This is a genomic window from Desulfoferrobacter suflitae (genome assembly GCF_022603395.1).
Taxonomy (GTDB): Bacteria; Desulfobacterota; Syntrophobacteria; order Syntrophobacterales; family Syntrophobacteraceae; genus Desulfoferrobacter; species Desulfoferrobacter suflitae.
Map to the genome: position 1 here is coordinate 57672 of NZ_JAIBKA010000003.1, position 57671 is coordinate 115342.

50 protein-coding genes and 1 pseudogene (2 of these 51 cut by a window edge) are annotated in these 57671 nt (G+C 56.4%); 33 read left to right on the plus strand and 18 right to left on the minus strand.

The genetic code is table 11. From position 1 onward, the window contains the following. The 13 genes and pseudogenes from K1V27_RS05750 to K1V27_RS05805 all read left to right on the plus strand — a co-directional run. A protein-coding gene (locus tag K1V27_RS05750; protein ID WP_258928628.1) for an acetate--CoA ligase family protein crosses the window boundary here: on the plus strand, window positions 1–440 show its 3' portion. The gene continues 1615 nt to the left of window position 1, outside the view; the window shows 440 of its 2055 coding nt (coding positions 1616–2055); its start codon lies beyond the left edge, outside the window; the stop codon is at window positions 438–440. Window positions 441–457: 17 nt separating this feature from the next. Continuing rightward, window positions 458–1315 carry a sugar phosphate isomerase/epimerase family protein gene (locus K1V27_RS05755; protein ID WP_258928629.1) on the plus strand — a complete coding sequence of 286 codons (858 nt, stop codon included), beginning with the start codon at window positions 458–460 and terminating at the stop codon, window positions 1313–1315. A gap of 152 nt (window positions 1316–1467) precedes the next feature. After that, the gene (locus K1V27_RS05760) at window positions 1468–2445 is read left to right on the plus strand and encodes a TRAP transporter substrate-binding protein (RefSeq protein WP_258928630.1); all 978 of its coding nucleotides are present in this window, start codon (window positions 1468–1470) and stop codon (window positions 2443–2445) included. Then, on the plus strand, window positions 2442–2951 hold the full coding sequence (locus K1V27_RS05765; RefSeq protein WP_258928631.1) for a TRAP transporter small permease: 510 nt from the start codon (window positions 2442–2444) through the stop codon (window positions 2949–2951). The genes K1V27_RS05760 and K1V27_RS05765 overlap by 4 nt, the downstream gene beginning before the upstream one ends. Further along, window positions 2948–4228, plus strand: coding sequence for a TRAP transporter large permease (locus tag K1V27_RS05770; RefSeq protein ID WP_258928632.1), 1281 nt, complete (start codon window positions 2948–2950; stop codon window positions 4226–4228). The genes K1V27_RS05765 and K1V27_RS05770 overlap by 4 nt, the downstream gene beginning before the upstream one ends. 176 nt (window positions 4229–4404) lie before the next feature. Then, entirely contained in the window at window positions 4405–5826 is a 1422-nt protein-coding gene (locus tag K1V27_RS05775) for a sigma-54 dependent transcriptional regulator (RefSeq protein WP_258928633.1), read from the plus strand. 447 nt (window positions 5827–6273) lie between these two features. Further along, window positions 6274–6522, plus strand: a complete 249-nt coding sequence (locus K1V27_RS05780) for a hypothetical protein (protein WP_258928634.1) — start codon at window positions 6274–6276, stop codon at window positions 6520–6522. A 62-nt stretch (window positions 6523–6584) separates the two neighbouring features. Further along, complete coding sequence (locus K1V27_RS05785) at window positions 6585–6872, plus strand: hypothetical protein (protein WP_258928635.1); 288 nt, start codon at window positions 6585–6587, stop codon at window positions 6870–6872. Window positions 6873–7091: 219 nt separating this feature from the next. After that, window positions 7092–8408, plus strand: a pseudogene (locus K1V27_RS22750) (KamA family radical SAM protein); the annotation flags it as partial. A gap of 417 nt (window positions 8409–8825) precedes the next feature. Further along, complete coding sequence (locus K1V27_RS22755; protein ID WP_353740538.1) at window positions 8826–9551, plus strand: D-alanine--D-alanine ligase family protein; 726 nt, start codon at window positions 8826–8828, stop codon at window positions 9549–9551. 25 nt (window positions 9552–9576) lie between these two features. Then, window positions 9577–10566 (plus strand): D-alanine--D-alanine ligase family protein, encoded by a 990-nt coding sequence (locus tag K1V27_RS05795; protein WP_258928637.1) that lies wholly within the window; start codon window positions 9577–9579, stop codon window positions 10564–10566. Continuing rightward, window positions 10563–11054 (plus strand): GNAT family N-acetyltransferase, encoded by a 492-nt coding sequence (locus K1V27_RS05800; RefSeq protein WP_258928638.1) that lies wholly within the window; start codon window positions 10563–10565, stop codon window positions 11052–11054. Before K1V27_RS05795 ends, K1V27_RS05800 begins: the two co-directional genes overlap by 4 nt. 75 nt (window positions 11055–11129) lie before the next feature. Further along, on the plus strand, window positions 11130–11996 hold the full coding sequence (locus tag K1V27_RS05805; RefSeq protein ID WP_258928639.1) for a DUF3786 domain-containing protein: 867 nt from the start codon (window positions 11130–11132) through the stop codon (window positions 11994–11996). 20 nt (window positions 11997–12016) lie between these two features. On the opposite strand, the gene cbiQ is transcribed toward K1V27_RS05805, so the two are convergent. Genes cbiQ through K1V27_RS05830 form a run of 5 tightly spaced genes read right to left on the minus strand, consistent with a single transcriptional unit; the run spans window position 12017 to window position 15161 of the window. Further along, window positions 12017–12961: a cobalt ECF transporter T component CbiQ gene (cbiQ, locus tag K1V27_RS05810; RefSeq protein ID WP_258928640.1), complete on the minus strand. Its 945-nt coding sequence runs from the start codon at window positions 12959–12961 to the stop codon at window positions 12017–12019. Window positions 12962–12985: 24 nt separating this feature from the next. After that, on the minus strand, window positions 12986–13600 hold the full coding sequence (gene cbiM, locus K1V27_RS05815) for a cobalt transporter CbiM (RefSeq protein ID WP_258928641.1): 615 nt from the start codon (window positions 13598–13600) through the stop codon (window positions 12986–12988). Window positions 13601–13617: 17 nt separating this feature from the next. Then, entirely contained in the window at window positions 13618–14004 is a 387-nt protein-coding gene (locus tag K1V27_RS05820; protein WP_258928642.1) for an HI_1622 family ECF transport-associated protein, read from the minus strand. Between the two features lies 1 nt (window position 14005). Further along, entirely contained in the window at window positions 14006–14332 is a 327-nt protein-coding gene (locus K1V27_RS05825; RefSeq protein ID WP_258928644.1) for a NikL family nickel/cobalt ECF transporter subunit, read from the minus strand. Between the two features lie 22 nt (window positions 14333–14354). Further along, a complete protein-coding gene (locus K1V27_RS05830) occupies window positions 14355–15161 on the minus strand; it encodes a DUF4198 domain-containing protein (RefSeq protein ID WP_258928646.1) in 807 nt (268 codons plus the stop codon). A 302-nt stretch (window positions 15162–15463) separates the two neighbouring features. On the opposite strand from K1V27_RS05830, the gene K1V27_RS05835 reads away from it, so the two are divergent. From K1V27_RS05835 to K1V27_RS05845, 3 genes are all read left to right on the plus strand, one after another. Continuing rightward, complete coding sequence (locus K1V27_RS05835; protein ID WP_258928647.1) at window positions 15464–15808, plus strand: hypothetical protein; 345 nt, start codon at window positions 15464–15466, stop codon at window positions 15806–15808. A 227-nt stretch (window positions 15809–16035) separates the two neighbouring features. Continuing rightward, window positions 16036–16413, plus strand: a complete 378-nt coding sequence (locus K1V27_RS05840) for a YMGG-like glycine zipper-containing protein (protein WP_258928648.1) — start codon at window positions 16036–16038, stop codon at window positions 16411–16413. A 16-nt stretch (window positions 16414–16429) separates the two neighbouring features. Then, window positions 16430–17446, plus strand: coding sequence for a CAP domain-containing protein (locus K1V27_RS05845; RefSeq protein WP_258928650.1), 1017 nt, complete (start codon window positions 16430–16432; stop codon window positions 17444–17446). Window positions 17447–17673: 227 nt separating this feature from the next. Here the strand turns inward: K1V27_RS05845 and K1V27_RS05850 are convergent, their stop codons facing one another. Next, window positions 17674–18444: a sugar phosphate isomerase/epimerase family protein gene (locus tag K1V27_RS05850; protein ID WP_258928651.1), complete on the minus strand. Its 771-nt coding sequence runs from the start codon at window positions 18442–18444 to the stop codon at window positions 17674–17676. A gap of 302 nt (window positions 18445–18746) precedes the next feature. On the opposite strand from K1V27_RS05850, the gene K1V27_RS05855 reads away from it, so the two are divergent. The 4 genes from K1V27_RS05855 (at window position 18747) to K1V27_RS05870 (ending at window position 22415) form a co-directional block, all read left to right on the plus strand. Next, window positions 18747–19295, plus strand: coding sequence for a YcbK family protein (locus tag K1V27_RS05855; protein WP_258928652.1), 549 nt, complete (start codon window positions 18747–18749; stop codon window positions 19293–19295). 68 nt (window positions 19296–19363) lie between these two features. Beyond that, a complete protein-coding gene (locus K1V27_RS05860; RefSeq protein ID WP_258928653.1) occupies window positions 19364–20128 on the plus strand; it encodes a hypothetical protein in 765 nt (254 codons plus the stop codon). Beyond that, a complete protein-coding gene (locus K1V27_RS05865; protein WP_258928654.1) occupies window positions 20121–21455 on the plus strand; it encodes a cyclic 2,3-diphosphoglycerate synthase in 1335 nt (444 codons plus the stop codon). The genes K1V27_RS05860 and K1V27_RS05865 overlap by 8 nt, the downstream gene beginning before the upstream one ends. 9 nt (window positions 21456–21464) lie before the next feature. Further along, a complete protein-coding gene (locus tag K1V27_RS05870; protein ID WP_258928655.1) occupies window positions 21465–22415 on the plus strand; it encodes a carbamate kinase in 951 nt (316 codons plus the stop codon). Window positions 22416–22535: 120 nt separating this feature from the next. On the opposite strand, the gene K1V27_RS05875 is transcribed toward K1V27_RS05870, so the two are convergent. Both K1V27_RS05875 and K1V27_RS05880 read right to left on the minus strand, forming a co-directional pair. Further along, a complete protein-coding gene (locus tag K1V27_RS05875) occupies window positions 22536–23459 on the minus strand; it encodes a methionyl-tRNA formyltransferase (RefSeq protein ID WP_258928656.1) in 924 nt (307 codons plus the stop codon). A 193-nt stretch (window positions 23460–23652) separates the two neighbouring features. Next, window positions 23653–24696 carry a cation diffusion facilitator family transporter gene (locus K1V27_RS05880; RefSeq protein ID WP_258928657.1) on the minus strand — a complete coding sequence of 348 codons (1044 nt, stop codon included), beginning with the start codon at window positions 24694–24696 and terminating at the stop codon, window positions 23653–23655. Between the two features lie 186 nt (window positions 24697–24882). Between K1V27_RS05880 and hypA the strand changes: the two genes are divergently transcribed. The 6 genes from hypA to K1V27_RS05910 all read left to right on the plus strand — a co-directional run bounded on the left by hypA (window position 24883) and on the right by K1V27_RS05910 (window position 31862). Continuing rightward, window positions 24883–25275, plus strand: coding sequence for a hydrogenase maturation nickel metallochaperone HypA (gene hypA, locus K1V27_RS05885; protein ID WP_258929056.1), 393 nt, complete (start codon window positions 24883–24885; stop codon window positions 25273–25275). Beyond that, window positions 25235–25894: a hydrogenase nickel incorporation protein HypB gene (hypB, locus tag K1V27_RS05890; RefSeq protein ID WP_353740539.1), complete on the plus strand. Its 660-nt coding sequence runs from the start codon at window positions 25235–25237 to the stop codon at window positions 25892–25894. Before hypA ends, hypB begins: the two co-directional genes overlap by 41 nt. Before the next feature lie 26 nt (window positions 25895–25920). Next, entirely contained in the window at window positions 25921–28251 is a 2331-nt protein-coding gene (gene hypF, locus K1V27_RS05895) for a carbamoyltransferase HypF (protein WP_258928659.1), read from the plus strand. Window positions 28252–28332: 81 nt separating this feature from the next. Continuing rightward, window positions 28333–29421 (plus strand): hydrogenase formation protein HypD, encoded by a 1089-nt coding sequence (hypD, locus tag K1V27_RS05900; protein ID WP_258928660.1) that lies wholly within the window; start codon window positions 28333–28335, stop codon window positions 29419–29421. A 128-nt stretch (window positions 29422–29549) separates the two neighbouring features. Further along, window positions 29550–30650 (plus strand): hydrogenase expression/formation protein HypE, encoded by a 1101-nt coding sequence (hypE, locus tag K1V27_RS05905; protein WP_258928661.1) that lies wholly within the window; start codon window positions 29550–29552, stop codon window positions 30648–30650. A gap of 78 nt (window positions 30651–30728) precedes the next feature. Continuing rightward, entirely contained in the window at window positions 30729–31862 is a 1134-nt protein-coding gene (locus tag K1V27_RS05910) for a radical SAM protein (protein ID WP_258928662.1), read from the plus strand. Between the two features lie 200 nt (window positions 31863–32062). On the opposite strand, the gene K1V27_RS05915 is transcribed toward K1V27_RS05910, so the two are convergent. The 3 genes from K1V27_RS05915 to K1V27_RS05925 form a co-directional block, all read right to left on the minus strand. After that, a complete protein-coding gene (locus tag K1V27_RS05915; RefSeq protein ID WP_258928663.1) occupies window positions 32063–34210 on the minus strand; it encodes a cytochrome c3 family protein in 2148 nt (715 codons plus the stop codon). Window positions 34211–34498: 288 nt separating this feature from the next. Then, window positions 34499–35755: an AmpG family muropeptide MFS transporter gene (locus K1V27_RS05920; protein WP_258928664.1), complete on the minus strand. Its 1257-nt coding sequence runs from the start codon at window positions 35753–35755 to the stop codon at window positions 34499–34501. Between the two features lie 12 nt (window positions 35756–35767). Continuing rightward, window positions 35768–37324: a hypothetical protein gene (locus K1V27_RS05925; protein WP_258928665.1), complete on the minus strand. Its 1557-nt coding sequence runs from the start codon at window positions 37322–37324 to the stop codon at window positions 35768–35770. A 281-nt stretch (window positions 37325–37605) separates the two neighbouring features. Between K1V27_RS05925 and K1V27_RS05930 the strand changes: the two genes are divergently transcribed. After that, entirely contained in the window at window positions 37606–38646 is a 1041-nt protein-coding gene (locus K1V27_RS05930; protein ID WP_258928667.1) for a YchF family ATPase, read from the plus strand. Between the two features lie 121 nt (window positions 38647–38767). Here K1V27_RS05930 and K1V27_RS05935 read toward each other — a convergent pair whose 3' ends face one another. From K1V27_RS05935 to K1V27_RS05950, 4 genes are all read right to left on the minus strand, one after another. Beyond that, window positions 38768–40120, minus strand: coding sequence for a BPL-N domain-containing protein (locus K1V27_RS05935; RefSeq protein WP_258928668.1), 1353 nt, complete (start codon window positions 40118–40120; stop codon window positions 38768–38770). Then, window positions 40104–41855, minus strand: a complete 1752-nt coding sequence (locus K1V27_RS05940; RefSeq protein ID WP_258928670.1) for an FAD-dependent oxidoreductase — start codon at window positions 41853–41855, stop codon at window positions 40104–40106. Before K1V27_RS05940 ends, K1V27_RS05935 begins: the two co-directional genes overlap by 17 nt. A gap of 24 nt (window positions 41856–41879) precedes the next feature. Further along, window positions 41880–42062 (minus strand): hypothetical protein, encoded by a 183-nt coding sequence (locus K1V27_RS05945; protein ID WP_258928671.1) that lies wholly within the window; start codon window positions 42060–42062, stop codon window positions 41880–41882. A gap of 93 nt (window positions 42063–42155) precedes the next feature. Next, window positions 42156–42872, minus strand: a complete 717-nt coding sequence (locus K1V27_RS05950) for an N-acyl homoserine lactonase family protein (protein WP_258928672.1) — start codon at window positions 42870–42872, stop codon at window positions 42156–42158. A gap of 314 nt (window positions 42873–43186) precedes the next feature. On the opposite strand from K1V27_RS05950, the gene K1V27_RS05955 reads away from it, so the two are divergent. From K1V27_RS05955 to K1V27_RS05975, 5 genes are all read left to right on the plus strand, one after another. After that, window positions 43187–46477, plus strand: coding sequence for a FecR domain-containing protein (locus tag K1V27_RS05955; RefSeq protein ID WP_258928673.1), 3291 nt, complete (start codon window positions 43187–43189; stop codon window positions 46475–46477). 332 nt (window positions 46478–46809) lie between these two features. Beyond that, a complete protein-coding gene (locus tag K1V27_RS05960) occupies window positions 46810–48381 on the plus strand; it encodes a glycosyltransferase family 39 protein (RefSeq protein WP_258928674.1) in 1572 nt (523 codons plus the stop codon). Between the two features lie 158 nt (window positions 48382–48539). After that, window positions 48540–49553, plus strand: coding sequence for an SGNH/GDSL hydrolase family protein (locus K1V27_RS05965; RefSeq protein ID WP_258928675.1), 1014 nt, complete (start codon window positions 48540–48542; stop codon window positions 49551–49553). A 61-nt stretch (window positions 49554–49614) separates the two neighbouring features. Next, on the plus strand, window positions 49615–50043 hold the full coding sequence (locus K1V27_RS05970) for an FKBP-type peptidyl-prolyl cis-trans isomerase (RefSeq protein ID WP_258928676.1): 429 nt from the start codon (window positions 49615–49617) through the stop codon (window positions 50041–50043). Window positions 50044–50160: 117 nt separating this feature from the next. Beyond that, complete coding sequence (locus K1V27_RS05975) at window positions 50161–50445, plus strand: hypothetical protein (RefSeq protein WP_258928677.1); 285 nt, start codon at window positions 50161–50163, stop codon at window positions 50443–50445. 44 nt (window positions 50446–50489) lie between these two features. On the opposite strand, the gene K1V27_RS05980 is transcribed toward K1V27_RS05975, so the two are convergent. Beyond that, window positions 50490–52658, minus strand: a complete 2169-nt coding sequence (locus tag K1V27_RS05980; protein ID WP_258928678.1) for a CHASE2 domain-containing protein — start codon at window positions 52656–52658, stop codon at window positions 50490–50492. 104 nt (window positions 52659–52762) lie between these two features. On the opposite strand from K1V27_RS05980, the gene K1V27_RS05985 reads away from it, so the two are divergent. Next, window positions 52763–53920 carry a hybrid sensor histidine kinase/response regulator gene (locus K1V27_RS05985; RefSeq protein ID WP_258928679.1) on the plus strand — a complete coding sequence of 386 codons (1158 nt, stop codon included), beginning with the start codon at window positions 52763–52765 and terminating at the stop codon, window positions 53918–53920. A gap of 113 nt (window positions 53921–54033) precedes the next feature. Here the strand turns inward: K1V27_RS05985 and K1V27_RS05990 are convergent, their stop codons facing one another. Then, the gene (locus K1V27_RS05990; RefSeq protein WP_258928680.1) at window positions 54034–56286 is read right to left on the minus strand and encodes a transglycosylase domain-containing protein; all 2253 of its coding nucleotides are present in this window, start codon (window positions 56284–56286) and stop codon (window positions 54034–54036) included. Beyond that, window positions 56283–57671 carry the final stretch of an Ig-like domain-containing alpha-2-macroglobulin family protein gene (locus K1V27_RS05995; protein ID WP_258928681.1) on the minus strand. It continues 4605 nt past the right edge of the window, so 1389 of the gene's 5994 nt are visible here — the last part of the coding sequence; the start codon falls outside the window, past its right edge; its stop codon occupies window positions 56283–56285. The genes K1V27_RS05990 and K1V27_RS05995 overlap by 4 nt, the downstream gene beginning before the upstream one ends.

Consider the following 57671-nt stretch of genomic DNA (forward strand, 5'->3'; position numbering starts at 1 on the left):
ATCTCGCTGACGAAAAAGCGATAACGTCTGCTTACCGGGCACTTTCCTCCTTCGGCCCTTCGGTTTTGCTGCAGAAAATGGCTGAACCGGGCCTGGAATGGTTCATCGGTGGACGTCAGGATCGGCAGTTTGGGCCGGTCGTGATTGTCGGTCTGGGGGGGATCTATGTAGAGGTTTTTAAGGAATCCGGCATGCGCATTGCCCCGATCGCCGAAGCGGAAGCCAATCGCCTGCTGGATGACGTCAGGGGAGCGAAACTCTTGCAGGGAATTCGCGGTGAGCCGCCGTTGGACCGAGAGGCTTTGGTGAACACCATCGTCAGAGTCTCGTGGTTGTTGACGGATTTTCCTCAGATCCAGGAACTGGATTTGAACCCCGTGCGAATCTATAAGCAAGGGTGCCTTGCGGTTGACTGGCGAATCATTGCGGGAACCCCGTAGTTCTTTCAGGAGAATTTATGAACTTTGCCTACAGCACCAATCTATTTCGTTCGCGGCCGTTGTCGGAGGCCATCGAGAGCATATCCAAAGCCGGTTTCTGTACCATTGAACTGATGGCTGATCGGCCCCATGCCTTTCCAGACGATCTTTCCGCTGCGCGTACGGCGCATCTGAACCAATGCCTTACCGAGCAGAAAATGAGAGTGTGCAACCTGAACAGTGCCATCGTGACCGCCATATCCGACATCCATAATCCTTCCTGGCTCGAAGAGGACTGGCAGCACCGCGAGGCGCGCATCCGCTATACCCTGGACTGCCTGCGCTTGGCTGCTGCGCTTGGCATCCCCTGCGTTTCAACCAACGCTGGAGGCGAAATACCGGAGACCATGAATCAGGAGGAGGCATTCAGGCTGTTTGTGGCCAATATGCACCGGGTTCTGCCGCTCGCCGGAAAGCTGGGGGTAAAACTGCTGATCGAGCCCGAACCGGGACTTTTGATTGAAACCAGCGAGCAGATGTTGAGATTTCTTAAGGAGTTGGAATTCAACGAGTTTTTGAGTATCAACTTCGATGCGGGACATTTCTTTTGCCTGGGTGAGGACCCGTGCCAATCCTGGGAGAAACTGCGCTGTTACGTCACTCACGTCCATCTGGATGATATTCCGGCCAACCGCTCGCATCGGCATGTCCAACTGGGTGAAGGGGATTTGGACATACCGGCTTTGCTGCGCAGCATTGAGGCTTCAGATTACCGAGGGCACGTCACGGTTCGAGTCGACAGTTACGATCAGAAGCCTGAAGAAATTGTGGCGGCCTCTGCAGAGTACCTGCGGGAAAAGGGATTCATGTCGAAGCGGGACGAAGCATGCGCTTGAATCGGCGGAATGCCGCCACGGACTCCCTTGGGGTCGCTCCAGTCTGTACCCGGAACATGGACCGGGTGTGCGCCTGCTGGTCGTGCCGGGGAGGCAGAATCGCATGTGTGTGGAATGGTCAAATCACACCTGGCATAACAAAGGAGGTTCCAATGCGACGATTTTTGGCTCTGCTGATCATTTTGTGGGCTGTTGCATGGGGCAATGGTGCAGCAGCCAAGACGACCATCAGGCTTGGACTTGTAACCATTCCGGGATCGGCTCAGAACATTTGTGCCGAAAAATTTAAAGAATTACTGGAAGCTCGATCCGATGACTACGAGGTGAAGATTCATCACAGTGCGTCCCTTGGCAGTGAGACAGAAATTCTACAACAGATTCAAATGAATACGGTACAGATGGGAATCATTACTGATGGACCGTTCGATGTGTTTCTGCCCGAAGTGCGCGTCATCAACTATCCCTTTCTGTTTGGAAGCTACCGGCAGGTCGATGAGGTGCTGGACGGGCCCGTGGGTCAGGAGCTGTTGCAGCGCCTCGAGAAAGTGGGCTTCAAAGGCTTGGCCTTTTCCGAAAACGGCTTTCGTCACCTGACCAACAACAAGCGCCCCGTCCACACCGTGGACGATGTTTCGGGGTTGAAGATTCGCGTCATGGAATCGGTTCTCCACAAGGAGCTGTGGCGCATGCTCGGCGCCAACCCAACCCCCATGGGCTGGCCGATTTATACCGAGCTGCAGCAGGGAACCATTGACGGTCAGGAAAATCCGCTCTCCGTCATCTGGACCTATAAGCTCTCTGAAGTGCAAAAATATTTAGCCCTGACCGGCCATGTCTATTCGGCACACATCGATGTGGCCAACCTCCAGTGGTTTGAAGGTCTACCCGGCAAAGATCAGGATCTTATTCGACAGTGTATGATTGAAGCCGCCAGGTATCAACGCGCCTGGAATCGCGACAATGAAGCCGCTTTTCTCGACGGCCTCAAGCAAGCGGGCATGCAGGTGGATGAGCAACCGGATCTGGCGGCCTTTCGCAGCAAAGTGGCAAACATTCGTCAGTTGGAAATCTACCAGGGCCCCGCAACCCGGCAGCTGCTGCAGAAATTTCTCGAGGCGGCGGGTCAATGAATTCAGGCCTGTCCCGGCACATTCAGGGGATTCATCTTGCCAGTGACTGGGCCAACCGCGTAACGGAAATCTTGTTATTTATCATTGGCTTGAACATGGCGCTGATCATCGGAGCTCAGGTGTTCAGCCGCTACGTGCTCAATCACTCGCTGTTCTGGTCGGATGAAGTTGGGCGCATCTGCCTGGTTTGGATTTCATTTCTCGGAGCGAGCGCCGCTTATAAAAGACATGCCCATATCGGCGTCGATTTTCTGGTGGCTCGGTTATCTTATCACCTGCGCATCCGCTTTGCCGTCTTTGGCGTCCTTCTGTCTCTGCTGTTTTTTGCAGTGCTGGTCCTTTATGGAATCATTTTCGCCCTTTTCATCTCCGGCCAAAAAACGGCGGCCCTTGGCCTGCCGTTGTCTCTGACCTACAGCGCCATTCCCCTGAGCGGGATGCTGTTCTCCCTGCACGCTGTGAGTCACTTGTGCCGGCTCTTGGGTCTGCGTGAGGGGAGTCCGTGACGACCTTCATCCTTTTTTCCACACTGTTTGTTCTGTTTGTCATCAATATGCCCATTGCGCTCGCCATTGGTCTGGCTTCCCTCGTGACCCTGCTGTTTTTGGGCGATTTCTCTCTGATGATGGTAATCCAGAGGCTTTATGCCGGCACCGATTCGTTCCCTCTGATGGCCGTGCCGCTTTTTATGTTTGCCGGCGCCCTCATGGAACATGGGGGAATCTCCTCACGCATAGTGCGTTTGGCGGAATGCCTGGTGGGTTGGATGCCGGGGGGGCTGGCGGCGGTTTCCATCGTGTCGGCCATGTTCTTTGCCGGTATTTCGGGATCTGCGGCGGCGGATACGGCGGCGGTTGGAGCCATCTTAATACCCTCTATGATCAAGCGAGGCTATGAGCCGGGTTTTGCCGGGGCGGTGCAGGCGGCCGGAGGGTCGACAGGTGTGATCATTCCTCCGAGTATTCCCATGATCATTTTCGGCTTTCTGACCGGCGCCTCGGTTGGGAAGCTTTTCGCCGCGGGGATTTTGCCCGGGCTCCTGATAGGGATAAGCTTGATTGCCGTGTCAACCATCCTGTCGGCAAAGAATAAATATGGGAAAATCGAGTCCTTTTCTCTGCGGCGGTTAAAGGGCAGCCTATGGGAGGCCAAATGGGCGCTGGGGGCGCCGGTTGTCATTCTTGGAGGAATATTGGGAGGGATCTTCACTGCCACCGAGTCTGCCGCTGCGGCCACCCTTTACGCTCTCGCAGTGGGGCTGATGGTGCATCGACAGCTGTCTCTCAGGGAGCTCCCGAACATTTTTGTCCGGGCATCCATCACATCCAGCGTAATTCTTTTTATTATAGCTACGGCTTCGGTGTTCAGCTGGATTATGGCGATAGAAGATATTCCCGGTCGAATTGCGGCCAATTTCCTGACTCTCAGCGACAACCCTGGGATACTGCTCATGCTGATCAACATCATGCTGCTCATTGCCGGGGTTTTTCTTGAAACCACGGCGGCCTTGATTCTGCTGACGCCGATACTCGTCAACGTGCTGCCGAGCCTTGGAGTCGATATCATTCAGCTGGGTGTGATTGTGGTGACCAATTTGGCCATCGGGATGTTGACCCCCCCCTTGGGAATTTGCCTGATTGTCTCGTCGGGCATTGCGGGCTGCCGAATGGAAGACATGGTGCACAGGATCCTTCCCATGCTGCTGATCCTTCTTGTGGACTTGATGATCATCACTTATTGGCCTCCCCTGACCCTGTTTTTCCCTGATTTATTGAATTATTGACGCCTTTCCGCAAGATCTATTGACGGAAGGTTCTCACGGGTCTATCTTCGCCCGTGTTTGATAATTGGTAAAGTTCCTCCCAAAACCAGGAAAACCATAAAGGCTTGCAGCCGGGCCTCTCGCAATAGTCGGTGAGGACTTTTTGTAAGAGGCTCGTTGAGGTGATGGAAGTCGCCATGAAATATATTTTGGTTGCCTCTGCCGATGCCGATGCCTGCAAAGTCATCCGTTCGTGCTTCAGCGAATCCAGAGTGGACGTGGTGTCCGATCGGGATGGGTGTTTCGACAGATTTCACAGAAGAACGTATGAATTCGTGTTTGTGGATCTTCACCTGCTGCGCGGCAGCCCGGTAAAAAATGGCTACAATGACTACCGGGAGGCGCTGCAGCCATTCTGGCAGGCATTTCCCAACGCAGAAATCATTGTGCTTTCGTCGCCGGAAAGGATCCGCGAGTCTGTCAATGCCGTCAAGGCAGGGGCCAGCAATTACTTAACCTACCCGATCAATCGGGACGAGGTTAACTACGTTGTGGAGAGTATTTCAGAATCTGTCCGGATGCAGTCGGAGCTGGATTATCTGCGCAACCGATTCTGGCAGGACGATTCCTTGGAGGTCATCCGCACCCATAATCCGGCCATGAAGAAGGTGCTGGAGAAGGTGAGGTCGGTGGCGCCGACCAAGGCCACGGTTCTTCTGATCGGTGAGACGGGAACAGGCAAGGGGGTCATCGCACGATTGATTCACCGGCACAGTGCCCGCAGCGAGCGGCAGTTTATAGCGGTTCACTGCGGGGCGATTCCGGAAACCTTGCTGGAAAGTGAATTGTTCGGACATGAAAAAGGAGCGTTCACCGGCGCGGTGAAACGGAAACTGGGCAAGTTTGAAATCGCCCAGGGTGGAACCCTTTTCCTGGATGAAATCGGGACGGTCACGGCATCCGCCCAGATCCGACTGCTGCAGGTCTTGCAGGACCGCACTTTTCAACGGGTCGGCGGAGAAAGCGTCATCGATGCCGATGTCAGGATCATTGCGGCATCCAACGTTGACCTGAAAGCGATGAGTGAAAGCGGCGTTTTTCGTCAGGATCTGTATTATCGTCTAAACGTTTTTCCCATCGAAATTCCTACCCTGCGAGAACGCACCGAAGACATACCGATCCTGACCGAGATCTTCATCAAACGATTGAATAAACTCTATGCCAAGCAAATTCGCGGTGTGCACCCGCAGGTCCAGGACGCTTTCAAAAGGTATTCCTGGCCCGGCAACATTCGCGAACTGGAAAATCTCATTGAACGGGCCTACATCCTCGAAACGGCGACGCTGTTGCGCCCCGAAAGTCTTCCGCGCGATCTCTTTGCCAGCGGCAGCGCGGGGGCGGGAGTCCCCGTCGATATCTCTCTCACTCTTGCCGAAGTCAGGCGCCAGGGTATCGAAGCCATAGAACGCTATTATCTCAAGGAACTACTGGCTCTCAATGCGGGCAGGATCAACGCTACCGCTGCAAATGCCGGAATCAGCAGTCGCCAGTTGCGCAAGCTCCTTGCCAAGTATGAAATCCACAAACAAGACTTCAAGCAAGGCCCCGTGGCTCAATAGGTTGGATGTGAGCGGAGATGGCGGTTCCGCAATGGTTTAAAGGGGAACATACGATTCCGCTTTACTCGGTGTTTCAGCCAATGCGGAATTGCCGGTTCCGATTTTGCCTGAGTGGAGGCGTTGCTTTTTGTCTTTTGCCCCTGATAGCGGCCCGTCGTTAACCCAAGAGGACACCGATCGATGGCGCAAACCGCCATCCAAACAGTCCCGTTCACATGTGTCCCAAACGGTATGGAAACCGACCTGCGCTGACCGATTACCTGTGGAGCCGCATGGCTGCTATACGCCTGCCCTTGCAGTGCCGATGCTCAAGTCACGAGCAAATTTAATGAGGCAGATCGGATCCGGATGGATTGTCTGGCATGCATATTGCTAAGCAACTGGAACACCCCCGTGCAGGTCAAGGCTGCGGCGGGATGAGGAGGCGCCGGTGCAGGACAGGATTTCATGAAAAATCAATCGAGCGGACAGACCGTCATTGAGGGTATCGTGACTGCATGCAGCTGGGATGACAGCGGAATGGTGACCGCTGTGAGCATATCGGCGAACGACGAAAAGGAATACTACATCGGCGCTAATGCGGGAAGTGATCGGCTCGTCGATTTGGTGCACAAACACATCAGGGCAACAGGCAATTTCCATGCAGGGCCGGGATTAGGAGTTTTTCACATAAAAGAATATGAAATTATATCGTGAGTTTATATAAAATCTTATGGTCTGATTGAATTGTACGAAACCGATTGGAGGAGCAATCGAACATGAGTCGCAGGATTTCATCATCATTTGGCTTAGTGATCGCCTTCACACTTGTAATGCTGATATGGTGCAGTGTCCTCTCAGCCTCAGGGCGGGATGAAGTCATAACCGGTACGGTAATCCAAACGGAGGAAGGGATCATCATCGAGGCCGATGATGGCGATTATCTTGTCGAGGGCAGGGATCTGTCCGACATGATCGGCAAATTTGTCGAAGCCACAGGCCGCGTCACCGAGACCGAGGAGGGCTACGTCATCTCTGTGGAGCAGTTCGAGGAGTTGCAGGAGTAAGCTTTTCCAAGAGTCGCCGGAAGGCTTTGCGAGAATGCCTCGATTCCGTCATTGCGAGGCACTGCCGCCAACTCGGCTGGATTCCAGAGAAGCGCAGAATTAAGCTTTGCAGCGTTCGCCGGCATGGCCGGGAAGCAGCTTGAAAGCATTTTCGGACAGGCGTCTGAGGGCCGGCAGCCATCAAAAAAAAATAGTATCGAGTCAGGAGTGGAAAACAACATGAAACGCAAATGCAACGCCGACAAGAACACAGGTGCAGCCAATGAAGAAACGGAGCCTCCAGTTAAAGCGGGCTGCAGTGTTGCACCCGAAAATCTTATAAAAGGTTGCGTATCGCTGACGTCATCTTCTTTTTTGAAGAACCATAGATCAGTTGATGCAAGACTGAAATCCGATTGTCAACCCACCCGCAAGTTTCCGATAAACCCAGCGACCAACTCCTTTCGAAAGACGTTCTTTCCCGGGGTCACCATCGGCGAATGGAATGACTGGCATTGGCAGCTGCGTCATCGCATCACCGATGTGGAAAATTTGGCCAGGATCATCCAACTGACTGAAGAAGAGTTGCAAGCTGTTGCCGAGCGAAAGGTGCCGCTTCCTCTTGCCATCACTCCCTACTACGCCAGTCTGATCTATCGAAGTGATGGTTTGCAGGCCTTGCGGCGCACGGTAGTGCCGGTCTGCGCCGAGCTCAACTCGACTGCCGACGAGGCCGAAGATCCCCTGGGGGAAGACAGTGACAGTCCGGTACCCGGGTTAGTCCATCGCTATCCCGATCGAGTCCTTTTCCTCACGACCGATGTTTGTTCGACCTATTGCCGTTATTGTACCCGCTCCCGCATGGTAGGAGGCAAGAATGGGAGTAGTTCAAGCTTCCAGCGGTGGAGCAGGGCCATCGAATACATCCAGGAGACTCCCTCGGTGCGCGATGTGCTGTTGTCCGGCGGCGATCCCCTGACCCTTTCCAACGACCGCCTGGAATGGCTCCTGGTCAGGTTGCGCGCCATCCCTCATGTAGAAATGATACGCATCGGTACCAAGGCTCCGGTGGTCTTGCCGCAGCGTGTAACTCTGGCCCTCACGCGCATGCTCCGGCGTTACCATCCGCTGTGGATGAGCGTTCACTTTACCCATCCCAATGAACTGACTTCGGAGGTCATTCATGCCTGCAATCGCCTGGCGGATGCCGGCATTCCGCTGGGAAGCCAGACGGTTCTGCTGGCGGGCATCAACGACCAGGTAGACATCATGAAACGTTTGTACCACGGACTCCTGAAGATGCGCGTACGTCCCTACTATCTATACCAGTGTGATCCGATACCGGGTTCTGCACATTTTCGCACTCCGGTCTCCAAAGGGCTGGAGATTATGCGCGGCCTGCGCGGCTTCACGTCGGGGTATGCAATCCCCGCATACGTCATTGACGCTCCCGGAGGCGGGGGCAAGGTTCCGCTGCTTCCCGAATACATAGCCGGACGTGACGGCGATGCGCTGGTTCTGGCAAATTACCGGGGGAAGCTTTACCGCTATCCCGATTGCGGTGAAAAGGCGAGTCGGCGCGGGCCGCGGAAGGGAAAAATCGCAGCACGTCCCCAAAATCGGGAACAGGTTGAAGGAGGACCTTTCAAGATCGGAATAACTTACGACCTGCGGGAAGAATATTTGGCCGAAGGATACAGCCGCGAGGAAACCGCCGAGTTTGATCGTCCCGATACCATTGAAGGGATTGACAGTACCCTGCAGACGCTCGGATTTCAGACGGATCGCATCGGCCATGTGAGGAATCTGGTCCTGCGGTTGGCGGCGGGTGATCGTTGGGATATGGTTTTCAATATTGCGGAGGGGCTGAAGGGATATGGTCGGGAGGCTCAGGTGCCCACCTTGCTGGATGCCTACAATATTCCCTATACCTTCTCGGATGCACTGGTCCTCTCGTTGTCCCTGCATAAGGGCATGACCAAGCGAGTCATCCGGGACCTGGGTATACCGACAGCGGATTTTGCCGTGGTGGAATCAGTGGCGGAAGCCGCCAGGCTCACGCTTCCCTTTCCGCTCTTTGCCAAACCGGTGGCGGAAGGGACCGGCAAAGGGATCAGCGCCGCATCGAAGATTCGAACGCCGGCAGAACTGGCTGCTGTGTGCGGCTTGCTTTTGTCCGCTTACCAACAGCCTGTTCTGGTCGAAACGTTTTTGCCTGGCCGTGAATTCACGGTCGGCATCGTTGGCACGGGAGAAGAGACCGAAGCCATTGCAGTGATTGAAATTTTTCTGAAGGAACAGGCCGAGAACGACGCGTATTCGTACAAGAACAAAGAACATTACGAGGAACTGGTAGAATATCGCCTGGTGAATGACGCGACGGCGCGACAGGCCAAAGAGGTCGCCATTGCTTCGTGGAAGGGGCTCGGGTGCAGGGATGCGGGACGCATAGACCTGCGGGTGGACGCCCATGGCGTGCCCAATTTCATTGAAGTCAATCCGCTTGCGGGACTGAATCCTACCCATTCGGACCTGCCAATCCTCTGCAGAATGGCTGGAGTCAGTTATGAGCAGTTGTTGGACCGGATCATGCGCTCGGCTTTGAAGCGGGTTGATGGCTCCAAAGTGCACCGCGCTGTTGCGAGGGCGCCTCGGTTATCCGGCCAGTCAATCCCCGAGACCCGTCCCGGGCTCGGCTGAATCGCAAGGATGTCGGGTTTTGCGGATGAAAGCGGTTATTCTGCACAGTGCTGTGAACGATGATGCCGGCAACGATGAACGAGACGTACTGGTCCAGGTGGAATCCGTTGCAAAGGCTTTATCCACGCTTGGATACGAGGTCTTTGCGATACCTTTTTACCTGGATTTGGCGTGTATGAGAACAGCCCTCGATGCCATCCGCCCCCGGTTTGCCTTCAATCTGGTAGAAACGGTCGAGCAGGCAGGGCGGCTCATCCATGCGGCACCGGCTCTGCTCGACCATCTGCAGCTGCCTTACACAGGGGCGAGCACCGAGGCGGTGTTCGTCACCTCCAACAAACTCCTGGCCAAAAAGCTTTTGAGTGGAGCCGGAATTCCCACCCCACCCTGGTTGTCGCTCGAAGATGCCAAAGTAAACGGTCATGCTGCCAAGGGAGCCCATATCATCAAGTCGATCTGGGAACACGCTTCCATTGGTTTGGACGAGGATTCGGTGGTGGTCGTGAACGGCTGCGGGCAACTGCTGCAGGCACTGGAGCATCGCAGGGAATCGCTGGGAGGAGCTTGCTTTGCCGAAGCCTACATCGACGGGAGGGAATTCAACTTGTCCATTCTGGCGAGCAACAATGGGCCTGAGGTGCTGCCCCCCGCCGAGATAGAATTTGTACGATTTCCCGCCGACAAGAAAAAAGTCGTAGGTTACCGGGCCAAATGGGAAGTGGGTTCATTTGAATATGACCACACCGTGCGGCGATTTGATTTTGGGCGTGAGGACGAGCCCCTGATCGCACAGCTTCGGCAAATGGCCCGAGACTGCTGGCGCCTGTTCGAACTGCGCGGCTATGCCCGAGTGGATTTCCGGGTTGATCAAGCGGGCAGACCGTGGGTGCTCGAGGTCAACACCAATCCCTGCCTCTCCCCCGACGGAGGATTTTTCGCGGCGGCGGAGCAGTGCGGTTTGTCCTATGTTAAAGTAATCCAAAGGATTGTGAGGGACCTAGACGCTGCATCATGAGTCGGCTGCCATCACTCAGTTTGCGCCGCAGTGTGAAGCCTTCCGATCGCAAAGCCGTGCGATCCGTAGTGCAATCGTCGGGCTTTTTTTCCCCGGCGGAAACGGCGATTGCGCTGGAACTGCTCGATGAGCATGTTAACAAAGGGGAGCGGAGCGGTTATATGTTTCTGTTTGCGGATCTGCTCGAAGAGCTTGTAGGGTACAGTTGTTTTGGCCCAATTTCGGGTACCCAATCGAGTTATGATCTTTACTGGATAGCGGTATTAAATGACTTCCGTTCGCGGGGAATCGGCAGGACCATTTTGCAGGAAACGGAACAGATCATCTTCAGGAGCGGAGGCCGGCGAATCTATGTGGAGACGTCGGGAAGGGATCAATACCGCCTGACGCGTTTGTTTTATAGCCGTCACGCCTATGCCGAGGCGGCGCGGCTGAAAGATTTTTATGGCGCAGGCGATGACAAGGTCATATACGTAAAAATCCTTTAGGAAGACCTGTTTCGGGCCTGCCCGGGAGAAAATTCTCTGCATTGGGCGGAAACAAGAGATCACAAGGCGGAAAGAATGCAAGATCAATGGCGCCAAAAACTGGACAAAAAGCTGACTCCAATGGATCTCTACCGGCTGACACCCAGGAACAACTGTGGAGCATGCGGCTTTCTAACCTGTCTGGCATTTGCAACCCAGGCCATCGTCGGCCAGGCACAGCTGGATGCCTGTCCGTACCTGAACCCCGAAGCGCTCCAACCGTTGCGTGAACAATTGAATGAACAGCATCGCTCCGGCATTGGTGTAAAACGCGAAGGCTTCGAGAAAGCCTTGGAGTATCTGCGCGGCAGACTGCGGGAATGTGATTTTCAGGCGGTGGCTCCCACTATTGGTGCTGTGTGCTTGACGACAGATCAAGGGCCGACGCTGCAGTTTGAATATTTTGGAACAAAGGTGACGGCCGGCAGGGACGATATCACGAGGGCTTCGGGTGAAGAGCTGAATCCATGGGAAAAGATTTTCCTCTTCAACTACATTATAGACGGGGCTCAGTATCCTTCCGGAGTGTGGGTGGGAATGGAAAGTCTGCCCAACTCGGTGTCCAAAATCAAGAGCCTCAAAGCCCATTGCCAGGATCGGCTGGCCCAGGAGTTGGGAGCCGATTTGCAGAAATTGCCCGAGGCCATCGCCGGGTTGGGAAGGGACATCACCGCGCAGTTGGATCAAGTCGATTTTGCGGTTGAATTTCATATCCTGCCCAGGCTTGCCGTTCGTGTTCTGTGGTGGGCGGAGGACCCTGAGGAGGGGTTCGAGAGCCAGGTGAAGTTTTTATTCGATTCCAACGTGCTGGGGACCTTGGATCTGGAATCCCTGTTGTTCGCCTGCGAACAGCTCACCGATCGATGGATTGCTCAGTACAGCGCCGCACAATCAATTGGCTGAATTCCGCAGGGCGGGCCGGCTTACCCCGCAAAGGGCAGGGGCAGCTGAACCATAAGGTCTGATATGACCAGGGCAAGCCCCGCCATCACCCAAAAGCCGCCCTTGAGCCAATCTTTCTTCCCCGCCTGAAACTCCATGAAAGCCGGGATTTGACCGTTATAGCCGCGCGCCAGCATGGCGTCATAGACCCTTTCGGTCCGCTCAAAGCTGCGCACAAAAAGCATGCCGATGAAGTTTCCCATCGCCTTCAAGGTTGCCAGGCTGGTCTCCTTGTGAAAGCCGCGCGCCAGCATGCCGGTCGCCATTCTTTTCGCTTCGTGATGAAACACAAAGAGATAGCGATGTGCGAGGGAAAGCATCTGGCAAATCCTGTCGGGGACTCTGAGGTGCGCCAGCGCTTTGAGGGTGACAGGCAAGGGTGAAGTGCCCAGCACAGGGTCCATCATCAGAGCTATGGCGGTAGCTTTCAGTCCGATGCGAACGGCTAGGTGAAGGCCGCGCAGGTTGAATTGAATGAATTGGAAGGAGTCCGGCACCAACAGATGGTCACCCGGTTTAACCGGTACCGTGAGCGGCATCACCAGGAGAAACATGCCGACAAAGCCGGAAACGGCCGCTATGCGTTTCATCGAGGTACTCAGAGGAATTTTGGCCAGCCGCGCTGCCGCCCAGGAAATAAAGAAGGCCAGCAGGCACAGTGGCAACTGCTGTAGGGATGCCACACAAAACCAGTAGAGAAACAGGGATGCGATCTTGAAACGCGGGTCCCAGTTATGAAATGGGGAATGGTTGTGAGCGTGTGCGTCGATTGCCGGGATTGTCCGGTCGCGGTCCCTGGACACCGAGCGGGTGCTGCTCCGCCGGGCGCGCAAAAAAGAAACCAATCGGGTGCATCCGAAGCCCAAAAAGACAAGGAGAATCAAGAAAACGGCCAACCAGTAAACTGAAACAGTAGTGATGTGCATCGATCCATCCATCTTACCCGTTCGTCAAGTGGCTGCCGGGAAAGCGGTTCTCAAAAGCTCCGGTTTGACCTTGTACAGGAAGGAGACGGTGAATGCGGAAATGGCCGCCTCGATCGCGATGACCGGTAAGTGTGCCACGAGTGCGATTTTGGCGACGCCCAAAAAGTCTTCTCCACTGCTGATCAGGAGTACAGCCAGGACGGTGCCGGCAAGCATCACGCCAAGGCCCCCGCAGATGGCTCCGGCCAACACGGTACGAAACAAAGTCTTGCCTTTGATGAGTGCAAACAGCCAACCCGCCGTGAGTGCCGGCAATCCCATCATGAGAGAGTTTGCTCCCCAGGCGGTGATTCCTCCAAATTGAAACAGCAGGGACTGCAGCAGCAGGCCCAGTGCCACGGAAACAAATGCACTGCTTCCCAGGAGAATGCCGACCAGTCCCGGGATGAGCAGATGAACACTGGTCGGTCCCAAAGGAACGTGGATGAGTGAAGCCACAAAAAAGGATGAGGTCACCACCGCCACCTTGGGAAGATCGTCGCCCCGGGTTTTTCTAACGCTCCATGCCGTCAGCGCGAGGCTCACGGCATAGCTTCCAACTGCCATGGAGGTAGGCAGCACGCCGTCGGATATATGCATGCGGGTTTCCCTTCAGCTCAAGGACCTTTGCGCAGTTTCCGGCAATGCAGGTAAAAGGCGATCCCAACAAGGCCGAGGATGTAGCCGATTCCCGCGAATATCTCTTGCATGCCCGGGCGGGAAAGATGCTCCCGCAACGCGACGAGCTCCCTTTTGATCTGGGCCAGCTCGCGGGTCATGAGATGCTTTTGCTGCTGCAACTGGGCCATAATCTGATCGCACTGCTCGAACCGGTTCGGCTTGTCGTTCTGCCCCGCAAGTTGCCCCGCTTCCCGGCCAGGCGGGCTGCTGCGCGACAATTGAAAATCCTGAGCGGAGGCCTTGAGAGCAAACAGGGCAGCCCCAAGGATCAACCCGGCAGCAAACCACAGTGAAAATCGGTTCAGCAGGCTGAATGCGCCCATACTACATCTCATCCTGCCTGATAGTGTATTCATTCCTGTGGCCCATGCCGGCGTTGATCACGATGGTGAGGTCTTCTCTTTTGGGAATGGGGAAGGAAAATTTTCCTTCCCTGTCGGTTTTTCCCTCGAGCAGCCTGGTTTTTGCCTGGTCGTAAACTTCTATGGTGCCGCCTGCGGCGGGTTTACCATCGGGAAAATAGCTCTCCGTGTGGATCGTGCCATCTTCGGCATAAGCGAACACATTCACTTTGTGGGCTTGTGCAGTGCCGGCCATGGCACAGACCACAAGGCCTATAAGCAACGCCGAAAAGGTTGATTTGTTGACCATAAGTATAGCCCCTTTCTAAAGCCTACTGCATATCCGTTGTGTGTACCCAGTAGACGGCTCCTATCTCAACGCCTTTTTCCTCGCCATCATGCTGCAACGTATAGGAGGCTTCATTGAGAGCGGAAAATCCCCACCAACCGGCTCTTGGCATGGCGTAGGTAAAAACTCCGTTGGAATCAGCCTTGACCACCTGGGTTACAAACGGATCGGACGGCGCATGCACGAGCTTGGGATTGTCGGGGGATGCATTGAGATATTCGACTTCCACCTCGGCGTTTGCAACCGGCCTGCCGTTCACCAGAACCTGTCCCTGAAACACGTTGCCCGTCCATAAACCGTACGGTCGGGTCAGGGGAACAATCTCCGTTTCCAGCCCGATGGGCTCATCCCAGCCCTCTTCCAGACCCAGTGCATTGACGCAGACCTTGGGATAGTGGACGATAAAAATATCTTCAGCAGGTTCCCAGTAAGGGGCGGGTTCGACAAAGAAAGTGTAATCTCCCGGGCTCTTGATGGCGTAGTCGGCCTGCCAGAAGGTGCATTGCTCCTGCTGATCCGGCGCCTTCCCTTTCACAGGTTTCAATTCAGTCAATAAATCGGTCCTCTTGCCTTTATGGAATACACTGAAATTTCTAGGTTTTTCCATATTCATATAGTGCTGTTCCATAGGGTGGATGAATTTGATGTCCAGGGTAATGCCCTTGGGATCATCTTTGCCGACAATGTCATTCGACGGTATGATCGCTCCAAAATGGGCTCCGCAATTGCTGCCTAAACACCAGGAACCAAACACCACCAGCAAACAAACGAAAATGTGACGCAGCCTCATCGTTTCCTCCATCCGGCGCTACAGGTTGTATTCACAAAAAAAAGGCCAGCACCACGGCTGGCCTTCTTGACCGCATTGACATGACCACACTCTTGCTCTGCGAACCTTTACCGATGAAAAGCTTCAGCTTTTCGATTGCGCCGAGAATATCCTACAGAACTGAGCAGCTTGTCAAGCCACAAAAAACTGAGAATTTTTGAAGTTGGCCTGCAAGTTGCTTTCTCCAGGCGAAACCGGTTGTGAAGGAGGTTCGTTCCATCTGAGAAAGAATGCGATGTGCCGCAAGGCCAAGGAGGAGGAAATTGGAAATAAACAAGGCTTCATTGGGCAAAAGGTTGGGGTGGTTTGGTCTGGTATTGGCCTCCGTATGTCTGCTCGCTCCGTCGCAGGTGCGGGCCGGAGGTGTGGATGTGCTGATTGGGTTGAATTTCGGTTTTCCTGGTTATTATGTGGCTCCGCCACCGCCTGTGGTCGTGCAGCAACCGCCGGTGGTGGTGGAAGCTCCACCGGTCTACATCCGCAATGATCCTGTGGTCGTCTACCGTTCACCTGTGGTCGTGGCGCCGCCACCAAGGGCCTATTATTATGGACATAAGCCTCCCGGCCACGCAAAAAAGCACCACAAGCACCACAAGCACCGATGGTAGCACTGCCACGTCTAAGATTCCAGGGAAGTCCATTTTTGCTGGAGTCCGGCCTTCGCCTGAGTGACCAAACGGCATTCAGGCAAAATCGCGGAGATACTTTTGATGGCTTCAATGCAAACCTCTGCCGGGTAGGGCAGAAGGAACTAACAGTGTAGGTTTTTTACTACAAATGTGTAGTCAATTGCATACAGTCGGTAGGCCAGAGCCTTTGGTTGATGGAGAGAAAGATGCTGAGAACAACACTATCGCTGGTTTTATTGGTTCTATTCTCATTTGTTTTGTTAACGGCGTGTGCCGGAGGACCGCTCACCACACGCGAACGTTTGACTCTCGGCGGGGGTGCGCTGGGAGCTGCGACGGGGGCTCTCGTGGGGGCTGCATCGGGAGGCAGTGCCGCCGTCGGTGCGGCAATTGGAGGACCTGTGGGACTTATTGGCGGCTTCCTCATCGGGGACAGTGTGCAGGGCGGTTCCTACTCGAGGCAGACTTGCCCGCCCGGAACCAGCTATCAGGTACAGGGCTATAAACGCAAGGCACCTGCAACAAAGCACTCCAGCGCCGCCGCTGGGCCGACGAATAGCGCGACCGGCGGGCAGGTCTATTAAAAGCGGGGGGATTTGCTTGAGCACAACCGATGATCTGAAGGTTCCACTGATTCAAAGGCTCAAGGTTTGCCTGACGGATCGAATCCAGCAAAGCCGGAGCCTTGTGATGAGGCACTCTCGCTTGTGGTCGGCGTTGGCGGCTCTGCTTGCAGTTACAGGATGGGTATTGGCCGCTCTGCTGTGGCTTGCAGATCCGGTTGTAGAAAAAGTCGCGCCGGCACTGGCGGAAGCAACAGCGCCCGCTCCCCCCCGTACCGTTCCCATTGGCCGCCCTTACCTGGGGATACGGGGGGAAGCATTCTCACAGGGTAATTTGAAGGGTCTAAAAATACTGGAAGTTTTCCCGGGCTCGCCGGCCGCCGTTTCGGGGCTTCGTTCGCAAAACGATCCACTGCGCACTACCGGCGACCTGATCGTCCGGGTAAATGACCGTGCCATACAGTCGGAAGAGGATTTTAGATTGTTGATGCAAGAGAGTGCCCCGGGTGATCTCCTCAATGTTTTGGTCACTTTCAGCGGCGCCGGCTCGTATGAAATTGTTCCGGTGACTTTGGGGGCCGCTCCCGACTCAGCGCCCGTTGACCGTGTCGCGACCAGACAAGCCGGTGAAGATCCTCAGAAGCCGGAGCCGGCAGCGCAAATCGAGGCGGCGATTCTCGCCCAGGTGAACAGATTGCGTACCCAGCACGGACTTGCTGCACTGAACACCAACCCGTTGCTGCAGCAGGCGGCTCGAAGTCACAGTGAAGAGATGGCCCGGGAGAGGTTTTTTGCCCATATCGATCCCAAGGGAAGAGATGTGGTGGATCGGATACGACTCCAGGGCGTGGAGAATTTCAAAAGCGCCGGTGAAAACATCTTTGTCGGCCGGAACCTCACGAACCTCATAGACTCGGTCGTCCGGGGATGGATGGAGAGCCCGGGTCACAAAAGAAACCTGCTCTTTTCGGGATATCGAGAGGTGGGGACAGGAGTCGCCGTTGCCGACAAGCACAGTATCTATGTAACCCAGGTCTACCTGGATCCCTTGTGACGCCTATGACTGTAGGCCTTGTTGATGGGTTTCGCTTCGCTCTACCCATCCTACGTCTGAGAGCTTGTTCGAGAACGGCTCCACAGTGCTTTCCGATCATTCCGCTGCCGCTCGGAATCGAGAATACGGCATGCTTGCAGGCTTCCCGCCGCCTTCGTGGTATTCTCTCGGAATGACTTGGCTGGCAGCCTTCTCGAGCAAGCTCGTCGCCCGGTGGAGTACGCCGATCAGGGGCATGACTGTTCCAGCAGTTTTCTCACGCAGCCGAGACATTGCTCAATCTCATCGACGCGCAGCTCGAGTGTTATGGTGCCGCAGTATGCGGCATTTCTGACAGCCGCAAAAATCGACGGGAAATCGATGATCCCATGGCCGACAGGCAAGTGCAGGTCAGCGTCCGGCGAATTGCCGCCGCGATTGTCATGCAGGTGCATGTGCCGAATGCGTTGGGGATAGTTCTGCAAAAAGGCAAAGCTGGTATTTTCATGGGTCAAAAGTTGCGCATGGCCCAAATCGAGGGTCATCCTGAGCTCGGGCAGAGCAGTAAACACCGCAGCCAGATGTTCTGCGGTTTCACTCAGGTTTTCCAGGCAGATGGTGACTTTGGAGCTGCCGGCGACATCGAGCAACCTGGCAAGAAAATCAATCTTGTATTGAATGACTTCGGGACTCAGGAAACGCGGATCCATCCACAGATGCATCGTCAGCAGCTTCATTCTCAGTTGCGGCATGAGTCCAAGCACTCCACAGAGCTTGGGAAAATAGACCTTCTCCAGGGTGTCCGTATCGCTGGGATCGCCTTCCCGAGGTCCATGGCACAGGAAAAATAAGCCGGTCTCCTCCATGACCGTGCGATAGCGGTCCAGATGGCCGGCAAACTGTTCCGCATCTTCGATGGAAATTTCGGCGAACTGGAGCCCCAGCCGCTGCAGCAAAAGGACCTCCTGCGGCGTGCGGGCTGTTCCACCCAGTACGATGGTACCGTGTTCTTTGGCCACAAAATGCAATCCTACGTCAACCCCATTTCCTCACACCGTCATTCGCCATCCCCTGCCGCGTTCTCGGCCGTTCACTTTGATGTAACATGAGAATATCCAATACCGAAGAGTAAAGCCACAAGCTTTTGCTCATAGGCTTCGACCGCAGTCATGATCCATTGCGGTGCTGGTCGGTACGGCATTTGCTTACCTTTACGCGCCGATTCGCATCGCTTATAGTGATCCCCGTCTTTCTCAAAAGCAGTCATATCGTAGTCAGTTCGGTCAGTAGTATTTTCCAATGGTCATAACGGAAGGAGAAAATGACTCGCAGAGACGCTCTTAAGGTTATTGTTGTCAGCTCCCTCGCCCCTTCGCTTATTCCCTGCCTGATTGAGGACGTACCCGCAACCGCCTTGAAATCACTCTGCTCCGGCAGGCTTGCTTTTGTCAACCTGCACACCCAGGAACGGTTGCAGGTCAAATATCTGAACAAAAGAGGCCGGTTTGATCGCAAAGCACTTGCAAAATTGAATCATCTGTTTCGTTGTTACTACGATGAAAAGGCTTACCGTATCGATCCTCATCTGTATCTTCTGCTCGATGCGGTGCGCACTAAACTGCACGCCGGGGAGCGTACCTATCAGCTCCTGTCCGGATATCGTTCACCCCAGTACAATCAATATTTGAGAAAAAATGGGCACGGTGTGGCCAGGAACAGCTACCATCTCAAAGGCATGGCGGCTGATGTCTGCCTGGAAGGCGTTTCCCTTTCGGATCTCGGCAGGACGGCGGCTGCTTTCAAGGTTGGAGGGGTAGGCAGGTATAATGACTTCATTCACATGGATGTTGGCCCGGTACGCCGCTGGTGAGGGGGAATCCGGAACAATACGAATTTTGACCCCGGCTTTGCCGCGTCAGGTTCCTGGGGAGCGCTGCAATGGAATGCCCCAAATGCCATCACCTGCAGGACAATGCGTATATCGAGTGCGTTCGATGCGGGTTGATCTTCGCAAAGTATCGACCGCCGAGTGTTGACGGTGAAGAATCGGACCCGCCGGGAACCGACCGGGAGGGTCCGAGTCAGGGTGAAGGCGGCCTTTTGAGTCGACTGCTGTTTTTTGTGGAAGCCCGTACCGATCCCTTTTTCTTTGCCGGCCGGCTGCTGCTGTTCGCAGGCATTGTCATATGGAGCTGGAAGTTTTTTCGTGCCCCGTTGGAAAGCAACTACGCCGGGACCACCTTCATGCATCTCATCAATCTGCCGTTTCACGAGGCAGGTCATATTTTTTTCCGTCCTCTTGGAGCACTCATCACCTCGCTGGGTGGAACCCTGGGGCAACTGCTGATGCCCTTCCTATGCTTGTCAGTGTTCCTCATCAAGTATCGGAATACGTTCGGCGCAGCGGTTGCCCTATGGTGGCTTGGCGAAAATTTCCTCGACATGGCACCCTACATCAACGATGCTAGAGACCTGACACTCCCCCTGCTGGGCGGAAACACCGGACGCAACGCTCCCTATGGATTTCACGATTGGCAATTCATTCTCAATGAAACCGGTTTGATTCGCCATGATCAATTCATTGCAGGAATTTCTCACCGGCTTGGCATCGTCCTCATGTTGACCGCTATCGGGTGGGGTGGCTATATACTCTGCAAGCAGTATAGGAATCTTCCAACCAGGCGGGGGACAGACGATGGTTGAAAAAGTCGTTATCATGGGGGCGGCCGGCCGCGATTTCCACAATTTCAATGTCTATTTCAGGGACAATCCCCGCTACCGAGTCATCGCCTTCACCGCGGCCCAGATTCCGCACATCGAAGGGCGCCTCTACCCGCCCCGGCTTTCCGGAGAGCTCTACCCCCGGGGCATCCCTATCTATGCCGAACAGGAACTGGTCCGTTTGATTCGCGAATACAAAATCGATCTCGTGGTTTTCTCCTACAGTGACATTCCACACGTGGAGGTGATGCACAAGGCATCTCTGGCGATGGCCGAGGGTGCCGACTTCATCCTGGTGGGCGCGACCTACACCATGTTGCAGGCGCGCAAGCCCGTGATAGCGGTGTGCGCCGTGCGCACCGGCTGCGGCAAATCACAGACCACGCGAAAAGTTTGTGAAATTTTGACAAAAGCCGGCAGGAAAGTGGTCGCCGTGCGTCACCCAATGCCTTATGGGGATTTGACCCACCAGGTCGTTCAACGCTTTTCAAGCTATCAGGACTTTGCGTCTCAGCAGTGCACCATCGAGGAGCGGGAAGAATACGAGCCGCTCATAGAGCAAGGGATTGTGGTTTACGCGGGGGTGGATTACGGCAAAATCCTCCGGCAGGCGGAAGAAGAAGGCGATGTCATCGTTTGGGATGGCGGCAATAACGACACGCCCTTCTACCATCCCGACCTGCACATCGTGTTGTTCGACCCGCACAGGGCGGGTCATGAACTGCTCTACTATCCCGGCGAAGCCAACATGCTCATGGCCCATGTCGCCGTCATCAACAAGGTCGATACCGCGTCTCCCGCGGATGTCGAGCAGGTGAGAAACAACATCAGGCATTATGCTCCCAGGGCGCAGATCGTTCTGGCCGAGTCTCCCGTTCTCGTGAGTGATCCTTCCCAAATTGCGGGCAAGAAAGTCCTGATAGTGGAAGACGGCCCGACCTTGACCCACGGCGGCATGCCCTACGGCGCCGGCACCATTGCGGCTCGAAAGTACGGTGCGGCGGAAATTGTCGACCCGCGCCCCTATGCGGTCGGCTCGATTCGGGACAGCTATCGCACCTATCCTGAAATCGGCACCCGGCTGCCGGCCATGGGTTACAGCCGGGAACAGATCGGGGACCTGCAGGAGACCATCAACGCCGTTGCCTGCGACCTGGTTTTATTCTCGACCCCCATCAACCTGACTCGACTGCTGTCCATCAATAAGCCCGCCCTGCGAATCCGCTACGAATACAGGGATCACGCTCAACCTTTTCTGGAAGAGGTGATTCTGGCAAAGTTGCCCGGCTTATTGGCCGGTCCGAGCTAGAGGCCGTCCATGGGACCACACCAGGCAAATCCGTCCAAGCCGGTGTTGCTTGTCGCTCTCGGTGGAAACGCACTGATCCGCAAGGGACAGCGGGGAAGCATCGATGAGCAATTCGAGAACCTGCAGCTGCCGATGAGACAAATTGCCGGCCTTTTACCCGAATATCGCATCATCATCACCCACGGCAATGGACCACAGGTGGGCAATCTTTTGCTCCAACAGGAATGCTGCAGCGAAGTGCCCCGCCTGCCCCTTGAAATACTGGTGGCACAAACCCAGGGACAAATCGGCTACATGATTGAAACCACGCTCGACAACCAGTTGATGCAGCTGGGCTCAAACGGGCAACAGCTGTTCGTGACTCTGCTCAGCTACGTGGTGGTGGACGAAAAGGATCCCGGCTTCCAAAATCCCTCCAAACCCATTGGCCCGGCTTTTTCGCAAGAGACGGCTGCCGGGCTTCCCTACCCGACGCGGCGTACCGCCAGGGGGTACCGGCGGGTGGTTGCTTCCCCAAAGCCCGTCACGATCGTCGAAAAAAGGGAAATCAAAAAGCTCATCGAGCTGGGCTTCCTGGTGATTGCCTGCGGCGGCGGAGGAATTCCGGTGATACGCGACAGCCGAAGCTTTCAGGGGGTGGATGCGGTGATCGATAAAGACCTGTCGAGCGCCAGGCTGGCCATCGAAGTGGGAGTGGAGATTTTCGTGATTGCCACCGATGTCCCTGGGGTTGCTCTGTCGTATGATCAGCCGGGGCAGCAGTTTCTGCGTCGTCTGACTGTGGCTGAGGCTGCGCGCTATCGGGAACAGGGTGAGTTCCCCCCCGGCTCCATGGACCCCAAGATTGAAGCTGTCATGGATTTTTTGCAGCATGGCGGCGCAAGGGCCGTCATCTGTTCGGTCGAGCAAATTGATAGAGCGGTCAAGGGCGAAGCCGGCACCGAGTTTTTTGTGCAATGAACGGCGCTACACCCAGAACCGGGAGTGCCTGTTCGGGGAAATTAACGCCGGAGAAATGCGGTTGTTGTAGGGACGGTTCGCGAACCGCCCTTACAACAACCGGGGGCTTACCCATGGATTTTACCCGCTGTGCAGCGCATTCCCCACCTTAAGGCCCTGCTGTTCGGCAAACTCCAGCCCTGATATTTTGCCGCCGGCGGATGAGCGGACCTTGCCCACCACCAGTTTTGCGCCCGGAAGCGCCACATGAATCCCTTCCTGGTCGATCCCCACCACCGCACCGGCAGATGCGTCGCTTGACTCTTCACGCAGTTTGGCCGCATACAGCCGCACTTTATCGCCTTTCCACAGGCAGTAAGCACCGGGCTGAGGGTCGCAGCCACGCACGAGATTGTAGATTTCCTGCGCGGGTTTGTCCCAGTTGATGCCGGCCACCCGATCGTCGCATGGGGGCTCATAGGTCGCCTGCGACTCATCCTGGGGAATGCTCGGCGCTTTGCCCTCCTTGATGAGGGCTACCGCCTCGAGCATTGCGTCGATCCCCATGGGAAACAGGTGGTTGAAATAGAGGGAGCCGGTCGTGTCCTCGGGACCGATTTCAATCTCTTTTTGCAGCACTATCGGTCCGGTGTCGATGCCTCCATCAGGCCGGAAAATGGTCAGGCCGGTCTTGCGGTCGCCCATGATGACCGCCCAGTTGATGGCGCTGGCGCCCCGGTGGCGCGGCAGAATGGATGGGTGATAGCAGATGGCTCCCTGGGATGCCGCCTCAAAAAAGCGCGCTGGAATGATATCGGTCACAAAGGCCAACAGGGTGAGATCGGGTTGCAATGCCCGGTAGGTGTCAAACGTCGCGTCGTCCTTATACGATTTTGGCTGAAAGACCTCTATCCCCTGGGCCCGTGCCGCTTCCTTCAGTGGATCGACGCGTCCTTTGGGACCGTCGGGCGGCGTATACACGGCGACAACGTTTTCAGACTTTTGCATTAACGCTTCCAGCGTCTTTGCCCCGAAGGCGGCCTGGCCAATGACTATGATGCGCATCGTTTTCCCCCTTGCTGTGATCCTGTGGAAATTACAAGACAGTCTCGCCGAAATCAGGGTGCACGGTTCGACGTGAGCGGGACACAATGAACGCTATTCACCTAGCACGCTGCCGGCAAAACAGCAAGGTAAAAACTCGACGAAAAATCGCCTTAGCGCCGGTGATCCATCGATCAGCGGTGCAAGCGCCGATTCATGGCGGCGATGCCGACGGATCCCCGCGCTGATCCGATTCCTGTCGATCGCTTTCCGACATTTCAGCGGTCAGCACATCGCGGCGCCAGAGCCGCTGCTGCTGCGTGGGTACCCGCCGCCGTCCGCAGGGGTTGTAGCCGCATATGGGACATTCCGGAACGATGCAGGGCTCGGCATGGATGAGCACGTCCGATTTTTCATTAAAATGCCGATTGATGACTTGCTGCAGTTCCGTGACCTCATTGTGTACTTCCTCGAGGGTCAGATCGCGCGGCAGTATCAAGTGGAAATCCAGCAGGATGCGATTTCCCGAACGTTGCGCGCGCAGGCGGTGAATGTCGATCCAGGTGCTCTTGCGGTGCTGCGCGAGCAACCGGGAAATTTGATCCAGCAGTTGCGGGTCAGAAGCATCCATGAGACCGGCAAAAGACGTTCGCACCAGCTTGGCCCCAATCACCAGAATGTTGATCGCCACCAGCAGGGCGATCGCTCCGTCAAGCCAATACCAGTGGGTCCAGTGGACGAGCAATAAACCGAGCAGGACACCTGCAGAGGTGTACACATCGGTCAGCACGTGTTTGCCGTCGGCCACGAGCACCAGGGACCGCGTGGACCTGCCTGCTCGAACCAGGGCTGATCCGAGAAAAAGGTTGACCAGACTGGTGGCGAGTAAAATCAAAAGCCCGTTTTGCAGGTGTGGCAGGCCGTGGGGAGTGAGAATCTGGGGGATTGCCGTCCAAACAATCCCCACGGCGGCAAAGATAATCAATGCTCCTTCGAAGCCCGCGGAAAAAAATTCGATTTTGCCATGTCCGTAGGGATGTGTCGGGTCGGGCGGCTTCGCCGCCAAAACGATGCTGCCCAGAGCAAATCCGCTTGCCACCACGTTTATGATAGACTCGAGTGCATCCGAGAGAATCGCCGAGGAATGTGTGATCCAATAAACATAAAATTTGAGCGACATCAAAGTCGTGCCTACCAGCAGTGAACAGATGATGGCGATGAGGCGGATTCTAAGGTTACGCTTTTCGCAAACGTCCATGATATGTCCCGTTTTTCTATTGGGCTGCCATTTTTAGGCAAGCAGTCTATACCAAACAGGCACAAATATAAATGCAGCAATTTCATCCGGCTTGACCCCTTGCTGCCTGCATGTTAATTGCCTGAAGCCGCTGTGGATGTTACGTTGCATAAACCAACAAACGGGTGAGGGCAAACATTGCATGAAATGGCGATCGCTCAGAGCGTGCTGGATATCGCAAAGCAGGAAGGCTACCGGCACGGTTTGCGGCGGATTTCGATGATTCGGCTCCAGGTGGGAGCACTGGCTGCGGTGGTGCCGGATTCCCTGAAGTTTTGTTTTGAAATGCTGAGCCGGGATACCATTGCCGCGGGCGCCGTTTTGCAGATCGAGTCCGTCCCTGTAGTGGCGCGCTGTTCCGCATGCAGGGAATTGTTCGAAGTGGAGAACCATGTCTTCCTCTGCCCCCAGTGCGATGAGCCCGCGTTGGAACTTGTCAGCGGAAGAGAACTTTCTCTTACAAGCATAGAAGGTGAAACTGGAGATTCCAATGACGCAGATGAAAATCCCAGTGGTGCGCAACATTCTGCAGGCCAATGATCGCCTGGCTGATGCCAATCGCAAGGTGTTTGACGGCGCCGGTATTTTTGCGATCAACCTGATGAGCTCGCCGGGAGCCGGTAAAACCTCCCTCTTGGAAAAGACCATCGACGCCCTGGCCGGCCGCATCAAAATGGCCGTCATTGAAGGGGATCTGCAGTCCGACTTTGATGCCGAACGCATTCAGCGCAAGGGCGTCCAGGCCGTGCAGATCAATACCGAGGGCGGGTGCCACTTGGACGGCAACATGATTCAGATGGCCCTCGAAGCCTTGGAGCTCCGTGACGTCGAACTGCTGGTCATCGAAAATGTGGGCAACCTGGTATGCCCTGCAGAATTTAACCTGGGCGAACATGAGAAGGTGATGATCCTCAGTGTTACCGAAGGGCATGACAAACCCCTGAAATATCCGTTGATGTTCCAGCTCTGTTCGGCTCTGCTGATCAACAAGATAGACCTGCTGCCCTACACCGACTGCGATATTGACGTCATCCGCTCGAGCGCCCGACAGCTCAATGCCAATCAAGCGATCTTTGAAATTTCGTGCCGAACCGGGGATGGATTGCCGGAGTGGCTTGACTGGCTGGAAGCAAAAGTGCGGTCGTCTCGCGGCAAATGAAGACAAACCCGGAGTGTGCGCCGCTCATGAGCGCTGGTTCCGCCGTCGGGGAGGGCAGCATCCGCGTACGGATTGCGGGAATTGTTCAGGGAGTCGGCTTCCGCCCCTTTGTATTCCAACTGGCCAGACAATACGAGCTCAAGGGATGGGTGCGCAACCAGGCCGATGGGGTCGTCATACGGGCGCTCGGCGCAAAGGAACGACTCGACGCTTTTTTGCGGGACATCTCGTCAAAGGCTCCTCCACTCGCCCACATCACCCGCCTGGAAGTAGCCGAACTGCCCCATGAAGAATTCGAAGGGTTTGGCATCCTCCAGAGCGATTCTCACCAGGCCCGCCGCACCCTCATTTCACCCGACGCATGCACCTGCCGGGAGTGTTTGAAGGAATTGCTCGATCCCGCCGATCGCCGCTACCGTTACCCGTTTATCAACTGCACCAACTGCGGACCGCGTTATACCATCATACGAGACATTCCCTACGACCGCGACAAGACGACGATGGCGCCCTTTGCCATGTGTGCCGCTTGTCGCCGGGAATACGATGATCCCATGGATCGTCGTTTTCATGCGCAACCCAATGCCTGCTGGGATTGCGGGCCACAAGTCTGGCTGGAGGATGCCCCGGGACATGCGGCGGCCACCGGCGATGAAGCCTTGCGCCGGGCCGCTGAATTGTTGGATGAGGGAAAGATCCTCGCGATCAAGGGATTGGGTGGCTTTCATCTGGCTGTTCCGGCCTGCAATGAAGCCTCGGTGAGTCGTCTGCGCCAGCGGAAGATCCGCGAAGAGAAGCCCTTTGCCGTGATGTTTCGCAGCGTTGCAGCGGTTCAAACACATTGCAATGTTTCCCCCCAGGAGATAGAGCTTCTGAGCAGTGCCGGAAGGCCCATCGTTCTCCTGGAGAGGCGCAGACCGGAGCCGTCGCCTGCCGTCGCACCGAGTGTGGCGCCGAAAAATCGCTGTATTGGAGCCTTTCTGCCATACACTCCGGTTCATTTCATGCTGTTCGAACACGGTCTATTCGATGCTCTGGTGATGACCAGCGGCAATCAGAGCGATGAGCCGATCGTCATGAGCAATGACGATGCCAGGCTGCGGTTGAACGGCATTGCCGATTATTTTCTTGTGCACAATCGTGACATCCACATGCGCTGCGATGATTCGGTTACGCGCGTGGTCAATGGGAATCCCAGGCCGGTTAGAAGGGCGCGCGGCTACGTTCCGGTGCCGGTTTTTCTGCATAGCCAAACGCCGGTCCTCCTCGGGGTCGGAGCCGAGCTGAAAAATACCGTGTGCCTCACCCGCGGGCAGGAAGCGTTTCTGAGCCAGCACATCGGAGACCTTGAGAACCTTGAAACGTTGCGCTCCTTCGAGCACACCATCGACCACCTGAAAAAAATCCTGGAAATCGACCCGCAATGCATCGTGCACGATCTTCACCCCGACTATCTGAGCACGCAGTGGGCGCTGAATCAGAAGCACCGGCCAAGTCTTGCCGTGCAGCATCACCACGCTCATATCGCTGCAGTAGTGGCGGAACGGCAATTGCGAGGTCCCGTGATCGGCGTTGCCCTGGACGGCTCGGGCTACGGCACCGACGGCACCATTTGGGGCGGGGAAGTGCTGCGGGTGGAGGGCTGCCGCTTCGAACGGTTGGCGCACTTCAGGCATGTGCCGCTGCCCGGCGGCAACAGGGCCGTTCGCCAGCCCTGGAGGATGGCCGTCAGCTATCTGTGGAGCCTGGACCCTGCCAATGTAATGGAAGCATATCAGGATATCCTGAGCCGCTGGCCGCAATCCAAGGTGGAAATCCTTGTTCAAATGCTCAATAGAAGTTTGAACAGCCCCATCACTTCCTCGTGCGGGCGGCTGTTTGATGCCGTCGCGGCTCTGGCCGGTTTGCGCGACTCCGTCAGTTATGAGGGCCAGGCCGCCATCGAGTTGGAACAGGTTCTGCACCCCGGTGATGAGGCGTATCGTGGAGAACTGACAAGAGACAGGGACGGCTGGATCATCGATCCTTTTCCCATGGTGGCGGCAGTGGTTCGAGATGTGCGTGCCGGGCGCGCTGCCGGGAGCATATCGTGTCGCTTTCACAACGGTCTGGTCGCTCTTCTGGCGCAATCGGTTGAAACCATAAGCCGGGAGATGGGTCTCAATCGGATTGTTTTGAGCGGCGGCGTCTTTCAAAACGCTTACCTCTCGGAACGACTTGAAAGAAAAATGACGGCGCGCGGGCTGGAAGTGTACGGCCATGAACAAGTTCCCGCCAATGACGCGTGCATATCCCTCGGCCAGGTTCACATCGGGGCGTGTATGCTTGCCGCACGGGAAGGGGCCAGGATTGAGGATTAAGGATTAAGGATGGTTTGGTGGCGGGTCGGATTTGCTTTGGTTTTTTGCTTTGCCGGGTTGCGTGTCGGGTAGGAGTTTGTTGTGAAATATCTTGACGAATATCGCGATCCTCAATTGGCCAAGAGCCTGCTGGACGCTCTGCAGCGGCGCAGTTTGCCCAAAACTCCCATCCGGTTGATGGAGATCTGCGGCACCCATACCGTGGCGATCTTTCGTTGCGGATTGCGGCAACTGCTGCCGCCGGGTATCCAGCTCATCAGCGGACCCGGCTGCCCGGTGTGCGTGACCGCCGGTGAGGACATCGATCGAGCGATCTGGCTTGCCCGGCAGCCGGGAGTGATTGTCGCCACCTTTGGCGACTTGCTGCGAGTGCCCGGGTCTCATTCTTCGCTTCACCAGGAACGCGGCGCCGGGGCCGATGTTCGCATTGTGTACGGCACCCTGGATGCCCTTCATATGGCTCGGGAAAATCCACATCATGAGGTCGTCTTCCTGGGGATCGGTTTTGAAACGACCGCACCGACCGTCGCCGCAGCGGTGCGTCAGGCGGCAATCGAAAAGCTTGATAATTTTTCGGTGTTCTCCGCGCACAAGCTGCTGCCTCCGGCCATGAATGCGCTGCTGGAAAGCGAAGATCTGTCTCTCGACGGCTTCATCTGCCCGGGTCACGTGAGCACCGTGATCGGCGCTCAGGCCTACCGGCACGTGGCGACAAGACATAAAATGCCGTGTGTTATCACCGGCTTCGAACCGCTCGATCTGCTCCAGGGGATCACCATGTTGATCGATCAACTGGCGAAGGGCAGGGCGGAAGTGGCCGTTCAATACACGAGGGCGGTCAATCGGGAGGGCAACCCGGCGGCCAGGAAGCTCATGGACGAGATTTTTACTGCGACCGATGCAACCTGGCGCGGTCTGGGTGAGATTCCCGCCAGCGGTCTGAGGTTGCAGCCGCAATGGCACAACTATGATGCGTCGGTGCGCTTTGCCATGCCGCACATCCAGGTGAAAGAACATCCCGGTTGCCGTTGCGGCGAGGTGCTGCGCGGGGTGCTCACGCCACCCGGGTGCGCTCTTTTTGGCAAGGTATGTACTCCCCAGCACCCGCTGGGACCTTGCATGGTTTCCAGCGAAGGGACCTGCGGAGCCTATTACCGTTATCGCCAATAGAACTGTAACGGGGCTTCCGGCTTTCTCTCCCCGGTCAGCCTGATCGTTACCGCCCGTGTGGCCCCGCGGCCCGCAGGGTACACTCCCACTGCCCCCGCGGGGGAGGAGAGGGTCGGGGTGAGGGGGCCATGGTTGGACATCTTCGCAATGTTCACCTGACAGAATTTAAAGGTTATGATGGGGGCGTGCAGTTCAGGAGGAGAAAAACCGGAGTGAATGCAGACAATTTGAGCGTGCAGCTGGATCACGGCAGCGGCGGCCGGGCAACCCACGAGCTGGTCGAGCAGGTCTTTGCCAGGGCTTTCAACAACAGGTTTCTGCGGGAAATGAACGACAGCGCGCTGGTTGACATTCGCGGCGGTCATGTGGCGATGACCACCGATTCCTATGTCGTTGATCCCGTCATTTTCCCCGGCGGTGACATAGGCAGCCTGGCAGTGCACGGGACCATCAATGACTTGTGCATGCGCGGGGCGAGACCCATGTACTTGACGGTGGGATTCATTCTGGAAGAAGGTTTGTTGTTTGAGACTCTGTTGCACATTGTCGAAAGTATGGCGACCGCCGCCCGCGAAGCCAATGTTTTGATCGTCGCAGGCGATACCAAAGTGGTGCCCAAAGGGAAAGCGGACAAGATTTTCATCAACACGGCCGGGATCGGAATCGTCCCCGATGGTATCAACGTGACCGGGCACAACGCCCGACCGGGCGACGCAGTGCTCATCAACGGAACCATCGGCGATCATGGAATGGCCATTCTCTGCAAACGCGAGGGTCTCGCCTTTGAAAATGAAATTCTCAGCGACTCCAGTTCGTTAAACGGACTGATCCGGGAGCTCCTCGAAGCGTGTCCGCACATCGGAGTGCTGCGCGACCCCACGCGGGGAGGGGTGGCGACTGCTTTGAATGAAATCGCTCGACAGTCCCATGTAGGCATACGGTTGTATGAAGAGTCACTGCCGATAAGAGACGATGTGGCCGGAGCTTGTGAGCTGCTTGGACTGGACCCGCTGTATGTTGCCAACGAGGGAAAGGTGTTGGTGTGCCTCCCGCAAGCGGCGGAACAAGAAGCACTGGAGGTCATGCGCCGCCACCCCTTGGGAAGGGCGGCCTGCAGGATTGGCGAGGTGGTTGCCGACGAGCCCGGGCGAGTCTTCATGCAAACCCACATTGGCGGCCTGCGTTTGGTGGACATGCTGCGGGGCGAACAGCTGCCGAGGATCTGCTAAGTCTCTTGGAAACAGAACCTTCTGCGGGTGGGTTGTTGGCGCTTTGTCTGCATTTGCTGAGTCATTTTTGGGGCGTTTATGCTGATTAAGTACCCGGGGCGGCTTAAGAAAAGTTCGATATGTCTGGTGTGCGGCAGTCGCATGGTGGACATGAGTGCCAGTCTGGAGGTGTGCCCGGATTGCATCCGTAACCGTTGGGACGAGAGCCTGATCCGGATTGAAGCCCTGCACACCCGCTCGAGGCGAGTTTTCCAGCTGCCCGCGGCACCGCCCGCCAGCCCGGACGGGCTTTCCTGCACGGTTTGCGTGCACCGTTGCCGCATGGCTGAAGAGGAACTCGGCTATTGCGGCATACGCACGGGCAGCAGAGAGAGCTTGAGACAGGACGGCCGATTCCGCGCGAGACTCTCCCACTACTACGATCCTCTGCCGACCAATTGTGTTGCCGACTGGGTTTGCCCGGGCGGGACCGGAGCCGGTTATCCGCTGTTTGCCAACGATCGGGGACCGGAGGTCGGCTTTTACAACCTGGCCGTGTTCTTCGAGGCATGCAATCTCAACTGCCTGTTCTGTCAGAACTGGCACTTCAAGAAATCCGAGGCGCCATCATCCCAATGGTACTCGGTGGAGGCACTGGTCGCAACAGTCAACCGTGAGACCAGCTGCGTGTGCTATTTCGGGGGCGATCCGGTGCCGCAGCTTCCCTACGCCATCAGGGCGTCTGAGCGCATGCGCGAAAAATACCCGGACAAAATCATCCGCATATGCTGGGAAACCAACGGCAGCATGCATCCGGCCTGGTTGAAGCGAGTGTTCCGACTGTCGCTGGAATCAGGGGGATGTATCAAGGTCGATCTCAAAGCCTGGAATCCCAATATCCATCATGCCCTGTGCGGTTTTGACAACCATCGCATACTGGAAAATTTCCAGCTCCTCGCGCGCATGGCCGCAGCCCGCAAGGACCCGCCTGTGCTGTTGGCGAGCACCCTGCTGGTGCCGGGCTATGTGGACGATGCGGAGATTTTTCAGCTGGCTTCCTTCATCGCCGCATTGGACCCCGATATTCCTTATGCCCTGCTGGGCTTCGCCCCCCAGTTCTGCCTCGAGGATTTTCCCACCACTTCCCTCGCCCAGGCGGAAGCCTGTATGGATGCGGCAAAGCGGGCCGGATTGCAGCGGGTCAGGATCGGTAACCGCCACTTGCTGCATTGATCTTCATCCCAATACCCATTACACCGCAAATTACCTTATCGAATTTCTCTGTGTAACGGCCATAACCCAACGGGCAGCCCCGCCCGGCCAATGTCGGTAAGCGAGAAGAGCTCCTGGCGGGGCTGCTGTCGGCTGATTTTTTAACCGGGCCTGGCCACAGGCTTGTGGCGCAGGCTGTTGCCTTGACTGTTGCGCTCCTTTCAGTGCGCTGAACTGAACCCATGACACTTGCTGCAGTCGTACTTCTTGTCAGTCACATGTTTGGCGTGAACCTTGGTAAACCATTGGTCCCCCGGCCACTTGTCCGATTTGTCTCCATGGCAGCTCGCGCAAAGCGGCTTGTTGTTGTAGGTGGCATTGGGGGCGTAGCCCAATGCCTTGAAGTCCATGCGATCGGCTCCATAATGGCAGTTGTTGCATGACAGTGCGTTCTCCTTGGGCGCAACCTCGTGGAACAAACCCATATAACGTTCGGTATCGGCAAAAATGAACCCGTTATCCTGCCATCCCACTGCTTTCACGCCCAATTCAACGGCGCCGGCAAGGTCGCCGCTTTCGAAAAACCGGCCTATCTTAAGCGGGAGCAGAGCCTTCGTGACAGGATCCATGGGCTGCTTCGCCAGGTGGTGCTTGAAGGCGTGAATTTTGGCGCTCCGGTCCTGTATGCTTCCGTCCGGCCCCGCCATCAATACTCTGCCGTTTTCTCCAGGCTCCGCCGGATCTCCGAATTTGTAGAAATGAGACAATCCGTTGAAGAAGCGATATTTGGGAACAACGTTGCCCTGTTTGGTCATGTGCGGTTCATAAAGCCCGCTGGCTGAAACCAGATCGCCGGGTGCCGACCAGTCTCGGAACATGTCCGTCGAGGCCGCCCTGGCATAAGTCGGAATATGACAGACGGTGCAGTTGACCCGTGCGGTGTGCTTATCGATAGCGGAATTTTTGTGGGGTTGGGAAGGGTGACATTGAGTGCAGTTCAGCGGTTCGGGCGAGTCCATGGGACGCAGATCCGTTCCGCGACCGGCAACCCGGTGCATCACGCTGGTGTGGCAGTCGAGACACTCCAGGCCCGCTCCACCATCGGCAATGGAGGCCATGTGGACATCAAAGCTCCTGGTGGGGTTGCGATGGGCTTCTTCGATGTCACCCCGCTTGAAATTGTCACCGCCGCCGGACTTGGTGTGACAATTGAGACAGGCTTCCTTGGACGGCAGGCTGATATCGGCTGCCGCCTGCAGGATGCTCACGCTCATTTTGCCGGCATCCGGGACAAATCGATAGTTGCCGTTTACCACCTCTACCTTACGCTTATAATCAGCGGAGTGACAGATCAGGCAGTCGATGTTTTCCAGCTGACTTGGTGTTGCGGTGGGGCTTGGCTTATCTCCCAAACCGGCATGGCACTTGGCGCAACCTCCGTCTACCAGCTCATCACGATGGTTGGTCAGTTTTCCGATCCAGTTGATATCCGGGTAAATGCAGAAATCATTGATGCCGCCGAGTTTACCTGCGGGCTCCGAGCCGAGGCCGAGTGCCGCGCTGGAATCGCCTTTCCACTGGTAGTGGACCGAAGCGTGTACCTGTCGGGCTTGTTCCGTATGGCACTCGAGGCAGGTTTTAGTGCCCTCGAAGGCAGAGAAACGTCCGGCATGGGACCCGGTTACCGAGGGTGGGTTCGTCGTTGGTGGACCGCTGTCTTCAATGGCAAAGGATAGCGTGGCCGTTTTGCTGATGTCTCCAAAGGTGTAGCGGGCGGTGATCAGGCCAAACTGGCCGCCTTCCACCTCTGATGTGGTCAGAACTCCAGTGGAGCTGATGACGGCGAATGAGGAATTTTGGCTCCACACGACACCGCTGTCAGGCTCCAGCGAGGATCCGTCGCTGAAAGATGCGGTAGCCTTATAGACGGCTGTGCTGTTTTCCGGGACCTTGACGGGCCCTTGGATACTCAGTGCTGTCAGAGCCTTGGAAGGCCGCTCGGCGCACCCATCCGGCGCGTTTTTGACCTTCTTTTCAACCCGTTGTTCCGATCCCTCCGCTACCACTCGACAGGGAACCGTTCTCGGTTTCTTTGTGCGTATTTTCCATGTGCCCTTTGCGTCAACCTTCACCGACCCGACCGGGACCATGGAATGCGCGTCCGCGACACGGATAGTTGTTCCCGGCCTGCCTTTTCCCTCGATTTTGAGCTCCAATTTCTTGGCTTGCCACTCGCACCTGGTTATTTCCAGCTTTGCTGCGGCCATTGCTGCAGTGGCCAGGAATGCCCAGGCAAGTACGCAAAGAGCCAGCAAGGCGCACCAGACAATGGTCAATCGACTGTCTTTCTGATGTTCTGATTCTGCCATGGTTTCTCCTATTTGTAGGTTTGCGGCACTGCCATTCCATCAGGATTAATCACTGAGCAAGAAGTGTACCGAAACGAGAATGATTATTGCAAAACTGAAGCCCCCCCCAGGCCGTGCGGCAGCCGGAATTGAGCAACAAATCACACCAGCCAGTGCGCCCAAAGCCTGTTCTCTCTTGCTGTATGGTTTTGACTACAGCAGTGCAGGCTATCGAAGACTGCGGATGGATTCTGATCGGGTGGGTGCTCACCGCCGAGCGCGTGGCGAGCTTCTTTTTGCCCTGAACAATCAGGAAGGCTGGTTGCCGGGCGTTGGGGCCGTGGCGGGTGCAGTTCCGTTCCAGGGTGCAAAGCGGGGGAGCAGCAGGATTCCCGGCAGGGCTCCAAGGGTGCTGACAGCGTAAAACATGGCCCAGCCCATGGAGGTGACCATAAATCCGGTGGGGACTCCCGCCAGCACACGAGTCACTGCCATCAGGCTGGACAACAGTGCATATTGGGTGGCGGTGAAGCGCTTGTCGCAGAGGCTCATGAGAAAAGCGATGAAGGCGGCGGTTCCCATGCCGCCGCAGATGTTTTCCATGCCGACGGCTGCGACCATAACGGGATAGTTTCTGCCGACCATGGCCAGAGCAGTGAACGACAGATTGGAAAGCGCCTGCACAAAGGCAAAGATCCACAGGGATCGGTTAATCCCGATTCTGGCAATAATGCCCCCACCGGCGAGCGTTCCGAAAATGGTGCTGAGCAGCCCAAAGGCTTTGTTGACGGTGCCCACGTCGGTCCTGGAAAAACCCAGGTCCAGGAGGAAAGGCGTGGTCATGGCGCCGGCGATGGCATCGGCCAATTTGTAGACCATGATGAACAGCAGCATCTCCACCGCTCCGGAGCGACGGAAATAGGAAGCCAGAGGGTCCAGAACGGCTTCTTTCATGGTTCTGGGAGGGATCACCTGGTCTGTGGGCTCGGGTGCCAGCAGAGTGAACGCCATGTTACCGATCATGAGGAGTCCCATGAGGCCGTAGACCATGGTCCAGGACAGGTGGTCGGAGAGGATCAGGGCCGCGGCGCCGGAAATCAGCATGGCTATGCGATATCCAATCACCGAAGTGGCGGCTCCCGCCCCCAGTTCTTTTTGCGCCAGCACATCCGCCCGGTAGGCGTCAAAGACGATATCCTGACTGGCGCTGCAAAAGGCGATGGCAAAGGCCAGGCATGCTGTCAGCCAGGGCATGGCAGCAGGCGATGCCGAGCCGAGTGCGATGATGCTTGCGGCAAGCAGCAGTTGAGTGGTGAGGATCCAGCCACGCCTTCTTCCCAGCAGGGGAATCGAGTAGCGGTCCATCAAGGGGGCCCACAAGATTTTTACGGTGTAGGGCAGTCCCACCAGAGAAAAAATTCCAATGAGCCGCAAGTCGACTTCGGCGCTCGTCATCCAGGCCTGCAGAGTCGAGCCGGTGAGGGCCAGAGGGAGCCCCGAGGAGAAACCGAGACCCAGCAGGCACAACACCCTTCTGCTTCCGTAAACTTTCAGCCAGTCCTTCACTGCGCAGTTCCCCTAATCCTTAATCCCAAATTCCGGCAACACTAGCAAAGGCAGGGGACTTTGTACATGCTCAGCAATACATCGGACATCCTCGAGCCGCGGAACAAAGATGAAGCCGTCCTCTTTGGAGAGACCCTGCAGCGGAAAATCGTGCGGCAGGCGCCATTCCCTTTCATGCTTCCAGGAAGACTTGTGCGGTTCATGGCGTTGATAGCGAAACCGATCTTCCGCCTTGAGCCGCCCAAAGTCCTGCTCCTTGGCGTAGATTGCGGGTTTCGCTCCACAGCGTTGCACCAGTTTTTTTCTCACTGCAAGTCCGTAGGGTTCAAAAGTCCAACGGATGAGTGCCGGGTTCCATTGCCTCAGGGTTTGCAGCTGCCATGGGGGCACCGAAGTCCACGAGACCACCGCCTGTTCGCCTCGAATCAGCTTGAAACTGGCTCTTATTCGCTGCTCCAGGAGGATCCTGACGAGTGTGTGCAGCGCTGTGTGTGCGCAAAAGGGTTCATTGTGGAACAGACTGAGAAGATACTTTTGGTAGGATTGACCGGGCCAGGGGCCTGGACATGATCGGGTGTAATGGTAGAGAAAACCGTGCCGGTTTTTTATTCTTCGGGATGAGAGGATGCCGGCATGGGGTGAACCAGCCGGCGTGGTGCAGCCGCGTGCAACAACCGAAGCGTCATCTGCGGGCGGGTCCGGCAGAATTTGGCCGTCGGGATGATTCTTGACCAGTTCGAAATTGGCAGACCTTTGTGCCGCTCTGTCGCAAGGACGAGAAACCAACAGAGTGCGAGGACTTCTTGCGTATTGCGCCTGCAGAATGTGATGCAGGTTTCCCCCTCTGCGGATGTCGAGCACCCAGTGGCGGTCGGCCAAGCATGCCAGCAGTCGATCACGGCAGATCATTCTTGAAGTTTTCGAGCAACGCACCCCCAGGCCCTGGCAGGTGAGGGCGGTCAAGGTTTCGAGCCTTCCCTCTGTCAGGTGGTGCAGGGGATGTGCCGCCAATTTTTCCAGAGAAAAGGGCAGCACCAGTAGAACGGGCCGTTGCACATTCAAGGCGTAAGCGGTCACAAGGTCGTAGGTGATGGTGCCGACACTGCCGGCCACGCCGGCATTACGGGAACACAAACGCGGCAGCCAGTGGCGCAAGGCCGCCAGCCAGGGTGCGCCGGGATGGATGAGCTTTGACTTGCGGGAATTGAACACCGCACTCCAGCGTCTCTCTAAGTTGCCGTCACCGATGCCAAAAAACACTCGCGGACAGGTTCTCTCGGATGGTGTTTCATCTTTCCAGCGTGCGATCCACTCACCCCGCTGCAAACGCTGGTCGGCTGCCCGATGGGCCCAGGCAAGACGCTTGCATCGTCGTGATTCGACAGGGAGGGCCTGGTACAGCCACTGGTTGAAGCTTTTTTCGTCAGCGGCGTTGTTATCCAAACACCTGGCGACTAAACTGTGGTAATCAGGGCCGTCCAGTTTACCCGCAGCTGCAAGGAAAGCATCCAAAGCGAATACCCGGCGAGTTGCCGTTTTCGGAATTACGTGAAGGGCGGAAGAAAGCATTGGGCGACCTTATGCATAATTGTCATTATTTGGTATATTTGTTGAGTTTTGCGTCAAGGTCAAGGGTAAGAACGCGAAGTGCGTCGTCAGGAGGATCTCTGTGCATGCCGGATCAACGTCATTTTGACGAGGTACCGCCATCGTCGCACGAATCCAGGGAACCGCCTGGTTACCGGGCTTCGCGGTTCACCTTGAGAACCTGAAAGCACGCAAACTCAATGCTCGGAAAGCTTCCTGGGGACTGCCGCTGATTGCAGTCTCGGGACGGAGGGAGAAATAATATGAAACTTGGGATTGTCGGCTTGGGGAGGTCGGGAAAAACGACGATTTTTAATGCGTTGACGCGCCGGGATGGGGAATCGATTCCGCCGGGAGGGCAGCTGGCCCCGGTTTTGGGAGTCGTTCCTGTGCCCGATCCGCGCGTCGACTGGCTGGACCAGCTCTACCACGGCAGGAAGAAAGTGAATGCTCAGGTCACCTATATGGACCTGCAGGGCATGTCCGGTGGAGTCGAAAGCAGGCAGCAGTATATGTCGATGCTCCTCACTCACATGCGGCCGATGGATGCCTTTATGACGGTCGTGAGGAACTTTACCGACACGGTTTTGGGCGCCCCGGACCCGCAGCGGGATTTCCGCGAGTTGCAGGATGAGTTCATCATTGCCGACCTTGCGACGGTGGAAAAACGGCTGGAAAAGCTTTCCCTGGAAGAAAAAAAAGGCAGGAAAGTGGGTGTCGAGAAGGAGCTGCTGGAAGCCTGCGCCCGGCTCCTCGATGCAGAAAAGCCTTTGCGAGCGCAGCTCGATCTGACCCGGGCTCAGGAGCTGAAGGGGTTCACTTTTCTGTCGGCGAAACCGCTGCTGGTGATTGTCAACAATGGGGACGATGACGCTGCGCTTCCCCGTGTCCCGTTCGACTATGCCGAAGCCATGGTGGTGCGCGGCAAACTGGAAATGGAGATGGCGCAGTTGTCGGAGGAGGAGGCGGAAGCGTTCCGCCGGGACTTCGGGGTTGGCGAATCGGCGTTGGACAGGGTCATCCGGAGTTCATACGCGCTGCTCAATTTGGTCACATTTTTCACCGTGGGAGAAGACGAAGTGAAAGCCTGGACCATCCCCGCAGGGCTGCCGGCCCAGGAGGCCGCCGGAGTGATTCATTCCGACATTCAGCGCGGCTTCATCCGGGCAGAAGTGGTGGCCTATGATGATTTGCGCGCCGCCGGCGACTACGCCACCGCGCGCAAACAGGGCACGGTCCGGCTGGAAGGCAAGACCTATCGGGTGAAAGACGGGGACATCATCAACTTCCGCTTCAATGTCTGATGCTTCCTCATCCTAACTCCATCTCCTCATGGCCGGGTGCAGTCGGACGTTTCGCGTGGCGTAACCCAGCGCCTGTTTTGCTGGGCTTCGCAACTCAACCCAGCCTACTTGCAAGGCAAAATCATTTTCCTGAACACACTGGAAGGATCGAATGTTTGCTGCCAGAACTTCGCAGCAATGGCAGTAACAGATAATCCAGCTGATCAAAGATGCTGCGGCACAGCCCGCCGTGATTCATGCGGTTGCCGAAAAGAAACGCGCGCAGCGCATCCACCCGCTCGTTCACTTGACCCAGTTTGCTCAGGCTGCCCATGTGTGCCGCAAGTTTTTCTTCGAGCAACAGGCGCTTGGCTTGAGTGCAAAATTCCCTGACCCCGTTTTCCAGCTTGCGCGCGGGCTCCTCCCATGGATCGGCGGTGGAAGCGGAAGCAGGCTCAGCGGCCGCAGCGCCGAGCTCGGCCAGAAACCGCGTCGTCACCGCCAGCATGGCGTATTCCAGTCCGCGGATTCCTCTTTGCCAGCGCAGCAGCCAGGGTGACCCCCAATACCAGAGCAGGTGGCGTTCTCCGAAGGCAATCAAATCGCTCACCACCTCTTGTACGGCGGCAAAGCGCTGCAGGCTCTCCCTGCCAGGCCCGGCCGTGAGTGCCGCGGGGCGGCCTGCTCGAGCGGCGATCGCACCAAGATGCGCGGCGGCTGTGTCGTCCAGGTAGTGCAACACATGGACCAGTAGTTGATTTCCGAGCCCGTCTTGCGGCGTTTCCAGGTGCGGGTAGGAAAGGATCAGTCTGCCTCTCCCGAGATTCACTTCGAGTATGGCCGGCTGCCCCAGCAGTCGCCTGGGATCAAGGTTGATTCCGTAGATTTGTTCCCAGTTCCGCCACTCCTCTTGCCCGCCGGTAACATCCGCCAGCGGCAGGTCGGCCACCCAGAAGTCTTCCCCGGGGGCTGCATACACTCCCAGGCAGAGGGAACGGGGCAGAGGTTGCCAGGCAAACTGGGAAGGCCACCAGATGGATACCGGAATTTCTTCAGGAAGATCCCGCCAGGCGGGATGATCGGCAACGCCCCGGATCAGAACCGTGCCGCTGGCGTTGGGCAGGCGCTCGGAAAGGGGCATCCTTTCCAATGGAACCAACTCCAGAGAGGGGGGGCTGGAGAGGGCCATGCCGGCGCCCCCGCAAAAGCCGAGGTAGCTCCCCCCACCCTGGATAAAACGCTCTATCTGGTTGCGCCCGGTTCTCCCCAGAGCGCGTATTTTGTGAGCCGCCCAGCCGCCGGGAACGAGCAGTACCCGATGAAATTGGAGGTCCCCGCGGGCGATGTCCGATCCACTCAGGAGCTCATGGGGAACCCCCAGACGTTGCAGTGTCTGTACGCAGATGAGACCCCACAACAGCGACTGGTCCCACAGAACGGCAATGGGCGGCGCGTTCCAGACGGACTGGATACCGCTGCTAGGATTCTGCTTCACTTTCGGATTCTTCGGACAAGTTGAGAAGACCGGATTTTTTGATGGCTGCCACGCCTCCCTGCAAATTGATGACGTCGCACGGCCCGGCACAGCTCAACTGGCGGATGGCTTCATAGGATCGCACTCCCGAGTTGCACACCACAATCAGCCGCTTGTCCCTGGGGATTTCCGCAAGCCGGCGCTTGAGCGTTTCCTGCGGTATATTCAGCCAGCGCTCCCCGAACTTGGCCACGTATGGCGCCGCGTTAGCCGGTCCGCGCACATCGAGGCAGATGCAATTGTCCGATTCTCCCTCGAGGAAGCATTTTTCAAATTCATCCACGTCCATGGTGGTCATATAGCCATCCAGAACATTCTCCGCGGTGTTGGCGACGGCATTGACGATGTCGAGAGCCGATGCGTAGGGGGGCGAGTAGGCCACTTCCATGTTGGACAAATCATCGAGGGTCGCGCGGTAGGGCAGCATCGCCGCAATGCTGTCGATCCGTCCCACCAGGGCATCACCGTTGCTTGCCAGGCCCTGTGCGCCGAGGATCCTCCTGGTCTTGCGGTCCACCACCAGCTGCAGGTACATGAGGTCCTGGGTGGGGTAAAAATGCGCGCGGTCCGCCTGGACCACCAGGGCGTGAGCGGCGTCAAAGCCTTCCCGCAGGGCCGCATTCAGCGTGATGCCGGTGGACGCCACGGCCAGGTCAAAAATCTTGATGGAAAAACTCCCCACAATGCCTCGGAAGACGGCAAAGCCTCCTGCCAGGTTGGTTCCGATCACTCGCCCCTGCCGGTTTGCCAGGGATCCCTGCGGGAAATACGCCGGTTTGCCGGTCACCAGATGCATGACTTCTGCGCAGTCGCCTCCCGCATAGATATCCTGATCGGACGTTTGCATCCGGTTGTTGACCACGATACCGCCCTTGGGCGATACCAGTAATCCGGCTTCCTGCGCCAGTTTCGAATGGGGATGGATGCCGACTGCGGTGATCACAAGATCGGCGTCGAGGGTCCTTTGGGAAGTGGTCAACTGCAACCGGTGCTCGCCGTTGTCGCTCTTGCGGATGTCGCGGGCCGTCTCGTTGAGATAGACCGCGACCTCTTTTTCCTCGATGTGCCGCTGAACCATGCGCGCCAGACTGGAATCGAGCACGCCGGGAAGAACCTGCCCCGCTATTTCGACGATCGACGTCTCAATGCCCCACAGGTCGCTCAACGCCTCAGCCATTTCAATGCCGATGGCGCCGGCCCCGATGATGACCGCTCTGTCGACTTCGCCCTTGGCGATGCGTTCCTTGATGGCCATGGCGGAACTCAGGTTGGAAACACTCATCACTTCGGGCAAATCGGCGCCGGGAATGGGCAGCCGATTGGGCTGACTGCCGGTCGCCAGAACCAGCTTGTCGTAGGGCAGATCCTCTTGCTTTCCGGTCACCAGATCGCGTACGTGCACCGTCTTTGCTCTGCGATCGATGCTTTCCGCCCGTGTCTTGACCCTGACGCGCACGTCTTTGGCGTCCTCAAAAAATTGCGGCGATCGTTCCATGTGAAAGCTGGTGCTCATCAATTCCTTCACATCGCTGATGTCGCCGGAGATGAAGTAGGGAATGCCGCAGCCACCGTAGGAAATGTGTTCATCCTGGTCGATCATGACCACTTCAAAATCGGGCCTCAAACGTTTCAGTCGGCACGCCGTCTTGGGTCCCAGTGCCACCGCTCCAATAATGACTACCCGCTTAGCTTCCATAGGTCCTTTCCTTTAACCTCTCAATCATTGCCAAAGTTCCGAATGGCGCCGCAGTCCGGGCACGTCCAGGTAATCCCGTTGCAGGTCATGCCCCAGAAGTTTTCTTCCATGCAGTCCCAGCAGATCATGAACCCGCACGGGCAGCTCCAGCAAAAGGGCTGTTCGCGCCCGCAGGTGTCGCACCTGTAGGATTTGCGCCGACGCCATTGGGATGTGCGTTTCCGGTGTGGTTGCTGTTGTCTGTCCGTCATTGTCGTAAAGCCTCAAAATCCCCGGCGACTTCGGCGGCAACCCGACAAATCATTCGGGAATACGCTTGTGTCTGCCCACTGCAAGATCATGCAGCGGAATCAGAATATCCGCCATTGCGTAAATCTTTTTTGCACTCTCGTAGGCGTCAATGGCATTGGTGTGCACCCCGGGTGTGATGGCCGGTCCGCCCGGCGGAAAATTTTGATCGTTGCAGCAAAAGCCGGTGATGATGGCTTTGCCTTTGGCGGTGTTGATCGCCACCGACTGGCCTCCCGGTGTATGGCCCGGCGAAAAAATGAGATCGATCCCGTCCTTGAAGGCCACGTCCCCTTCCACCTGTTCAACGCGCAGGCCGTCCAGCAGATCCGAATAGTAGCGATGATCCAGGGGGTGCGGGTTGAGGAAGAACTCATATTCCTGCTTCTGCACGACGATTCTGGCATTGGGGCACTTGCAGTCGTTTTCGCAGTGGTCATTGTGCAGGTGGGTGTGGATGATGCAGTCGATATCTTCCGGTTTCAACCCGACGGTTGCCAGCGCGTCCTCAAATTCCAATATATCGAGCCCGTATTCGCGGCCCACCTGTTCGGGAACGATAAACTCCTCCAGCCCGGTGTCGACCAGGATCTTTTCGTCTCCGCCCTCCAGATAAAAAGAATAGATGGGAATCCATATTCTTTTCCCATAGCCTCGTAAATAGGTCATAATACCTTGGTCGGTCTCGTTGGCACCTATCACCAGCGGGTGGATCACATATTCTGTCATAATGCTGCCGCTCCTGTTCTCGTGTGAAGATGAATCACAGATATTTTTGTTAATGATTACCGCTTTATACCCCGATCCAGCGTGCGCAGGGAAGGCAACCTGACGCGGGCAGCTATTTTATATCATGTTGGGGGGTTACTTGCCAGGTTCCTGTTTTCGCACGCATCCGATCGATTATTTTGCTTGATTCACTGCAGCGCCTGCTGTAATGGTAGTTGTCGGGACCGATTAGGTTCCTCTCCAATTGCTGCAGCACCGATTCATCCAAAAATCTGTATCAAGCGCAACGACTGTCAAGACAATAGTGGGGGGCTATGAGGCGAAGAGGGTTGGGTGTGGTTGGCCGGCTGGTTGTGGGAATCGCTCTGGCTGGATTCCTGGACTCAGTGGCTGGTGCGGCGTGCGAACCATGGGCGGGAAAAGCCGTTTCGGTGCAGGGAATTGTCGAGTCACTGCGGGTCGGAGAGTCGCACTGGAGGCCGGTTCAACTGGGCGACACCTTCTGTCCCGGCGACCGCATTCGCCTGCTGGAAAACAGCCGCGCAGATATCGTGCTCAGTAATGAGGCGGTCATGAGGCTTAACGAGAACAGCTCGATGACCCTGGAGGCTCCCAGGGAGCCAAGGACCGCACTGATCGATTTGATCAAGGGCGCCGCCCATTTTTTCAGCCGTCAACCGCGCAGCCTCGAAATCAAAACCCCTTACACCATCGCAGGCGTGCGAGGAACGGAGTTTTTGATTCGCATTGATGATGGCGCCACGTTTTTGTCGGTCTTTGACGGTTCCGTTCTGACCCAAAGCACAGCCGGCGAACTCGAGCTCACCAGCGGCCAATCGGCGGCGGCCCAAGCGGGCAAGGCACCGGTGCTGCAGTTCGTGGCCCGGCCTCGCGACGCCGTCAAATGGGCCCTTTATTACCCGCGCGTTGTCTATCGAGTTGGCGCAGCATCCGCGGTTTCGCAAGAACAGCGTGAGGCGTCGCGGTACCTGGAGCGGGCAGCGGAAATGCTCGAAGTGGGCCAGGTGGATAAAGCCCGGGTCGACATCGGGCGGGCCTTGCAATTGTATCCCAATTTCAGTGAGGCCTATGCTCTTCAATCCATCATCGCAGTGGTTCAAAATGACAGGAAAAAAGCGCTGGAGCTCGCTGACAGGGCAGTGAGCACCGATCCCGGGACAGCCGCCGGGCTGATTGCAAGATCGTATGCGCAGCAGGCCAATTTTGATTTGTCAGGGGCACGCAAGAGCCTGGAGGAGGCGGTCAGGCGGCACCCTCATGATGCTTTGGCCTGGGCGCGGCTGGCGGAAGTCCGGTCGATGTTCGGCAATTTGGGGGGAAGCATGGATGCAGCTCAAAAGGCGGCGTCACTCGACCCGAATCTGGCTCTCACCCAGACAATTCTGGGGTTTGCTTACCTGACAAACGTCAAGCTCGCGCCGGCCAAACAAGCCTTCGAACAGGCCATTCAGCTCGATCAGGCCGCACCACTGCCGCGCCTGGGCATGGGTCTTGCCCGAATCCGCGAGGGAAATCTGCAGGAGGGAGGAAGGGAAATCGAGATTGCCGCCAGCCTGGACCCCAATAATTCTCTCATCCGCAGTTATCTCGGTAAGACCTATTACGAAGAAAAGCGCACACCCGTTGCTGAACGGGAATATGGCATCGCCAAGGAACTGGATCCCCAGGATCCCACCCCGTGGTTTTACGATGCCATTGCCAAGCAGACCACCAATCGACCGGTGGAAGCTTTGCACAACTACCAGAAGTCCATCGAGTTGAATGACAACCGTGCCGTATACCGTTCCAGGCTGCTCCTTGATGCGGATCTGGCCGCGCGCCAATCTGCCGTCGCCAGAATATACAACGACCTGAACTTTCAGCGGCGCGCCCTGGTGGAAGGCTGGAAATCGCTTAACACAGATCCCTCCAACTATTCGGCCCACCGGTTCCTGGCCGATTCCTATGCAGCCCTGCCACGCCACGAGATTGCCAGGGTGAGTGAACTACTGCAGTCCCAGTTGCTGCAACCCACCAACATTACGCCGCTGCAGCCGGTTTTGGAGGAGAGCAACCTGTTTCTCATCAGTTCACAAGGTCCGGCAAGCCTTTCCTACAACACATTCAACCCGTTGTTCGTACGCAATCAAGCCGTGCTGCAGGCCGACGGACTAATTGGTGAAAATTCGACCTATGCGGGGGAGGGCATTGTTTCCGGCATTTACAATAAATTCTCCTTCAGCAGCGGTTACACTCGCTTTGAAACGGATGGCTGGCGGGAAAACGCCGATCAGCGAGAAAACATAGCCAATATCTTTGCCCAATATGAGCTGAACCACAAGACCAGCATCCAGGCTGAGTACAGACATCAAGACGCAGAAACCGGTGATCTCCTGCTCCGCTTTTTCCCCGAAGACGTTTCATGGGGCCTTAGAAACAACGAAGAACGGGATACCTACCGGTTTGGCATACGCCACGGTTTTTCACCCAATTCCGTCCTGCTGGGATCTTTCATGTACCAGGATGCGAGCCTGCATGTCAGGGACGAACAATCCTCGGTGCCCTGGATAAAAGACGCCCGTATTCGGAGACCGGAGGATGCCTTCAGCGGTGAAGGCCAGCACCTGTTCCGTTCGCAATATGTAGACCTGGTGAGCGGGGTAGGCTACTTTGACATCAGTGGTGAAATCGACACCACCGTATTGACCATTTTCCCACCGCCTCTGGACAGGGTGGTGAACCAGCTGAGTACCGATTTGAGGCACACCAATCTCTATGCCTATTCCCACTTGAAGCCGCTGGACGGGTTGACGTTTACCCTCGGTGCCAGCGGCGATCTGACCGAGGGAGCGAGTCCGGATGTTGCCGGCAAGAATGAATTCAACCCCAAGTTTGGAGTCATGTGGACACCGTTTGCCAATACCCTGCTGCGCGCCGCCGCTTTCAGGGTTTTGAAGAGAACTCTGATTACCGATCAGACTCTGGAGCCCACACAAGTGGCTGGATTCAACCAATTCTATGACGACTTCAACGGAACGGAAGCATGGAAGTATGGCGCCGCCGTTGACCAAAAATTTGCCGACAGCATATATGGAGGCGTGGAGTTCTCCTGCCGGGATCTTGAAACGTCACTGGCCAGTGCGTCCGGCGGTGCGGATCAATTTGACTGGAGAGAATACCTGGCCCGGGTCTACCTGTACTGGACTCCCCACAAATGGATTGCCCTGAGAACGGCATATGAATTTGAGCGTTTTGAGAGGGACAAGGGATTTACCGACGGTATAAAAAATATGGACAGCCAGCGTGTGCCGCTCGGCCTGAGCTTTTTCCACCCGTCAGGCCTGGGTGCATCGCTGCAGCTGACGTACTACAATCAGTTTGGTAATTTCGAGAGGGAACTGGGCTTTTTTCAATCCGGCCGGGACGATTTCTGGCTGGTCGACACCGCCATCAATTACCGACTGCCCAAACGCTACGGCTTCATCACTCTGGGAGTAAACAACCTGTTCGACCAGGACTTCAACTACTACGAGACCGATCTGAAAAACCCAACGATTCAGCCGGATCGTGTTGTGTTTGGTCGCATTACCCTGGCATTTCCGTAAATAGAGTTCAGATGTCTTCGAGGCTTATTCGAGAATAACGTATCTCTCGTTTCCAGCATGTTTTGATGGGGAGTCGATAAACTGGGGTGAACCGCTGCAATCCGTGTCATCCCAGCAATTCTCATTATGGAACTCGCACCTGAACGTAGGGTGGAGGACGCGAAAGCGTGGCCCACCGTCAACCAAGCTTATGGCGGATCTGTGACCGATGGGTGGCGTCACGTCTCGGGCGTGACGCCACCATCCTAAGCAAGCCCAAGTTCCAAAATTAGAATTGCCGGCATCATCCATCTCGACCTTGGCACGAAGGGAACAATGTTACGGTAAAATTTATGAACCATAGTCTGTTTGCATCATGGCCGGCCGGGAGAAAAGAGAACCGGCTCAAGACTTTGCTCATCGCACTCTGTTTGTTGTCACTGCCGTTCTTTTCGTTCCACCGCATCGATCGAAGTCTATGGCTTGATGAAGCCAACAGCGTCTACATTGCCGGCAACAATCCTTGCGAAGTTGTGGACAGACTGCGCAATGACAGCAGCCCACCTCTCTATTATTGGATTCTCTCGGGTTGGATAAACCTGTTCGGAATCGGTGAAACGTCGGTTCGAGGCTTATCCGGTGTGTTTTACATCCTGAGTGTGTTCGCAGTATTTTATCTTGGCAAGTCGATCTATGACAGCGATACTGGACTAGTCGCATCATTCCTTTATCTGCTCAGTTCCGTCGTGATAAGAAATGCTCAGAATGCGCGGATGTATTCTCTTTTAGGCTTATTGGAAATTCTCTCCGTTCTGCTTTTCTTCCATCTGTTCCTTGCCGACAAGGGGTCACGAAAAGGTTTGGCAGCTTTTGTGCTGATCAACATTCTGGGTACTTTCACCCATTACTGGTTTTTCTTCATTCTTTTGGCCCAGACGGCTGTCTGTTGCTTCCTTGCCAGGGCCGATCTGAAAAAGTTTCTGCTGGTCGCCCTAATCTCCACGGCGCCGTTTTTTCTATTCTGGGGTCCCTTGCTTTTTCAACAGATGCAGCATGGTTCGGCCAGTTGGATGTGGAAGCCAACCTTTTACGAAGCCGTCCCAAAAACATTAATGGACTTCTACAATAATCGATTCTCGCTTTTTGCAAATGATAATGAGCGAGTAGCACTTGGTATCTATGTGATCTGCTTTTTTCTCATCGGCTTCAAAGTGGATGAATCCGGATTGGGACTGCAGAGCTTTTCGGTATTGCGGGGGCATTTCCTCAAGAAGGAGAATTTGGCGGTTGCGATATTTTTGGTCGCAATATTGGCAGTTCCCTATCTAGTTTCCCAGATCAGGCCCATATTTTTTGTGGGCCGGTACACCATCATTGATGTGTTGCCGGTAGTCCTGCTCCTCTCCAGTTTCCTGGTTGCCTTTGCCAATAGGCGGCTCCTTTTGATTGGCTGTTATGTGTTGTTTTCCCTGGTCACATCCAGTTTTGCGGTGCAATCCACCAATACCGAACAGCACTCCGACAAGGCGACCGCCCATTACCTGGCAAGACACGGCAGGGATGGTGATGTGATTCTGTTTACCGGCTTGAGTCAGGTCACCATTGATTATTATTTCAAACTGTTGCAGCCACACCAGTCGTTTGTGAAGATGGTTTTTCCCCGAGAAATATCTTCTCATTTCGGCTGGCGGGATGTACAAGAGATGCTGAGCAGGAGGGAACAGTTAGAAAGCGAGGCCGATGAGGTCATTGCGCTCCTTAAGAAAAAGCTGGATGATGGGGCGGGCCGGATCTGGTTTTTTAACGGCTACGACACAGAAATTGTGGATTTATTGAGGAAACGGATGGACGAGAGTTTCACACTGGTCGAAGAGAAAGATCTGCGCGGTCCACCCTATAAGAGTGTTCTTGTCTATGTGCGTTGAGCGCTTTTCCTGCAGTATTTGTTTGGCAATGCTGCCCGCTGACTCATCTGTCGTTGATTCTTGAAGGGTTGCCCGTTGCTTTTGCAACGCCCAGAATGCTTTTGCTCTATTGGAATGCTGATCGCTGGAAGGAATTTAGGTTCTACTGGTGGGGAGCGATGATCGTGGTCAGATTGTGCCTGTTGATCATGTCTGTGACAGGGGCCTGTCTTGTCGGCATGGCCAACGCTCAGGTGCATTCTAATCAGCCCGTTCCACCCAACCTTTTCAACATCGGCGACTCGATTGGCGAGGGGGAGGCTGCCGATGGGACAATCGGCGCCGTTCATCATGAGGCGGTGTGGTCGACGGGGTACAGCACTTCAGACAACGTGCTCAGCTTCAATGAACGTTTCGACAACCTTGCCCCCGTCGATTATTTCGAAAACTCTGAAACCTGGGATGAATGGTTCAATCAGGCCAAGAGCGGTGCGGACATGGCCGACTTTGCCCTGCAAGCGGCTAAGATTCGAGATGGACAGGTCCCCGCAAGCCAAATCGGCATGATCGCCGTATTTTTGGGCAGCAATGATGTGTGTGCTGCCAGTTTGGATGCCATGACACCACCCGATGAATTCGAAGGCCAGTTCCGCGCGGGGCTCGATGTGCTCGCTGCTTCCCAGGCCACACGGAATGCCCATATTCAAGTGACGAGCATTCCAGCCATTTACTGGCTGTGGAACGCCATGAAAGATAACAACTGGTGCCGCCTCACCTGGCGTTTCGTGCCGTGTGAAAATCTACTGGCGAATCCTATTAACGACTGTGGCAGTGGCGACTCGCACCTTGATCCCGATACGATCCATTCTGATGACGGGCCCAATTGTGTCAGACGAAAACAATTTCATACCGCTATTCGGGATGTTTATAATCCAATTTTGAAGAACGTTCTGCAGGAATATGTGGACAATGGGCGGCTGCCCAATGCCCACTATAGCGACATCTTTGATGTTCGGTTTGAGACAATTCATGTCAACGACGGCGACTGTTTTCACCCGAGTTTTCTGGGTCAGGCCCTTTTGGCACATACGCAGTGGTGCCGATCTCCATGGGGACGGTTCGACCGGATCTGCGGCTGGGTGCCTCCACACCCGGGATTGTCGCGGGTTCCCCTGATGTTGTTGCTGAACTGATTGTTGTGGCGCCTACAGGGTCTTTCAACCGGAGTATGGGTTGAGTCAAAAAGGGCACGGCATGAACTTGCGCGCATTCTTAATCACCTTGATAGCTCTGCTTTTTGTAGTGACTTCGTCTTCCTTTTCAAATCCCGATGGAAGGTCCCAGGAGAACAGCCTCTATTTTACCGACATCAAGACCGGAGACGGTTGCCTGGCGCAAGATGGAACGATCGTCACCGTGCATGTTGTCGGCTGGCTTAAGGGCCACGCCGGCAAGGGCAGCAAGATCATCAGTTCGTATGATCGTGGGAAGCCGATATCCTTCGTTCTCGGCACCGACAAAGTGATGCCGGGTTGGAACGAGGGAGTGCGCGGGATGAAGGTGGGAGGTGAACGTCGTATTGTGGTGCCTCCTCATCTTGGTTATGGAGTCGAGGGCGTTGCTGATCTTGTGCCTCCGGATACAAGCCTGATATTCGAAATTGAACTATTAGACGTGCGTTAGACTCTTCCAATTCGCTTTGAGAGATTCTCTCTTTTATGTGTATCTGGTGGTCCGACCCTGGTTGTCAGAAAATCGGGGTTGGGTTGGATTCCTATCTCGAACAATGGAGGAACAAAGATGACAAAAAGTGGACAGAATCCCGGTAATCAGATGATGATCGAGCTGACCGCAGACGGCAAGGTTGAGTATGACACCGATGCTGCAACGGGAAGGAGGAAACCTAAAGTGACTGGGAAAATAAACGGTGTGGATAAAGAGAGCACGGTTTTATCCGAAGCCGAATTTCAAAGACTTCACGACGAGGGCAAGCTGGAGTATGTGGGCGTCATACTGCGCACTCATTCAAGCCCGTGGTGCCATATTTACTACATTGGCGGGACCCCGGTGATGATTTGCGTCTGACTTTTCAGGCTTGATTGAAATTCCATGTGCAAACCCGACCTTGATCATTTGGCTGAATGTTCGAACACCCCATCCCAATCCTCGGGCGGCGGAGTCATCAGGTAGCATCGGCAGCGTTGCGCCATCACCTGCGCAGGACCGTCTTCGGGCACAATGGCAAGGCAGCGTTCGAACTGTTGCAGCGCATCCCGCCAGTTTTTCCGACGGTACAGTGCAAGGCCGGCTGAATAATCCTCGCCAATGCGTTTTTTTTCTTCGGCCAGTGCCCCTTCGGTCTTTTCCAGCAGTTCGAAGATGCGCACTGGCTTGCTTTTTCCCATGACGCGCACGCGGTCGATTTCCCGCAGGGCGAAGGCGCCACCGAGGAGCTCGGCGGTGTTTTCCCCGATGAGAATTTCCGTGCGGTACATCTTGTTGAGCCCCTCGATCCTCGATCCCAAATTCACCTGGTCGCCCAGGGCCCCGTAAGCAAAGCGGTAGCGCGAGCCGAGATTGCCAACCAGCATGAGTCCCGAATTGATGCCGGTGCGCGCTTTCAGTTGCGGGCGACCGCTGTGGGCCCATTGTGCACAGAGGGACCGGAGTCGATCGCGCATGGCTAGAGCGGCTGAGCAGGCTTGCCGAGCGTGATCGGCCTGGGGGATGGGTGCCCCGAAGACGGCTATCAGTTCATCGGCGATGTAGTCGGTCAAGGTTCCCTGATGGGCAAACACCTGCTCGGTCATCTTCTCGTAATACTCTCCCAGAATGTCCACCATCTCACTCGGCCGATAAAGTTCGGAATAACTGGTGAAGTTCTCCAGATCGCTGAAAAGTACCGTCAGTACCTGTTCTTCCCCGCCCAGCTTCAAGCGATCCGGGCTCTTGAGCATTTCCTCGATGATGACGGGGGATACGTATTGCTTGAAGGTCGTCTTTATTTTTCTGCGTTCGTGTTCTTCCGTGAAATAGCGGAAAACGGTCAGGCTCGTATAGGTCATGAGCAGCGTCAGCAAAGGATAGACCAGGTTGATCCAAAACCGATACTGCACGAACAGGAGCCAGGTCAGCGATACCTGCAGGGCGAGCAGCAGCAGCAGGAAAACAAAGCCCTGGACGGCCCTCAGGCGTGGAAGAACAAAGCCCATCAAGCTCCCCAGCACAATGACGGCGAGCAGGTCATAAACCTTGGACCAGTTCGGTTTGGCGATGAATCGTTGGGTGAGGATGTTGTCGATGACTGTGGCATTGATGGCGACGCCGGGATACAGAGGGTTGATGGGGGTTGTGCGCAGGTCGTGGGTTCCCATGGCGGTGGCGCCGATCAAAACGATTTTGTTTTGGAAAGTTTTCCGGGGTACTTTTTCGCTGAGAATGTCGCTGATGGAAACATGGGGGAACACTTGCGGCGGTCCCAGGTAATTGATGAGCATGTGACCGCTTTCGTCCGTCGGGATGAACCGCTCTCCCATTCTTATCCCGTGCACGCCGAAACGTACAACCATGACTGACAGATCCGGCTTGTCCAGGTAATACCAGGCACATGACAGACTCAGCGGGGGAAAGACATGGTCGCCGCATTGGATGGCAAGAGGCATGGATCGCACAACACCGTCCTGGTCGCTCTTGACCGTGTAATATCCGGCCCCATCAGCCGCCTGGGCGAAAATTTCAAGACTCGCCTCGGGCGCATACGCTCGGGAAAAAGAAATGTCTCTTGCCGCCTGGTTTTCATAGATAATGAGCGGGTACTGGGACGCTTTGATGCGTGCGAGCTGCCGCTCGATTTGTGCCGGGTCCACATGGTAGTTGAGATCCGATTCGTGCATGTGGAAAAAATATCCCAGCACAATGGCGGCGGATGAATTCCTGATGGCGCCTGCCAGGGCCGAATCGTTCTCGACCGCAATGTCGTCCGGCTCCAGAAAGCCAATATCGAAGCCGATGACCTTGGCCTCCGCACGGGACAGTATGTCTATCAGGCGAGCGATTTTCGATCTGGGCCAGGGCCAGCGCCCGACTTGGTCGAGGCTTTTTTCATCGATCAGCGCCAGCACCACGGCGGGATCAGGTTGCAATGGGCGGCGGGACTGTAAACGAAGGTCATAGGTCTTGAGCTCGATCAAATCAAGAATGCGCGTGTCCGTTGTAAACAGGACGAGCACCGTCACGACGACGCAAAGGGTTATGGAAGTGGGATTGATAGTGAAGCGGGCTTGCAATGAGCGTCCCATCGACCAACTTTCCTTTGTGGCTTGGGCACAGCCTGTGGTAACGTTGTGTTGAATGCTTGAGGGTTCTTGATTGTAAATGATCCAGCATGATTTGAGAATGGAATATGGCGCAAAAGATCCTCATTGTCGATGACAGTCTGACGAATCGCTCTTTGCTGCGAGCCATCCTCAAGAAGGAGGGCTACCGGCTGGTTGAAGCCGAGGACGGAGAAGTTGCCATTCGAAAGGCTCTGGAGGAGATCCCCGACTTGATCCTCCTGGACATCATGATGCCCCACAAAGACGGTTTTGAAGTATGCACGTACTTGAAATCCCGGGAAGAAACCATGGCCATACCAGTGATCTTCCTTTCCGCCATGAGCGAAAAGTCCGACAAGGTCAAGGGGCTGAACCTCGGGGCTGTGGATTACGTGACCAAGCCCTTCAACGCGGCGGAAGTTCTGGCCCGCGTCAGAACTCAGCTGAAGGTGTATGCTCTCACCAAGCGCCTGTTTGACGCCAACCAGGCGCTGCAGGAAAAGCAACGGATTCTTGCCCAAAAGAATGCGGAACTGGAAAGGCTCAACGAGGAAAAAAACAAGTTCCTGGGCATGGCTGCACATGACTTGCGCAATCCACTCATTGTCATCCGCGGTTTCAGCGAATTCCTGCTTGAACAGAGCTCCCCGCCCCTGTCCGAAGATTTTGCGGAAATGCTCTCTGCTATCCACAGCCAGAGCGAATTCATGCTGACCCTGGTCAATGACCTGCTGGATATCTCAAAGATTGAGTCGGGCACTTTGGAGCTGAAATGGGTGACCACCGACCTGGTTTCCCTCATTGAGCACACCATCACATTGAACCAGATACTGGCCGAGCGCAAACAAATACGCATCGATTTCCGTTGTGACGCGCAATGCCGCCGGTCCATGAGCGCCGTCCTGCTCGATCCGCAAAAGATCGAACAGGTGTTGAACAACCTCATTTCCAACGCGGTGAAATATTCCGCTGCCGGGAGTCCTGTGCTGGTGACCCTTGCGAGGGGAGGGAAAGGGCTGTTGGTACAGGTGCGTGATCAGGGGCAGGGTATCCCCAAAGATGAAATGGACAAGCTGTTTCGCCCGTTTCAAACCACTCGAGCTACGAGCACGGACGGCGAAAAGAGCACCGGGTTGGGGCTGACCATTGTGCGCCGCCTGGTTGAGGGCCACGGCGGAGCGGTTTGGGCGGAAAGCGAACCCGGCCACGGCAGCACCTTTTCTTTCACCCTGCCGATGGCCTGAGTTGCTCGGCCTGAACCGAGCCTCACAGTCAGTGCAGAGGCTCAGCAAATGGGACAGCGTTTTCATATCCGGTTAAACTGCGATGCGCCTCTTGTTTCGAGCGAAACCTGACATTACTTGACCTGGAAGCGGACCGGCGGGGTGACCAGGGGACGGGCCTTGCCGGCTTGCCAGATTCGCGCCTGCGCCGTGTGGGTTCCCGCCGAGAGGGGCCACATGAAGCGGTTTTCTCCGGCTGCGGTCACCTGCTCGAGGCGCTCGTCGACCAGCCATTCCACTTTCTCCGGCCGCAGGTGTTTGGGGATAATCAGGGCAAAGGCTTCCATGTCATCCGGGATGTGTGGATCCATTACCAGTTTCAGACCGGGAGTCGGCTGCACCAGGGCGACGTTTCGCTCCGGTTGATGCGTCGCCGGCTGTCTGAGATCCGTGTCGTGCAGCCCCGCAGGAAGACAGTATTGCGCCGGAACAGTCCCGGCCGCGAACCATTCCTGCATCACCGGACAATGGTCCGCGGCGCGCAGACCGGTATGCCGGCAGATGGCCGCCGGCATCAGCCTGCAGGAGAGTTGCAGGGGCTTCGGTTCCCTGCGCCTATTGAGCTCGGCAAAGACGGCGCGCAATACCAGGGCCGGCCCGGAGGTTCCCGTCACTCCCCTGGTCGGTTTTCTGTCCAGGTTCCCCATCCACACGCCCACCGTGAAGTCGCTGGAAAACCCAAAGGTCCAGACGTCCCGGTGGTCGTTTGACGTTCCCGTCTTGACGGCCGTCTGGAACGGCAGGTGCAGCAGGTGGCCTGCACCGAATTCTAACCGGCGCGCCTGCGGGTCGGACAGAATATTGCCGATGAGCGCCGCGGTTTCCGCGCGGAATACGCGCTGCGCCGCCCGTTGGCGGGGCGCCGGGTGCCTCACTGTGCGCAGCGGACGAAACACGCCGCCGCGCGCCACCGCCGCATAGGCCTGCACCAGTTCGAACAGGCTCACTTCGCCGTTTCCCAGGGCGATTCCCGCCCCGTAATGATCCGCCGGTTGCCTCAGACTGCCGATTCCAAGTTGTTTCAGCACATCCAGGAAACGTTTGGTCCCGGTGAACTGAACGGTTCTCACGGCCGGAATGTTGAGCGAGTTGCCGAGCGCGTCGCGCAGGCGCACGGGCCCGTAGCACCTGCGGCTGTAGTTGTCGAACCGGTGCAGCCCGCTGCCCACGGGCTCCACCAGGGGAGTGTCGTCGATGAGGGTGGCCGCGGTCCAGCCCATTTCCAGGGCGAGCGCGTATAGGAACGGTTTCAGAGTCGATCCCGGCTGTCGGGGTGTGATCACGGCATCGATCCAGCCGCCGGCCTGTTCCTGGGACAGGCCGCCGCCGTTCACCCACGCCAGTACTTCGTCGCTTTGATGGTCGACCACCAGCACAGCCCCGTCGGCCACGCCGCTGTCTCTCAAGTCCTGCAGGCGGGTGTCCAGGATCTGCTGGACGTGCTGCTGCAGCGAGGCATCCAGCGTGGTCGGCAGTTTGCCTGAATGGTTGGCCGCCGGGGCGGGTTTTTCATCGGTCAGGCTGTGCCGCTGCAGGTAGCGGATAAAATGACCGGCTTCCACCGGCAGCCGCATGGTGGACAATGACCAGGAACCGCTCATGACCCTCTGGTATTGATCGTCGCTCAGGGTGCCGTTTGCCCGCATGACGCCCGCAAGCCTGCCAACGGCTTGCGCGGCGCGCTCGCAATCGCGCCGCAGATCCATGGCGGAGGGTGCGCGCACCAGCACGACCAGCGTGAGCAGTTCCCGGGTGTTCAGGGTGGTCAGGTCGCGGTCAAAATAGAGACTCGCCGCCTGCACTACCCCGCGGCGCCGATGGGCGTAGGGGACCTGGTTGAGGTAAAATTCCAGGATGGCCGCCTTGGAAAAGCGCTCCTCGAGGCGGCCCGCCTCGATGCCTTCCAGCCAGCGCGACCAGATGGTGCGCGGGCGGGGATGCAGCATGCGCACCACCTGTTCGGTGATGGTGCTGGCGCCGCGAACGGTTTGCAGTGCCGTTATATTCTGCCAGACGGCATGCACGCGAGCGCGCCAGTCGACTCCGTGGTGCCGATGGAAACGCCGGTCTTCGGATTGGATGAAGGCCTGCTGCAGCAGGCGGGGGATTTCGTGCAGGGCTGCCTGATCATGCAGATTCCATTCATTCTGGTAGGTCACCGAAAGCGGAACGCCGCGTCGATCCACTACCTGTGCCTTGCGCACCGCCGAACCTGCAAGGTTCAGACTGGACGGCAACGGGCGCAAATCCCGGCGCGTCTGCCACGCGACGAACGCGAAAAGCAGCAGCGCCAGGGTGAAACAGGCTGCAAAAAAACGTCGAATCACCGGCTTTCTCTGATGCGCAACATCGTGGGTTGTCCCTTGCCGAACACATCGGCTTGGTACATCTCTTCAGCATGGGTGGGCAGCGCGGTGAATTGTCCCGGGGCTATGGCCTGAGCCGCATAGGACAAATGGTAGTTGCCCGGTGCCAGGTACTCGGCATAGAAGCGTGCGGTGCTGTGGCGCAGTTCTTTGTGATAGAAGCTCCACACGGAATTTTCCTCGCCCCGCCAGTCATCAAACCGATGGCGGTACGATCCGGCCGGGAAATCCATGGCAGCCCCTGCGGCATCCACCGTCGAAGCGCTGGCCAGCTGTTGGTTGACCGGTTCCAGGCCTCCCGGCAGCGGATCGTCCACCACCACGAAGTAGCGGGCGGCGGGCAGTGAAAGGTACACATCCACCCGCACCAGTTCGCCCGTCTTCAGTTCGTCCGGAGGGTTCAGCAGCACCCATGCGCCGTCTCTTTGCACGCTGTATTCGCGATGCACTTCAATGCCCGAATTGATCGGCTTCCGGTTCAGCTGGGCAGGGGTGTAGGTCAACGCCGTCGAATAATAAAGCCTCCCGGTGCCGCTGCGCTCAATTCTGATACTGCCTTTTTGGCCGATATCGGCTGCCGGCACGGCGTAGTCAAGGACCTGCGCCGGGTCGCTGAGACTGCTGAAGGTTGCTTCTCCCAGAGACACGGAATCGAGGGATGCTCGAACCGTCATGGCAGGATCCTGCGATTCGAAGCTGGCGGCAAAATCTGCGAGGGCCTTGAGGGCAAACAAGCTGTCCTGGGTGGACAGCCAGTGATCGCGTCCGTTGCGGCTCTGAGCAATGGTGCGCGCCAGTTGCAGGGGCATATCGCCCAACGGGCCGGCATCGGAAAACTGTTTCCCGTCAGGGGAAGAGGCCTTCCCGTCGGGGGACTTGTCCCGCACCGGGGGAGCAGAGCCAGGACGTTTTCGAGCGGCAACCTGCTGTCCGTCCAGCCGATGAACGGTCTGGTACTGGACAAAAGTGCTGAGTATGGCGCAATTGGTTCTGACGGACGATGTGAGCAGCGACTTGTAGCGAGTGTCCAGCGTTTCGCTGAAGGCGAGGGTCCCGCTGGTCCGGTCGGCGTGGGCCAAAATGGCTTCGAGTGCGCGCTCCTGCAGCTTGGAAGTTGCCCGATAGTGCATGAGGGCCTGCAGGTACATGGCCTTGCCGAACAGGCTCATTTCCGGCAGGTGCCCGGCAAACCGTTCCACTTCGTCCCGGCCGATTCTGCCGGCATCGGCCAGCGCCGCCAGAATCACCGCGCGCACCGTGGCGGTCATGCCTCTGTCGTACAGGTCCGGAACGGCATCACGGCGCAGCAGAGATTCGAGGTATGCGTGCAGCTTATCCTGCACGGC

What these genes read in the sequence shown, in the direction of transcription:
- K1V27_RS05755 (WP_258928629.1), top strand. Translation starts at nt 458, where the DNA reads ATGAACTTTGCCTACAGCACCAATCTATTTCGTTCGCGGCCGTTGTCG.
- K1V27_RS05760 (WP_258928630.1), top strand. Translation starts at nt 1,468, where the DNA reads ATGCGACGATTTTTGGCTCTGCTGATCATTTTGTGGGCTGTTGCATGG.
- K1V27_RS05765 (WP_258928631.1), top strand. Translation starts at nt 2,442, where the DNA reads ATGAATTCAGGCCTGTCCCGGCACATTCAGGGGATTCATCTTGCCAGT.
- K1V27_RS05775 (WP_258928633.1), top strand. Translation starts at nt 4,405, where the DNA reads ATGAAATATATTTTGGTTGCCTCTGCCGATGCCGATGCCTGCAAAGTC.
- K1V27_RS05780 (WP_258928634.1), top strand. Translation starts at nt 6,274, where the DNA reads ATGAAAAATCAATCGAGCGGACAGACCGTCATTGAGGGTATCGTGACT.
- K1V27_RS05785 (WP_258928635.1), top strand. Translation starts at nt 6,585, where the DNA reads ATGAGTCGCAGGATTTCATCATCATTTGGCTTAGTGATCGCCTTCACA.
- K1V27_RS22755 (WP_353740538.1), top strand. Translation starts at nt 8,826, where the DNA reads ATGACCAAGCGAGTCATCCGGGACCTGGGTATACCGACAGCGGATTTT.
- K1V27_RS05795 (WP_258928637.1), top strand. Translation starts at nt 9,577, where the DNA reads ATGAAAGCGGTTATTCTGCACAGTGCTGTGAACGATGATGCCGGCAAC.
- K1V27_RS05800 (WP_258928638.1), top strand. Translation starts at nt 10,563, where the DNA reads ATGAGTCGGCTGCCATCACTCAGTTTGCGCCGCAGTGTGAAGCCTTCC.
- K1V27_RS05805 (WP_258928639.1), top strand. Translation starts at nt 11,130, where the DNA reads ATGCAAGATCAATGGCGCCAAAAACTGGACAAAAAGCTGACTCCAATG.
- cbiQ (WP_258928640.1), bottom strand. Translation starts at nt 12,961, where the DNA reads ATGCACATCACTACTGTTTCAGTTTACTGGTTGGCCGTTTTCTTGATT.
- cbiM (WP_258928641.1), bottom strand. Translation starts at nt 13,600, where the DNA reads ATGCATATATCCGACGGCGTGCTGCCTACCTCCATGGCAGTTGGAAGC.
- K1V27_RS05820 (WP_258928642.1), bottom strand. Translation starts at nt 14,004, where the DNA reads ATGGGCGCATTCAGCCTGCTGAACCGATTTTCACTGTGGTTTGCTGCC.
- K1V27_RS05825 (WP_258928644.1), bottom strand. Translation starts at nt 14,332, where the DNA reads ATGGTCAACAAATCAACCTTTTCGGCGTTGCTTATAGGCCTTGTGGTC.
- K1V27_RS05830 (WP_258928646.1), bottom strand. Translation starts at nt 15,161, where the DNA reads ATGAGGCTGCGTCACATTTTCGTTTGTTTGCTGGTGGTGTTTGGTTCC.
- K1V27_RS05840 (WP_258928648.1), top strand. Translation starts at nt 16,036, where the DNA reads ATGCTGAGAACAACACTATCGCTGGTTTTATTGGTTCTATTCTCATTT.
- K1V27_RS05855 (WP_258928652.1), top strand. Translation starts at nt 18,747, where the DNA reads ATGACTCGCAGAGACGCTCTTAAGGTTATTGTTGTCAGCTCCCTCGCC.
- K1V27_RS05860 (WP_258928653.1), top strand. Translation starts at nt 19,364, where the DNA reads ATGGAATGCCCCAAATGCCATCACCTGCAGGACAATGCGTATATCGAG.
- K1V27_RS05865 (WP_258928654.1), top strand. Translation starts at nt 20,121, where the DNA reads ATGGTTGAAAAAGTCGTTATCATGGGGGCGGCCGGCCGCGATTTCCAC.
- K1V27_RS05870 (WP_258928655.1), top strand. Translation starts at nt 21,465, where the DNA reads ATGGGACCACACCAGGCAAATCCGTCCAAGCCGGTGTTGCTTGTCGCT.
- K1V27_RS05875 (WP_258928656.1), bottom strand. Translation starts at nt 23,459, where the DNA reads ATGCGCATCATAGTCATTGGCCAGGCCGCCTTCGGGGCAAAGACGCTG.
- K1V27_RS05880 (WP_258928657.1), bottom strand. Translation starts at nt 24,696, where the DNA reads ATGGACGTTTGCGAAAAGCGTAACCTTAGAATCCGCCTCATCGCCATC.
- hypA (WP_258929056.1), top strand. Translation starts at nt 24,883, where the DNA reads ATGGCGATCGCTCAGAGCGTGCTGGATATCGCAAAGCAGGAAGGCTAC.
- hypB (WP_353740539.1), top strand. Translation starts at nt 25,235, where the DNA reads ATGAAAATCCCAGTGGTGCGCAACATTCTGCAGGCCAATGATCGCCTG.
- hypF (WP_258928659.1), top strand. Translation starts at nt 25,921, where the DNA reads ATGAGCGCTGGTTCCGCCGTCGGGGAGGGCAGCATCCGCGTACGGATT.
- hypE (WP_258928661.1), top strand. Translation starts at nt 29,550, where the DNA reads ATGGTTGGACATCTTCGCAATGTTCACCTGACAGAATTTAAAGGTTAT.
- K1V27_RS05910 (WP_258928662.1), top strand. Translation starts at nt 30,729, where the DNA reads ATGCTGATTAAGTACCCGGGGCGGCTTAAGAAAAGTTCGATATGTCTG.
- K1V27_RS05915 (WP_258928663.1), bottom strand. Translation starts at nt 34,210, where the DNA reads ATGGCAGAATCAGAACATCAGAAAGACAGTCGATTGACCATTGTCTGG.
- K1V27_RS05925 (WP_258928665.1), bottom strand. Translation starts at nt 37,324, where the DNA reads ATGCTTTCTTCCGCCCTTCACGTAATTCCGAAAACGGCAACTCGCCGG.
- K1V27_RS05930 (WP_258928667.1), top strand. Translation starts at nt 37,606, where the DNA reads ATGAAACTTGGGATTGTCGGCTTGGGGAGGTCGGGAAAAACGACGATT.
- K1V27_RS05940 (WP_258928670.1), bottom strand. Translation starts at nt 41,855, where the DNA reads ATGGAAGCTAAGCGGGTAGTCATTATTGGAGCGGTGGCACTGGGACCC.
- K1V27_RS05945 (WP_258928671.1), bottom strand. Translation starts at nt 42,062, where the DNA reads ATGGCGTCGGCGCAAATCCTACAGGTGCGACACCTGCGGGCGCGAACA.
- K1V27_RS05950 (WP_258928672.1), bottom strand. Translation starts at nt 42,872, where the DNA reads ATGACAGAATATGTGATCCACCCGCTGGTGATAGGTGCCAACGAGACC.
- K1V27_RS05955 (WP_258928673.1), top strand. Translation starts at nt 43,187, where the DNA reads ATGAGGCGAAGAGGGTTGGGTGTGGTTGGCCGGCTGGTTGTGGGAATC.
- K1V27_RS05960 (WP_258928674.1), top strand. Translation starts at nt 46,810, where the DNA reads ATGAACCATAGTCTGTTTGCATCATGGCCGGCCGGGAGAAAAGAGAAC.
- K1V27_RS05965 (WP_258928675.1), top strand. Translation starts at nt 48,540, where the DNA reads ATGATCGTGGTCAGATTGTGCCTGTTGATCATGTCTGTGACAGGGGCC.
- K1V27_RS05970 (WP_258928676.1), top strand. Translation starts at nt 49,615, where the DNA reads ATGAACTTGCGCGCATTCTTAATCACCTTGATAGCTCTGCTTTTTGTA.
- K1V27_RS05975 (WP_258928677.1), top strand. Translation starts at nt 50,161, where the DNA reads ATGACAAAAAGTGGACAGAATCCCGGTAATCAGATGATGATCGAGCTG.
- K1V27_RS05980 (WP_258928678.1), bottom strand. Translation starts at nt 52,658, where the DNA reads ATGGGACGCTCATTGCAAGCCCGCTTCACTATCAATCCCACTTCCATA.
- K1V27_RS05985 (WP_258928679.1), top strand. Translation starts at nt 52,763, where the DNA reads ATGGCGCAAAAGATCCTCATTGTCGATGACAGTCTGACGAATCGCTCT.